Raw genomic sequence first — 57,671 nt, 5'->3', positions numbered from 1 at the left:
GGTAATAGATAAATGGAAGAACATAAGGAAATATACGACACTTGCAGGAATGATTGCTAAAATAAAAGTTTCTAACCTGTTAAATGAAATAACATCAGGATAGGTAAAGCTGATGATATAGTTGCTAATAATACTTGGTGCAAAAATGCAACCTAAAGAAAAAATCCCGGCGACAAGCAAAGAACTTAAACGCTCTTTTATTGTAACTGTCTCGCCCACGTTGGCTATTAATTTATTCTTCATAGTTTATTGTATAAAATTTGGCTATTTGTTCCTAACACACTTAAAACTCTTGGTGTCTGCGCTTCCATTTCCTTTATTTTTTCTATAATTTTATTAGTGATTCCATATTCCCGGTCTAAATACTCTAGACCCATCGTAATAAAAAATGCCACAATGGCGACACCAATAATAGCACCACCTAAGGAAACAGCCGCTCCTATTAACAACGCGGACGATGTTGCTCTCATGATAACAGTAACGACAACCGCTTTGACAATATCACTAGTTACATTTCCTAAAAAACTAGCCGCAGTGCTTTCATCCTTTAGTATAAACTCCAGGCTACGGTAGGCCAAAGAGACATATATACTCCATTTCATACCCTGTATAGCAGTATGATTAAGCCCTTTTACCCCGACCCCAATCTGCACAATTTGCATATTATTTAACGAATAACGCGTTCCATTTAAGATCCGTCTAATACCTGGGTAGCCGGTGATCTTGATTAGCTTCTCACCGTTTCTTCCGACATAAATGATAGCGGCTATCCCAAAGCCCCCCAACTTCCTGACCAGATCCGCCGCAGAATAAAAATCCTTCGCGTTGCCGCTATAGGTGGCAGCATATCCCAGATAGTCCAGGCCTTCATCACGGGTGATATTGAGAAAGCCCTCATCAAGCTGCCGATCGCCTCGGCCAAACTCTCCAAAGCACTCCAGAACATCATAGGCTTCTTCTTTGGTAAGCAGCATGATGTGACGCTGTTCGGCTTTCATGCAAGCTTGGAATTTTTCTTCCGCAATTCGTCGGGCATAGGCACCATGATCGGGTGGTGTGGGGAAAAGAGTGGAATTATTTCCCGTGAGATAGTTGGGGTATATTCTATCTTTCATGGCGGCCTCCGGTTGCCTTATAAATAAGTATCTCCATTTACTCATCCACTAATATAATTGAAATTCAGCATTGTATAAAGAACAATCAAAATAATTCCCTTATAGCTATCACCCATTCTTGCCTATACCAGCGTAGCTCCCCCCAGGCTGCAACGCTTTTCGCTTTTTACCAGCAAGGCGGTTTATACTTGGTAGCTTAAATTCGTTGATCTACGAGTTTGCAGTAAACACGCAGAACTCTTTTGCATTTAATGAGTTGATTTTATTGAAAATAACTCGAAAATCAGGAAACACAAAACGCCATGTTAAGTTACCGCCACAGTTTTCACGCCGGCAACCACGCCGACGTGCTCAAGCACACCGTTCAGAGCCTGATCATTGAGGCGCTGAAAGAAAAAGATAAGCCGCTGCTGTACCTGGATACCCACTCCGGTGCCGGGCGCTATCAGCTGAGCGGTGAGCATGCCGAGCGCACCGGGGAATACCTGGAAGGCATCGGCCTACTGTGGCAACGTGACGATCTGCCAGAAGAGCTGGCGGCCTACATGAGCGTAGTCCACAACTTCAACCGCTCCGGCACCCTGCGTTACTACCCAGGCTCACCGCTGATCGCCCGCCAGCTGCTGCGCCCGCAGGATAAAATCCATCTGACAGAGCTGCACCCAAGCGATTTCCCGCTGCTGCGTAACGAATTCCAGAAAGACGAGCGCGCCAAAGTGCAACGTGCCGATGGTTACCAGCAGTTAAAATCCCAATTACCACCTCCGTCACGCCGTGGCCTTATCCTGATGGACCCGCCGTATGAGATGAAAACCGATTATCAAGACGTAGTGAAAGGCATTCAGGAAGGCTACAAGCGTTTTGCCACCGGCACCTATGCTCTGTGGTATCCGGTGGTGATGCGCCAGCAGATCAAACGCATGCTCAAAGAGCTGGAGGCGACCGGCATCCGCCGTATCCTGCAAATCGAGCTGGCGGTGAAGCCCGACAGCGATCAACGCGGGATGACGGCTTCAGGCATGATCGTGATTAACCCACCTTGGAAGCTGGAACAGCAGATGAACAACGTGCTGCCGTGGCTACACAAGGTACTGGTGCCGTCCGGCATCGGGCACCACCTGGTGAACTGGGTCGTACCAGAATAAGATCGATGATGGTCGCCTGCCTGGGCGGCCATCCGCTTTTCCCTTCGCTATCCCACCCTGCTTGCTCCTTATTTTACCTCGATCTTTTGCCGATCCTCATCACAACCGCAAAATAACTGTTTGCTTATTTTAACTTTCGATTAGATGATAATCATCGAAAGATAACGTAACCAAAGAAAACAGGAGGCAGGCGGTGTACATCATTTCGACCAACAATATGCTGCAGAAGGCACAACAACAGGGCTATGCCGTACCAGCCTTCAACATTCATAACCTGGAAACCATGCAGGTGGTGGCTGAAACCGCCGCACACATGCGCTCACCGGTGATCCTGGCCGGTACGCCCGGCACCTATCTCTATGCGGGAACGGCTAACGTGGTCGCCATTGTCAAACAGTTGGCCGCCGAATACCGCATCCCGCTGGCGGTGCATCTGGATCACCATGAGGCCCTGCAAGATATTCAAACCAAAGTACATGCAGGGATCCGCTCGGCCATGATTGATGGCTCGCACCTGCCCTTCGCGGAAAATATCGCGCTGGTGCGGCAGGTGACCGAGTTTTGCCATCGTTATGATGTCAGCGTTGAGGCAGAGCTGGGGCGGCTTGGCGGCGTTGAGGATGGCATCAGCGTCGATGCCAAGGATGCCCGCTATACCTCGCCGCAGCAGGCCGAGGAGTTTGTGCGTTCCACCGGCATCGATTCACTGGCGGTGGCGATTGGTACGGCGCATGGACTTTACCAGGGCAAGCCAGAGCTGGATTTCATCCGCCTTGGGCAGATCCGCGACAGGGTCAGCGTGCCATTGGTGCTGCATGGTGCGTCGGGTTTGCCAGACGCTGATATTCAGCAGGCGATTCGGCTGGGGGTCTGCAAGGTGAACGTGGCGACGGAGCTTAAGATCGCCTTTTCCGATGCGCTGAAACAGCATCTGGCGGAGCATCCGCAGGCCAACGACCCGCGCCACTATATGCAGCCCGCCAAGCTGGCCATGCAGCAGGTGGTGCAGAAGGTGATTCAGGTTTGTGGCTGTGAAGGCAGGCTGTGACCTGCGCCAACACAGTGATTGCCCCTCACCCTCTCCCACAGGGGGAGGGGACCGATCGAGTTTAATGAGATGACCTCTTTACTTCCAAAAGAGCACGGGCTAACAGCCCCCTCTCACTAAAGGAGAAGGTTGGGGTGAGGGGCATCCTCTCGTCACAATAACCGCTTTCACTTTATTGCGTATGCCGATCCCTTTCCTTACCAGATATTTATAATTAACTGATTTTAAATAACTAAATCCACCCTATCCGTTAACTTACTCCCTCACACTGAAAGCACCAGCACGGAAAAATAGCGGTAAAGTTTTCGATCTTGATCACGAATAATAGAAAAGTGCATTGCTAACCTTTCGAAACATTACGATTATATTCGTAAGAAAACGGAGGGTAGAATGAAAAATATAATCGCACGACATAAAGCAGGGGAGCCGATCGGGATCTGCTCTGTCTGTTCGGCACACCCATTAGTCATTGAAGCCGCATTACGCCTGGATCTGCACAGCGATCGCCAGGTGCTGATCGAGGCCACATCCAACCAGGTTAATCAGTTTGGCGGTTACACCGGCATGAAACCGGCGGATTTCCGGCAGTTTGTCTGCGATATTGCGGCAACCGTCGGCTTTCCGCTCTCCCGGCTGCTGTTAGGGGGCGACCATCTAGGCCCGAACTGTTGGCAAAATGAACCCGCCGCCAGCGCAATGGCGAAAGCGGAAGTGTTGATCGCCGACTACGTCACCGCCGGATTCAGCAAGATCCATCTGGATGCGTCCATGTCCTGCGCCGACGATCCGATCCCGTTAGATCCCCACGTGGTGGCAGAACGCGCCGCCCGCCTGTGTCAGGTCGCCGAACGGGTCGCTACCCCAGAGCAAAAACAGCAGCTGACCTATGTTATTGGGACCGAGGTGCCAGTTCCTGGAGGAGAATCTTCCGCCATTGGCAACGTACATATCACTCACGCGACGGATGCCGCCGCCACGCTGGAAACTCACTATCAGGCGTTCCGCCAGGCCGGGTTGGCAGCGGCGATCCCGAGGATCATCGCCGTGGTAGTGCAGCCAGGGGTGGAGTTCGACCATTCACAGGTGATCGCTTACCAACCACAGCTAGCCCGCGAGCTCTCCCAGTTTATTACCACCACGCCGCTGGTCTATGAGGCGCACTCTACCGATTACCAAACGCGTGAAGCCTATCAGCAGCTGGTGCGCGATCACTTCGCCATTCTCAAAGTTGGCCCGGCCCTGACGTTCGCCCTGCGCGAAGCGGTGTTTGCTCTGGCCAATATCGAACAAGCCCTGATTGCCCCGGAAAAACGTAGCCAGATCCTGGCGGTGATTGACGCCGTCATGCTCGACGAACCGGATTACTGGAAAAAGTATTATCACCCGACGTTCAGCCGCTCGCTGATCGACCTGCATTTCAGCCTGTCGGACCGTATCCGCTACTACTGGCCCCACCCGCGTATCGCCCAAAGTATGACGACGCTGCTCAATAACCTCGACCAGCAAGAGATCCCCGCAGGCCTACTGAGCCAATACTTCCCGCTGCAGTATCAGCGAGTGATGGAACGCAAGCTGGCGAAACAGCCCCACGCACTGATGATCGACAAAATTCAGGATGTGCTGCGCGCTTATCGCTTCGGCTGTGCCCCCGCAGAGCAAGCCAAAAATGCCGAGGAGATAGCCCATGTATAACAGCCAACTGTTCGTTCGCACTGGCATCAGCTTTGCCGACGCACAGCAGGCGCTGGAGCACATTGGCGTCACCATGCTCAACGCCGGGGTCGTTCACAACAGCTACCCGCAGGCATTGCTGGTGCGTGAGAGCGCTTATCCCACTGGCATCGCCCTTGAGCAGCACGCGGTCGCCATCCCCCATTGTGAAGCGGAGCATGCACGTGCCCCGGCTATTTATCTGATCCGCCCTGACCAGGCCGTACCCTTCGCTCAGGCGGATGATGACGGCACGATCGACGTTGCCCTGATTATCGCGCTGATCGTCACCGACCCGGCGGCGCAGTTGGTTTTACTGCGCACGCTGTTTGGCCAGTTGCAGCACCCCGAGTTTATCGCTGCACTTCTGACCGCCCCCGAGGACCAATTGGGCGAAATTTTTGCCCAGCGGGTTTTCACTTCGCCCTCCCGACCACAACAAAAAACAGAATATGAAGGAGCCACACTGTGAAACGTAAAATTATTGTTGCCTGCGGCGGTGCCGTTGCCACCTCGACCATGGCTGCAGAAGAGATCAAAGAGCTTTGCGCGGAGCACAACATCGAGCTGGACTTGGTGCAGTGCCGCGTGACCGAGATTGAAACCTATATGGACGATGCCGATCTGATCTGTACCACCGCCCGCGTCGACCGGCAGTTTGGCGATATACCGTTGGTGCACGGCATGCCGTTTATTTCCGGTGTCGGCATCGATGCGCTGAAACAAAAAATACTGACCATTCTGACGGAGTAGCCCATGTTTACCGACATCATGCGTTATATCCTCGATCTCGGCCCTACGGTGATGCTGCCTATCGTAATCATCATCTTCTCGCTGATTTTAGGGATGAAATTAGGGGATTCATTTAAATCCGGCATTCATATCGGCATCGGCTTTGTCGGTATCGGGCTGGTTATCGGCCTGATGCTGGACTCGATCGGCCCAGCGGCAAAATCGATGGCCGAGCAGTTCCAGATCAACCTGCACGTGGTGGATATCGGTTGGCCAGGCTCATCACCGATGACCTGGGCCTCGCAGATTGCCCTGATCGCCATCCCGGTAGCGATTGCGGTCAACATCGTGATGTTGCTGACGCGTATGACCCGAGTGGTTAACGTGGATATCTGGAACATCTGGCACATGACCTTTACCGGTGCCATGGTGCATCTGGCCACCGGTTCATACTGGCTGGGTATGCTGGGCGTGGTGGTGCATGCCGCCTTCGTTTACAAGCTGGGGGACTGGTTCGCCAAAGACACCCGCGACTTCTTCGGGCTGGAAGGGATTGCCATTCCGCATGGCACCTCCGCCTATATGGGGCCGATTGCCGTGCTGGTGGACACCATTATCGAGAAGATCCCCGGCCTGAACCGTATTCACTTCAGCGCAGACGACGTACAGAAACGCTTTGGCCCGTTCGGCGAGCCGGTGACCGTCGGCTTTGTGATGGGGCTGATTATCGGTGCGCTGGCCGGTTACGACCTGAAGGGCATTCTGCAACTGGCGGTGAAAACCGCTGCCGTGATGCTGCTGATGCCACGGGTGATCAAACCGATCATGGATGGCCTGACGCCCATCGCCAAGCATGCCCGTAAACGCCTGCAAGCACGCTTTGGCGGCCAGGAGTTCCTTATCGGCCTCGACCCGGCGCTGCTGCTGGGCCATACCGCCGTGGTCTCCGCCAGCCTGATCTTTATCCCGCTGACCATTCTGATCGCCGTGATCGTCCCAGGTAACCAGGTGCTGCCGTTTGGCGATCTGGCAACCATCGGCTTCTTTGTGGCCCTCGCCGTGGCGGTGCATCAGGGCAACCTGTTCCGCACGCTGATCTCGGGTTTTATCATCATGAGCATCACGTTGTGGATCGCCACCCAAACCATCGGGCTGCATACCCAATTGGCTGCCAATGCTGGTGCGCTGAAAGCGGGCGGCGTGGTGGCCTCGATGGACCAAGGCGGCTCACCGATCACCTACCTGCTGATCCAACTGCTCACCTGGCAAAACGTGGTGGGTCTGGTCGTTATCGGCGTCATTTACGCCATTGGGGTGTTCCTCACCTGGCGCCGTGCCCGTCAATTTGCCCAGGCTGAAGCCACCGCCAAGCAACAGGCCAACCAAAGCCTCAACGCCATGTCCTAATCCTTCGGGGGAGCCCGCCTCCCCCAATCTATTCTCTACGGAGTTCAAGCTATGCAATCAGTCGTGATCCACACGGAGGGAGAAGTGCGCGTTGAAGAACGCCCCGCTCCTGCTATTGAGGCCGCCGATGAGGTGTTGGTTCGGGTGGCGTATTCCGGGCTATGCGGTTCGGATATCCCCCGCATCTTCGCCAAAGGCGCGCATTTCTACCCGATTACCCTGGGGCATGAGTTCAGTGGCCGGGTCGTGGCCTGTGGCGAGCGGGTTACCGATCTGCAACAGCATGATGCCGTGGCCTGCGTCCCTTTGTTACCGTGCTTTAACTGCCCGGAATGCCAGCGCCATTACTATTCGCTGTGCAAGCATTACCAGTTCGTCGGTTCACGCAGCCACGGTGGCAACGCCGAGTTTATCGTAGTCAAACGCGCCAATCTGGTGAAATTGCCTGCCAACGTCAGTTTATTGCAGGGGGCATTTATTGAGCCCATCACCGTCGGCCTGCATGCCATTCAGTTGGCTGGGGGCTGCCAAGGCAAAGAGGTGATCATCATTGGTGCCGGCACCATCGGCCAACTGGCGATCCAATGTGCCCGCGCGATGGGCGCACGCAGCGTCACGGCGATCGATATCAATGACGACCGGCTCAAGCTGGCACGGCAGATCGGTGCAGAAAACGCGTTTAACAGCGCGGAGCTTAGCCCCTCCGAGATAGCCGAACGCTTACAGGAAAGGCGCTTTGATCAGTTGATTCTGGAAACCGCTGGCACGCCACAAACGGTCGGACTGGCGCTGGATATCGCCGGGCCACGGGCACAAATCGCGCTGGTGGGGACGCTCCATAAGGACCTCCATCTGTCTTACAGCACCTTCAGCCAGATCCTGCGCAAGGAACTGACGCTGCTGGGCAGTTGGATGAACTATTCGGCCCCGTGGCCAGGGGAAGAATGGCAACAGGCCATGAAGCTGTTCCAATCGGCGGATCTGGCTCTGGAGCCGTTGATTGCCAGCATCGATCGCCCGCAGCAATACGCCGCCAGCGTTGCAGCCCTGGCCGGTAAGCCGATGCAGGGGAAAATCATGCTCAAGCTTGGCGAAGGGTGATATTTAGCCAATGGCTGCACGGGTGCAGCCATTATTTTGCCTCAAATCCCATCTCCTTGATCTTTATGCTCCCCTTTCATATCCCTTTCGCATAAAATAAAAGCAAAACATTTCGATAGGTCAGGATGATGAACTCTTTTGAAAGACGAAATAAAATTGTCGACCTGGTTCAGCAGAACGGCAGCATCTTGGTTAGCGATCTTTCGAATTCCTTCGGAATTTCTGAGGTTACCATCCGCGCTGACCTGCGCCTGCTGGAAGAAAAAGGCCTGCTGATCCGCTTCCACGGCGGTGCAGCCAGGCCGGGCAGCCAGTTGGAGCAGGAGGCCGAGGTGCCGAAAACCACCGGTGAGGTCATCCTGGAGGAACGCTACCAGCTGGCTAAAGACCCGAAAAAGCGCATTGCCTTAAAGGCAGCAGCGATGGTCAACCCCGGCGATACGGTGATCCTCGACAGCGGCAGCACCACCATGCTGATCGCCGAAGAGCTGGTGAAGATGGGCAATATCACGGTGATCACCAATAACCTGCCCGCCGCCTTTGCGCTTTCCGACAATAAAGACATCACGCTGGTGCTGTGTGGCGGCACGCTGCGCCACAAAACGCGCTCCATGCACGGCTCCATCGCGGAGCTCTCCCTACAGGGCATTGCCGGTGACGTGATGTTCGTCGGGGCCGACGGGTTGGATGCCACCAACGGCATCACCACCTTTAATGAAGGCTACTCGATCAGCGGCGTGATGGCTCAGGCAGCCAAGCGCGTGGTCGCGGTGGTCGATTCCACCAAGTTCGGCCGCAGGGGTTTCAACCTGGTGCTGTCGATGAGCCAGATTGACATGATCATTACCGATACCGGCATCAGCAGTGCCGATCGCCAAGCGCTCGATCGGGCAAAACCCGAACTGGTTATCGTGTAAAATCAACCGGGCAGAGGATCAAGCCTCTGCCTATTACAGCCATCGACGCAATCTTTGCGACAACCCCCAGTCAGGCGTTAAACTCTTACCCTTCTCGAATCACACAACTCATGGAAAACCCAGATGACGAAACATTACGATTATCTAGCAATTGGCGGCGGTAGCGGCGGTATCGCATCGATCAACCGGGCAGCCATGTATGGCCAGAAATGCGCACTGATTGAAGCCAAAGAACTTGGCGGCACCTGCGTTAACGTGGGTTGTGTCCCGAAAAAAGTCATGTGGCATGCGGCGCAAATCGCCGAGGCCATCCACCAGTACGGCCCGGATTACGGCTTCGATACCACCGTCAACGCCTTTGACTGGAAACGCCTGATCGCCAACCGCACTGCCTACATCGATCGTATTCATACTTCCTACGACAACGTGCTGGGCAAAAACAAGGTCGACGTGATCAAAGGTTTTGCCCGTTTTATTGACGCGCATACCGTAGAAGTTAACGGCGAGAAAATCACCGCAGACCATATTCTGATCGCTACCGGTGGCCGCCCGAGCCATCCGTCGATCCCTGGTGCCGAATACGGCATCGACTCCGACGGCTTCTTTGAGCTGGATGCCATGCCAAAACGCGTGGCAGTGGTGGGTGCTGGCTACATCGCGGTAGAAATTGCCGGCGTAATGAACGCGCTGGGAGCGGAAACGCATCTGTTCGTGCGTAAACACGCCCCGCTGCGTACCTTCGATCCGATGATTGTAGAAACCCTGGTTGAGGTGATGAACACCGAAGGGCCAACCCTGCACACCGAATCCATTCCAAAATCCATCGTTAAAAACGCCGACGGCAGCCTGACGCTGGCGTTGGAAAACGGCAAAGAGTTCACCGTGGACAGCCTGGTCTGGGCCATCGGCCGCGAACCAGCGACCGACAATCTGAACCTGGCGGTCACCGGCGTGAAAACCAATGCCAAAGGTTACATCGAGGTCGACAAATTCCAGAACACCAACGTGAAAGGCATCTACGCAGTAGGTGACAACACCGGTGCGGTTGAGCTGACCCCGGTTGCCGTTGCCGCTGGCCGCCGCCTGTCCGAGCGCCTGTTCAACAACAAGCCGGACGAACATCTGGACTATAGCAACATCGCCACCGTGGTGTTCAGCCACCCGCCAATTGGCACCATTGGCCTGACCGAACCGCAGGCGAAAGAGCAGTTTGGCGAGGATAAGGTGAAGGTTTATAAATCCTCCTTCACCGCCATGTACAGCGCCGTGACTCAGCATCGCCAGCCGTGCCGCATGAAGCTGGTATGCGTGGGTGAAGAAGAGAAGATCGTTGGCCTGCACGGGATTGGCTTTGGCATGGATGAAATCCTGCAGGGCTTTGCCGTGGCAATCAAGATGGGCGCGACCAAGAAAGACTTCGACAACACCGTGGCGATCCACCCAACCGCCGCGGAAGAGTTCGTGACTATGCGGTAATGGTGCATTCCTAACTGTAAAACCGACTGTAAAAGGTCGGTTTTTGCTTTTATTCAGCTTATAAATGCTGATTTAGGCAAATGAATATCCCCGCCTTAGTGTTTATATCACTGCAAAATTAACGTTCATTAAGATAATTCGTTCGTTTAAATATAACTTCTTAAATATCACCTCAACGAGGTGCCGATTTTCGAGCACTATCGCTCCCTGCACGCCTATAATCACCGCGTAGTTATATGCAGTATCTCGTTTGGCGAGGCTCCTATACAAACACAGGTTACTGATCTGACGACATCGAGAGATGCCCAAGGTTAAGACAGGCTTTATCGGATTAAGGTTCAGCCCAAGGTAACTTCTGAAATTTTTCAGATACGTTGTATAGTGCTAAAACCTGGACGCGGAGATAGGCTTTCTGCACTCCCCTCTTTGGTTTACTCCCCTATGCGATGCACTGTTGAAGTTTAAACAGCAATAGGGTCAATGACTTCCAGACTCCTCGGCAATGACCGCTACCGCGCCAGCAGCACAGGCGGGCCAGCCATTGCTAACTCTTTGAACGCTGACTTTTTCACCGCCGCAGATACCCTGACGGTGAATGAAGCCAGAGACTACGTTGCACACTTACTTTTAACCACAGAGGTCGTTATCGATTACAGTTAACCGAGGATAATATTATGGGAAATATGATGTTTTTTATGGGGTTTTTGTTTTTCATCAGCTCAATGGGACTGATCGCAGCCTATCTGAGCACCAAATGGGATGACTAATGAACGAAAAAGATCCGCCTAGCATCATCCTCCCCGTAGCCTCATCAATCATTGCGGGGAGGATGAATAACCGCAATAAACTGACGGTATTTACCGCGCGTGATAATGATGATGATTTTTATTCTTGGGTTGCTGTACGCTATTTTTATGATCTCGGCAGGTATTAATGAGATTTATTTACATTCCACCGGTCAAACTGCATTTCTTTCCTGTTTATTGCTGACAGCTACCGCAAGCTTCCTGCTCGTCGCTTTTGTCTGGCAATGTTCCGTAAAAACCAAACGCTGATTTTTTTAATTCAACTATGAGCTGTGCTATGCAAAATCAAAAACAGGCCGTCGCCCGAAACTCGATGATTATCAGCGGATTGTTGGCGTTAGGTAAATTTATCGCAGGTATATTTACCGGCAGTATTGGCCTGATATCCGAAGGCATTCACTCATTTACCGATTTTATTGCCACCAGCATCACCTGGTGGGCGGTGAGAGTCAGCGATAAACCTGCTGATGATGACCATCACTTTGGTCATGGCAAAGTCGAGAATCTGGCTGCACTGTTTGAGGTACTCCTTTTGTTGGCGGCCGGGGGTTGGATCATCTTTGAAGCAGTGCGCAGCCTGATAGGTGAGGCAAACCAGATTGTGGCTGCACCGGTAGTGATTGCGGTACTGCTGGTGTCCATTGTGGTTGACTTCTTCCGTGTCCGGGCCTTAAACCGCGTGGCCAAGGCCACCAACAGCGCGGCTCTGGAGGCCGATGCTCTGCATTTCTTCTCCGATATGTTGTCTTCTGGCGTGGTGCTGTTGGGCATGGTTTTTGTGCTATTTGGTTTTGCCCGTGCGGATGCGCTGGCAGCCCTGATCGTCGCCTGCTTTATCCTGACTGCCGCCTTGAAGCTAGGGAAACGCTCCTTTGATTCCCTGATTGATACTGCACCGGCTGGCACGCGGGAAGATATCGCTACCCTGCTTAACGATTTCCCAGCGGTGTTGTCTACGGAGAATATTCGCCTGCGCAGTGGCGGAGCCACGCTGTTTATCGAGGTAAGCGTCGGGGTATGCCGGACGCTACCGCTTGAGCGGATCAAGGAGTTGAAGCAGACCGTTACCGCCAAACTTGAACAGCAATACGCCAACTCGGAAGTGAGGGTGATTGCCATCCCTCAAGCCAGAAGTGATGAAGATCTGGCAACCCGTATTCGCATGCTGGCCGCCAACCATGGGGCCGTGGTGCAGAGCCTTTCGCTACAACAATTGGCAGACCGAGTGGCCATCGGTATGGATCTGTTGGTTCCGGCCAATGCCAGCGTAGAGCAGGCGCATGATATTGCCAGCGAGGTGGAGGAGGCTCTACGCCAGACGTTGGGCGAAAATACGGAGATCGAAACCCACCTGGAGCCCCAGATGCTGGATTGGCTGGCTAGCCAGGATGTGGAACACGGCGAACTGGCGAAGATTGAACAAGCATTGACGGTTTCAGCGCAAAACAGCGGATTGGTGCAAGACATCCATGATATCCGGGCGCGAGAAACGCCACAGGGCGTGATTGTGAATTTTCACTGTCGGGCCCTTCCGGCCTTGTCGATTTCTGCGGTGCACGATGCGGTGGACCATATTGAACGGCAATTGAGAATGCAATTCCCGATGGTATCGCGGGTGGTTGGGCATGTTGAACCGCTGTGATCCCTCACAGCGGAATGATTTGCCAGAACGCAGCATGGGCTAATTCAATTAGCCCATGCTTTGCCTTTTTATAACCAAGGCCATTCATCGATCCCACCTGGCTCACAGACAAAAACCACCATTTTCTATACTCTCAACTATCCGACTCCAGACCAGACGTTGAGATGCCTTGGTGAACAGTTTTGACCTGTCATTGTTGAAATATATTCAGGAACACAGCCCGGTGTTAATCGAGGATGTCACCTCCAGGTTTGGTAAAACCACGTCGACGCTGAAGCGCTCCATGAAGGAGATCAACGAGTTCCTGGAACCAGATTACCACCTGCATATCGATGGGCAGTGGATTGTCACGGCAATCGGCTACCGGGAATATATCGCCTTTCTGGAACAGATCCCGTTTAACCGCTACATCACCACCGCCGATGAACGCATTAAAGATCTCAGCGTGGCGCTCTGCCTGCAGGACGTAGTAAACAAAAGCGAGTATTACCGCAAGTTTAACGTCAGCCCAACCACGCTCAAAAACGATAACCAGGCGCTGTCGGCATTTTTACAGGCCAATCATCTCTCCATCACCGCCATTCCCAAACAGGGTTCGCGGATGGATGGTGACGAGATCCTGCTACGCATCGCTATTTGCCTGACGATCCTGAAAACCATCGAGATCGGCGAAGATCACCTGCTGGTGCCGCACAAAGCCAACGAGCCGATTAACCGTTCCATTGCCACGCAGTTCTTAAAGGTGTGCCAACAGGAAATCAGCGCCGCCGCCGAACTGTACCAACGGCGGCTGAGCCAGCGGATCACGCTGGGCTATAACAGCAAAGAATACTTTCTGGTGTATATGAGCATTGCGCTACACCGCATGCGACGCGGGCATTTCATCACCCACAGCGATAACCTGAGCTTTATTCAATCCTCTGACTTTGGGTTGCTGGATGGCGAGCACGAAAACCGCTTTCTTGATCTGCTGATTTCATCGCTGACCTACACCTGGCGGCCATTCGATATCTATGATCCCACGCTGATTACGCTCGTTGGCCACCTTTGTGAAACCCTGACCCCGTTGCTGCGGGCAGAAATCCACAACCGTTCGCCCTTCTTCGCCGAGATCTACCAGTTCGTCTATTCGACCATCGTACAAAACAAGTTCAATCTCTATTTTGACGATAAAAAGCTGCATCAGGTGCAGACCCGGCACGCCCTGCTCTATCAGGGCGTCACCCAGGCTACCGCGCCCATCGCGCAACACTATCAAACCACCTTTTCGCCGGTGCATCTGTCCACGCTGGTGTTGATCCTGAAGAAATACGAGCTGCAAAACCGAGTCCACAGCGAGGAGAAAAAACGCGTCATTATCGTGACCAACTCTTCGGAAAGTAAGGTGGGCTATTTCAAGGAGGTGTTGAAGTCGCACTTCCATATTGAGATTGTCGGCTACGTGAATATCAATGAGTTGCACACGCTCGAACGGATCCCGTTTGATTTGCTGATCACCTTTACCAATAAAATCTCGAGCTATCTGAGGTATTATCAGTTGGATTACATCAAGGTGAATTTCTATCTCAGCCGCGATGATATCTCGCTGCTCAGCCAGCACGGGCTTTCCCGGGCGAAGAAGAAGATCCCGGCGCAGGGGTTTATTCAGGAGATTGAGGGATTGGATCGTCAACAGCTGCGTGCCTTGTTGGAACGGCAATATCCAGATTATTTCATCTGATAAGGTGGGGCGCAGTATGCAGCGCCCATCGTGCCTAAGCGTTTAGCTGGGTTTGACGCAGTCCTCGGCAGTAGACTTCTACCAACTCCAGCCCTTCATTCAGCACCAGAATATCGGCATCTTTCCCCGGGCAAAGTGACCCTTTCCGGCTCTGCGCACCCGCCAGAAACGCCGGGTTTTCGCAAGCAATACTGGCGACGGACACCAGGCCATTATCCAGACGATCGACGATATTCTTCACCGAGTCGAGAAAGTTCATCTCCAGTCGCTGCACCGCATCATAGTCGCAAGGGCAAACGTGGCGCGTATCGCCACCGTCTGAGGTAATCTCTAACTGCCCCTGTTTGATACGGAAGGTCTCTTTGCGCAGGTAATGGTGAAACTCATAGCCTTCCGGGAAATCGACATAGCCCATACAGTCACTCATCAGCACCATGCGCCGATCGCGTTTCAGGCGATAAAGCAGGTCAAATGCCTCCGGCTTGATGGTGATGCCGCTCTGTTTCGCAACTTCCACATAGGTATCCTGATAGTACATCAGCGCACCAACCACCCCGAGCTCACGGTGATGGAAGCCACGCATCCCGCTATAAGCGTGGGTGAAGTGATTTAATCCCGCCTCTATCGCTGCCGTAACCTCAGCAAAGGTGGCATCGGTATGCCCTGCCGACGCGGTGATCCCCTGCGCCCGCAGATGGCGAATCAAATCCAACGCCCCTTCCAGCTCTGGCGCTAACGTCATCAGGCGGATGTTACGGCCCGCCAGATGGTTAAAACGCTCGAATCCCTCAATGCTTGGCCGTTGCAGGCAGTCGGCTCGCTGCATACCGAGATGTTTTTCATTGATGTAGGGGCCTTCCATATGGATACCGATGGCTTCGGCTCCGTTCGCTGGCGTTGCCGTGGCAATATAGTCGGCTGCCTCCATTAACGACGTCTCAAGGAAATCATTTGGCATCGTGCCGGAGGTGGGCAGGTAAGAAGTGACACCAGCCTTGATCAAATCGTGGCTCATCCACTTCAGCGACGCCTTATTGCCCTTGTAGCCGAACGAACCCCGCCCCCAACCGTGCACATGGATATCGACAAAGCCGGGCATGATGATCCGCTCGCTATGGTCGATGCAGCTACCGGAAAAGTGGCTGACAAACCCGCTGATTTGCCCTTGCTGCACCAATAGATAACCGGCCTTGATACCGTCGGGGAACACGATCCGGTTGGATTTGATAACTCCGGAGCGCTGGTCATCCATGGCTTCTCTCCAAGACCCTGTCTGCCAGTTCATCGGCCAAGACGGCGCAAAGGCCAGTATAAGCACCGGGATCCAGCAGCTCCGCAATCTCCTGCGCCGTGAAGTTTTCGGCCATGACCGGATCCTGGCTTAGTATTTCACCGTATTCGAGGTGTTCATGGGTGCTACGCATCGCCATGGTGTAAACCAGCTCATGGGCCGGATCCTTACCCAGCTTATCCACCAGCTTCATCATGATTTTCTCGCTGTTGATCAGCCCGTGCGTCAGCATCACGTTTTCATGCATCCGCTCAGGGTTAATCACCAGCGTGCGCGTCAGCTCCTCCGCACGCAGGATAATCTCGGCCATCAGCTCAATGCTTTCCTGTAGGCTGGCATCAAAGATAAAATAAGCCGAGCTGTCCGCCTCAAACGGCCTTGGACAGACGTAGAGCACCGCCGTCATCACCGAATACAGCTTCTGGGCGTTGGCAATGATGCCCTTTGCCAGCTTGGGATTGACCTTCTGCGGCATGGTGCTGCTACCCACGGTGCCTTTGGTGAACGCCTCGGAGACTTCGCCAAACTCCTCGCTGGACGTCTGATAGACCTCTTCAGCAATTTTATGCAGGGTGGTTGCCAGCAAACACAGGTTGCTGATGTACTCGGCGCGGAACACTCTGGCATTGCGCGAAGGCACCAGCATCGAATGCATCCCGAGCTGTTCGGCGACCAGATCCTGCACCGTTCTGCCCGCTTCCCCCGTGGCGTGAAAGGCTCCCACGGCCCCGCCCATCATCACGGTGAAGACACGCTTTTCCGCCTCCTGCATGCGTTCCACCGCTGCCAGCAGCTCATAAATCCACACGGAAACCTTATAACCATAGGTGATAGGCAAGGCATGTTTGCCGTGGGTGCGCCCCGCCATCAGGGTATTTTTATGTGCCTTTGCCAGGCGAGCCAGATTGACCAACGTGTCATCGACAAACTTCATCAGATGACGGTGGAATTTCTGCACGATCAACAGATGGGCCGTCTGTTGAATGTTTTGGGTCGTCACGCCGTAGTGCACGTACTTGCCGCTTTCTGCATCGCAAGCCTTGACCAACACCTTGATCACCGGCACAAACCCGTGGCCAATCTGGCGCATCAAACGGTCGATCTCCGCCAGATCGATCCGCTCCAACTGGCAGTTGGCGGCGATATTTTCTGCCGCAGCAACAGGGATCATACCGACCTTAGCCTGCGCCATTGCCAGAGCCCCTTCCACATCGAGCCACGACTGTACTCTGGCCTCGTGGGTGAACAGGTCCTTCATGCCCTGATGATCGATGGTTTTACTTTTGGAATCATAAAGTGCGCGCATGCTGTGTTCCTCTTAACGTTGCTGGATGCCAGCAAGATTGTCGTCTACCGCGTTACGGACAAACTCGACGTGTGGCCCGAAGACGACGTGAATATGATTGCTGGAGGGAATAAAGGTCCCCAATGAACCCGCCTCTTTCAGCAACTCCATGTTCATTAGCTTTTGGTCGCCAAGGTCGATACGCAGCCGTGACACACAGTTTTCTACCCGCTTTATATTCTGCCTGCCGCCCAGTCCCTCTACGACCAGCTCTGCTACCTTGTCGTACTCTTTGTTATTAAGCAGCGCGCTGTCCGCCATCTCTTTCTCGCGCCCTGGCGTTTTGATATCAAACTTGCCAATGGCATAGCGGAACACACCATAGAACACCACAAAGTTAATCGCGCCCAGCAGCAGCAGGTTCGGCCAGTGGGTGTTTTCGTACATCAGGCCGAAGATGCCGAAGTCAAAGATCGTGCCGCGAATATAGCCAATCGAGACGTCCAACATTTGCAGAGGAATGGTTAGCAGGCCGCACAAGATCGCGTAGACAACAAAGAGCTGCGGTGCAATAAACAGGAAGGAGAACTCGAGCGGCTCGGTGATATTGCCGAGGAATGCCGTCAGCACCACGGTCAGGATCATCCCTTTGGCGAATTTCTTGTTTTTGAAATAGGCCATGTGATACATCGCCAAGCCGATCGCCGGAACGCGGAACAACGTGGTCAGCATCTGCGACGACGCCAGGTAACTGGACAGCGTTGGCATGAACTCATTCCATGCCGGATGGTTGGGCCCCAATTCAAACAGGATCTTGTTCATGGCAGGTAAAATGCCAACGTAGGTTTGCCCATCAATCAGATAGGTGCCGCCCGCTTCGGTAAAGCGTACCGTCGAACTCAGGACATGGTGCAAACCAAACGGGATCAGCAAACGGTTCAGGGTCATGTAGATCCCGGCACCGATGTTCGGCGCCATCATCACGGTCGAGATGCTCCGCATCCCATAGGTAAACACATCCCACACGAATGGGATCAGCAGGCCGACCGGGATGGTGAAGGCAATCGATAGAATGGCGACCGATTTCTTCCCGCTGAAGAAGGCAAAGGCCAACGGCAGTTGCAGCCGATAGAACCGGTCTGTCACCTTGGCGGCAAGCAAACCGGCAATGATCCCTCCCAGCGCCTCTATTTTCAACGTATGAATGCCAAGCACCATGCCCTGCCCGACCAGCGCCATATTCTCCGTCACCAATTGGTCCATCACTTTTAAATGCACGTGCATGGAGATCAGTAAGGTTAGATAGGCGATGACCGAAGCGAAGACCGCAATACCCTTTTCCTTCTTCGACATGCCATAAGCGACCCCCATGGCGAACAGCAATGGGATATTCTGGAACACCACGCTGCTGATTAATCCCACCGAAGAGAGGATCGCCTTGCAGTAGGCATTTCCCAGAAACGGCAGTTTATCGATCATATACGCCTGGCCCAGCGCGCTACAGATCCCCATTAACATCCCCACCGGGGCTAACACGGCGATAGGCAATAATAGGGAACGCCCAAACGTCTGTATTTCGTTTTTAAAGTTGGATTTCATTATCTGGCCCCTGGTTTACTTTACCTCTCTATCAAACAATGCCAGCGCTCCCGCCATCAAGGCCAAATACTGGCTGATTCAAGGCTCATTTTTTGCCCGTCAAAAATCAGGGCTAGGGGCCAATTAACCGGTACGGCAAATCGCCGCCCGGTCATTTTCAGACAGGCGGTTAGCAATAAGGCTTAAACTCCAGTCTTTTTAATGCTATTTCGCTTATTCTCACCTGCAAACCGCGGCGTTTTCTGCCATTCTTTTGCCTATTCCTCCTAGCCTTAGCCGCACCTTCGTAGACAGGACAAATAATGGAAGTGTTAACAAAGGATGAAGTGTTATATCACCGGGGAAGTTTGCTGACAGCAGACGGCGTCATGGTCGCATCATGGGATCTTGAGCAGCAGGAGAGTTTTTCCGGTGATTATTTTAGCCTGGCTGGCTACCGCGGTATCCGCAACGCCGCTGCGGCCCCTTTCAGCGTGGATTATTGTAACGAATCTACCGTGCACATCATTAATGGCATGGGCGTAACACTGGGCGATTCCATTATTGGCCTGACTGCGATAGAGGCGCTGCGCGAGTTTAATCCCAACCTGCGCACGATTATCTATCGGCCAGGGCGCGCGCCCCACTATGTCGATCAGCTTTATCATCTGGCGGCAGGCGTGGTGGCGGATTTACGTTGGCTGCCGTGGAAGGCGGAGCATGTTCCTGAGCAAGAGCTGTGTATCGATGCCGGTAATCAGCTGTTCTGGCCAGCCTTCACCACGTTGCCGATGATTGATTTCTTCCTGCAGGCGCTGGGCGTTGAACCTGCCGCTATTCCTGCCCGGGCGAAAGCCAACCGCTGGATGCAAAAACTGTGTCTGCCGCCATTACCTGAGCGCTGGCAGAATAAGCCCTACGTGCTGTTTTGCCCCACCGCCAGTACGCCGTTACGCAGCATCCCGGCCAGTGCTCATGTGCCACTGGTGAATGCCCTGTGGGAGAAGTTTGCCTGCCCGGTGCTGGGGTTCGGCGCGGTAGATCATCCGCATTATGTGGATATTCAACCGCTTTCCACCGCTACCGCTGATTTCCTGGCCTGGGTGAAGCATGCCCGCTATGTTCTGACATCGGATACCGCTGCGGTGCATATTGCCGCTGGCTACGATGTACCAACTACCGCCTTCTTTACCTCAATCGCTCCCGAATTGCGGGTGCGAGACTATCCTTTATGTCAGCCTGTCTATTTTGCCATCCCCGAGCTGAACAACGTGCAGGCCAGCGCCAGAAAGCATGACCTGGAGCAGGTCGAACTAGCCTTTACGACCCTGATGCTAAACGAATTGCCGTGGGCCTGATCCCCGGTCTGGAGAACTACCGATGCTGTTGACCGCAATAAGAAATACCGCGTTTGCCCTGCTGGCTTTGGTCATTACCCAAACCAGCGCTCTCAGTTTCACCCTGGAAGTCGGCGGCAAGATTAAAAATACCACCGACGCCGAGAACAAAACCTATGTCTTTACCGATAAAGAGCTGTTTGCCATGCCGGTTCACAGCATCACGACCACCACTTCGTGGACGCCCAGAGTGAAATTCGATGGCGTATTGCTGGCAGATATTTTGGCTAAAGTGGGTGCCGAAGGCACCATGATGACGCTCTACGCACTGAACGATTATTATATTGATGTGCCCATCTCGGACGTGGCTAAATACAACATGATCCTGGCCTATAAAATGGGTGGGGAAATGTTAAAGGTGCGCGATTTCGGGCCGCTGTTTCTGATTTATCCCCGCGATGCCGGGGGCGCGGAGCTCAACTCTCCGCTTTATAACTCGCGCTTTATCTGGCAGATCAACAGGATAGTAATTAAATGAAGTTAGTCCGCTTCAAAGACAGCGGCAGGTTGGCTATTCCGGCCATTTTTGCCGCCTTATTCCTGCTCGCCTCGACGGTGACACTGTATTACTACAGTGCCACCCTGTCCAAAAAAGGGCTGTATGCCGTTGCCGGTACGCAGGAAAACTACTCTTGGTCGATCGCCAAGTTCGCCATCAAGCTGGCGGAATTTGAAACCCTGGTGGAACAGCAAAAAAGCACCCATCAGGTGGATATCGATAACCTGAGGCTAAGGTTCGATATTCTCTATTCTCGCTATTCGGTGCTCGCCCGCCCGTCAGAATCGACCCTGCCGCTGTACCACGAACCTGGCTATCCCGAGCTCGTTGAACGGATGCGCGAAGAAATAACTCGGCTGGATCAGTTGGTCAACAGCCCTCAGGTAGATCTGGGGCTGATTTCGCAGGCCATGCAACAGATCAAACCCTCCGCGATTATGATGGCCAACCTGGCCGACCACGCTGAAGTGAAGCAGCGTACCGGGGCTTACGAAGATTTTATCGAGAAACGGCACATCATCTTTTATGGCCTGGTGATCATTATGTTCTCGGTGATCGCGCTGATTGCCATCACGCTGATCGAGATCCGTCAGCAGCGCCAAACCATCAGCCAACAGTCGAAGGCCATTCGCGCAGAGCAAAAGGCTATCCGCACCAAAAACGCCTTCCTCGGGGCCATCGGACATGAACTGCGTACCTCGCTGCAAAGCATCATGTCCGCTATCGATGTGCTGACCCATACCCGCGTATCCTATGAGCACAAAGATACCTTTCACCGCCTGGAAACCGCCGCCGAGCAGATAGAAAGCCAGATGAAGGATCTCACCGATTATGCACGCCTGGACAGCGGTATGATGGAGCTGCGCATTGTTCCCTTTAATGCCCAGCAGGTGATCGACGAAACGACGGATGAAATCGCCATGCTGACCCATAAACCTGGGGTCAAACTGGTACGTGAAGTGGAGTTCACCCATGCGCAGGTCTATTCCGACCCGCAGCGCCTTCGGCAAATCGTGGTTAACCTGCTGACCAACGCCTTTAAATATACTGAAAGCGGTACCATCACGCTGCACAGTTGCCTGCGTAGCCAACCGGCGGGGAGTTCGTTGCTCATTGAGGTTACGGATACTGGCATCGGTATCGACAATGCCCAGCTACCGCAGATTTTTGAGCCCTTTACCCAGCTCGATCAGTCAAATACTCGCCAATACAGCGGGGTTGGTATGGGATTGGCGATCGTCCACGGCCTGGTCGAATTGCTCGACGGCACGATCACGGTGTACAGCGAAGTGGGAGAAGGCAGCACCTTTATCGTCAGCATTCCCGTTGAGATCAGTGAAGAACAGTTGCCAGAGCAAAGCCCACGTCCTGCAGCAACGCTGTTGAAAAAAGAGCAGCAAATCCTGGTGGTAGACGACAATCCTGCCGCAGGCATGGCCTTTATCGCTCTACTCGACAAGTTGGGCTATCAATATGAGCTGTGTGACTCATCGGAACGTGCGTTGCAAAAGCTGTTGCGGCGGCCTTACGATGCCTTGCTGCTCGATCTGCAAATGCCAGGCATCGATGGTGTGGCAGTGGCGCAACGGCTGCGTGACCAGCGTGGCCCGAACCGCAATATCCCGATTATCGGTATCAGCGCCTATACACTGGAGCTGCTCCCTAGCGAGCAACGCGCCATGTTTGACGATTATCTGATGAAACCGGTACGCATGGAGGCGCTATCCACCTCTCTCACGTCGCTGTTTGTCGCTACAGATTAAAGCACCGTTGCAGTGCGGCTTCGATCACATGGAGCCGCACCGGCTTTTCATACGGGCCTAGCACGTCATAATCACGCATTGCTCTGGCAATCTCTGACTCACGCAAATCGGTGCCCAACTGGCCGGTCAGCACCAGGATCGGCGCATCCGCATGATCGGAAGTGCGAATGGTTTCGATGCATCTCTGCGCCGTCTCATGGCCTATCAACCAATCCACCACGTAGCCATCAAACGGGCTTTTGGCCAGCGCCTGGCAGAAACTGCTGACGTCATAGAAAGCCACGGCGTTGAATCCTTGGCTATTGAGATACTTGGTTAGCTCGTCAGCGGCCTGATGTGCATCATCCAATACCGCAATGCTCAGGCGATCGTCTTCGCTATGGCCGGGGCGGATCTCGATCAATTCGACAGCAAAACTCTTGCCCTGTGGGGCTTCGCTGGCTCGATAAACGATCCACTGCCCTTCCTGCTGCAAGCCAACAAACTCGGCCTGCCTGCTGCCCAATAGTTCGCTGCTAATGTGCGCCACACAAGGTAACGCCACCCCGGCCACAGAAAAGATGGCATCCTGTGCCACAGTGGACCCAACAGGCTCGCTTTCGGGGAGAATGTCGACGATGGACGCCGGCGTTTCTCCCAGGGCCAGTGCCACGCTGTTGATTTGTTCCAGCGTCCATGGGCTCTGGCCTTTCAGCTTGCGGTGAGCATGGGAAAAACTCAGATCCAAAATGCGGCTGAGCTCCTTGGCATGTTGTCGCTTGCCGATCCCATGCTGCAAAAAGAGTTCCCTGACCTTGCCTGCAATCGACTGCGAATCGAATTTTTGATGATTGTTAAACATTTTATCCTTCGATATATCTCGCTGATTTTTCAGTCGCTTTGACACCCATACGTACAAAAACGTTATCGAAATCTCGCATACTATACAATCTTAGCCTAATAGCTTGCTTGACATACCATCTTTTATGGTCAAACATGGTATCAGAAGTGATGTATTATAAAAACGATAGTAGAACGATAAGTCAGTAATAACCATACCGACACCAGGGAAATTATAAGCCGGCCACAACACCTGATTAAAGTATCGACAGGGAGTTGCAAGCTGAGCAAGTTTAACCGCAGAGTTAATTGCTTCACCCCTCGTTAAGCCGGGGCCCGCAAGGGTTCCGGTTTTTTATTTGCCCAAAACCCAATGAAAAGGCCGGAGAACACTCCCCGGCCCGTCAGCATGGCCAACCTCGATCGGCAGATTACCCTCCAGCGTTGGCATCTTCTTCAGCCTGGCGAATGATGGCTTTAGCCATCCACTGGGTCACATCCTGAATATCATCGAGCTCTAAACCCCAAATGTCCTTCAGCACCAGGAACACCTCGGAACCATAAATCAGCGAAAAGGCATGGATCACGCGTTGCAGAGCGTCAGCAGGGAGTTTGTTCTGCAAGGGCTCCACCGCCAGCTTCAACAGCCGCTTGCGATTGCCACGCACAAACTTTTCGCCCGGCGTCGCGTTAGCCCATTGCTGGAGCGAAAGCTGTAACGCCGCACGTAGCGCGCCTTCATGCTGCTCCATCTGCGGATAGGCAAACGCCAACAGTTGATGAATGCGCTTGAGCGCATCGTTATCCTGCGGTTGCCATTCAAGGATCGGCCCCAGGCTTTTCGCCACAACGGCGGAGATCAGGGCACTTTGGGTGGGAAAATAGCGATAAGCGGTGGCACGGGAGACCTGCGCATGCGCCGCTAGCTCTGTAATCGAAGGGAAGACACCACCATCGTAGAGCTCCATCGCACAGGCCAGCAGCAAGCTGCGGGTTTTGGCACGAGTATGTGTCAAAGATTCATCCCGCGGAGCGGGAAATGCGGATATTGGCACGTTTTCCTCGAACTTCCTCGTATCTTCCAACCTTGGAGTCAATACGATAGACAGCCTCACCGACAGATCCTGGCCCATCGGCAGCGTAAAAAATCATAGCTAAGATAGCCAAAAACGGGACACAAGTCTCACTTTAAACAAATTAATGCTTGCAAAAATGATACGGCAGTCTCATTATGACCAACAAATAAACGATAGTACCTTATTGTCCGACACCAGGGTTCACAACCTACAATAAAAAATAGCATTAAAATCAATTTGTTCAGACTTTTGTCTGAACCTTTTTCAGGAACAGATGATGAGCAGCACCCCAGGTTTTGTCTATATTGCTACCACAGCAGATACTAAAGGACAAGAACTGGAATATGTCCGTCATCTGATCGCCAATCTCGATTTACCCGTCATCACCCTCGATCTCTCCACTTCCGGTAAGCCTTCTCTGTATCACGCGGACGTTTCTGCACATGAGATCGCGGGTTACCATCCGGAAGGTGAACAAGCCGTTTTTTGTGCTAATCGCGGGCAGGCGATTGCGGCCATGGCTGTCGCGTTTGAGCGCTTCATGCTCTCACGTCGTGATGTTGCTGCGCTCCTCGGTTTGGGCGGGTCTGGTGGCACCGCGATCATCACGCCCGCTATGCAACAGTTGCCCATCGGCCTGCCAAAGCTGATGGTATCGAGTATGGCTGCGGGTGATGTCGCTGGCTATGTCGGCTCCAGCGATATTGCCATGCTGTATTCCGTCACCGATATCGCCGGGCTAAATCGCATTTCACGCAAGGTATTGAGCAATGCCGCCAACCAGATAGCCGGGGCCATCCGCTTTCATATCGATGATGATGCCGACAGCAAACCCGCCACCGGCCTGACCATGTTTGGTGTCACTACGCCTTGTATCAAGGCCGTGACCAGCGCCATTGAGCACGACTGGGATTGCCTGGTGTTTCACGCTACCGGCAGTGGTGGCCAGGCAATGGAAAAGCTGATCGACAGCCGCTTGCTCAACGCCGTATTGGATCTGACCACCACCGAGGTGTGCGACTATCTGTTTGATGGCGTGTTGGCCTGCAACGAAGATCGCTTTGGGGCCATCGCCCGCACTGAGATCCCTGGTGTGATGTCATGCGGAGGGCTGGATATGATCAACTTCGGTCACCCGAAAACCATTCCGGCCCGCTACGCCAATCGTCAATTTTATTGCCACAACAGCCAAGTAACGCTGATGCGCACCACGGCGCAGGAGAATACCCAGTTGGGGCGATGGATTGGCAGCAAGCTGAACGCCTGTGCCGGGGAGGTATGCTTTGTAGTACCACTGGGGGGCTTTTCAACCTTGGATGCGCCAGGGCAGCCCTTCTGGGATCCACAGGCGCTGGGCGCTTTTGTTCACTCGCTGGAACGGACGCTGGTACAGACCGCAAAACGCCGGTTGCTCAAAGTGCCGTACCATATCAACGATCCCCTGTTCGCCGCGGTTATTATCGAACAATTTAATGCCATTGCTGCTACGTCTAAATAATCCTGTCAGAAAATAAAATAAAAAAAGCCGGGCAAATAACCCGGCATTTTTATTTTGACAGCAATGTTAATTATTCAGCAGCAGGGACATGATCGCGCATTTTTTTCATATGCTCCATCATCTTCTGCTCACGTTTCTGATAATTCTCATTGTATTGTTTTTTCTGCTCTGGCGTTAGCAGGTTATACATTTTGTTTTCCGCTTTGGCGCGTTCCAGCATGTGCTCAGATTGCGCTTTACCGATCGCATCGATCTGGGCTTTTGCCTTGGCTTCGTCGAAGCTTTCCGAAGCGATCATGCTGTGCAGTGCCTGGCGCTCGTCTTTAGCACCCGGGCCGCGTTTTTGATGCGACTCTTTCATGATATCGCGCATCTGCTGGCGCTGCTCGTTGGTCAGGTTCAAGCCAGCAAAAGGACTGTCTCTTTTTGCGTCTTTATAGTGCATCATTTTCACCGGGGCGGCGGTTGTGGCCGATGCGGTTGCCGGGGCGGTAGTTGTGTCGGCTGCGAAGGCGGCAGAAGCAGAACCCAGGGCTAACGTTGAAGCGACAAATAAAGCAGTCAGTTTACGCATAATTATTTCCTTAAAAGTTATTCTTCATCAGGAGCGCTGTACGTTAACAGGCTCACTATCTCGTCGTCGAAAATAATAGTATGCGCATGAATATATAGTAATGCGATGGAGTGTAAATTTTTTAAAATCAAAAATGGTAATATTCGTCAATTATGAATAAATTATGGAGAAGGCGTCTGTTATTTGGAAGATTACATTGCCCAAGCGTAATTATTAGTGTGGCTTTTGTCCACCTCCAGCCAGGGATTAATTTAGCATCCCTAGCCACAACCCTGGCTCAACGAAGCCAAAAACTGATTTTCGCACACTACGCGGTTCTCTTTTACACTCTATACAGACGTCGTTCACGCGATCCCCATCGTCTTTCAGGTTGCAGCGTAGGGTCCGGCTGTCCCTTTTTGAGGAATGAACATGTTCACAGACCAAGGCCCGATACTCCTAAACACCCATTTTGGCACCAGCAGCCCTTACTGGCATCTGGCGTTTGACAGTAATGCCCTGCAGTTGACGGCAATCAAAGGCAAAACACACCTTGCCGTGGCCCTCGACGAAATGCAGGCAGCGAAAATCCGCCGTCTGAGCGGGGTCACCGCCAGCCTGGATCTGACCATTCTGCTCAGCGGCCAACCCATCCACCTGCATTTGGTCGGCCGCCGGGTCAATAAATTAGAGTGGGCGGGTACCGCCTCTGCCTATACCGATACCGAGGCCGTGGCACGTGATTTGGTGCACGGCCTATCGTTTGCCGAACAGGTGGTGTCAGAGGCTAATTCCGTCATTGTCATCGTTGACCAACACGGCCGCGTCCAGCGCTTTAACCGCCTGAGCGAAGAGTATACCGGCCTGCAGGAACAGGATGTGATCGGCAAAAACGTCTTCAAGATGTTTATGAGCCCCGAAGAAGCCACAGCATCACGGCGCAATATTGCCACCTTCTTTCGCAACGGGGCCTCCTATGAGGTGGAGCGCTGGATCAAAACGGTCAAAGGCGAGCGGTTATTCCTGTTCCGCAACAAGTTCGTCCACAGCGGCAGCGGCAAAAAAGAGGTGTTCCTGATCTGTTCCGGCACGGATATCACCGAAGAACGCCGCGCCCAGGAACGCCTGCGGCTATTGGCCAATACCGATACCATCACTGGCCTGCCAAACCGCAACGCCATTCAGGATGATATTAACCGGGCGATTAGCGAACGCGGTGACAGCCACATTGGGCTGGTCTATCTCGATCTGGATAACTTCAAAAAAGTGAACGACGCCTATGGGCATATGTTTGGCGATCGCTTGCTGATCGAGGTGTCCCACGCCATTCTCAGTTGCCTGGATCATGGAGAAAAACTTGCCCGTCTGGGAGGCGATGAATTTCTGGTGCTGGTCACCCAGGCCGACCGGATCATGCTGCAAGAGCTGGCACAGCGCATTATCGAACGCTTGCAAATGCCCTTCCGCATCGGCCTGATCGAGGTCTACACCGGCTGTTCGATTGGCATTGCCCTGTGCCCGCAACATGGCCACGATCTGGACAGCCTGATCCGCAGCGCCGATACCGCCATGTACGTTGCCAAGGAACACGGCAAACGCACCTTTATTGTCTTCTCGCCGGAAATGAACCGCCGCGTTGCCGAATACATGTGGCTGGATACCAACCTGCGTAAGGGGCTGGAACAGGAGCAACTGGTGGTGTATTACCAACCCAAGGTCGCAACGCTCAACGGCGCCGTGCATAGCGTAGAGGCGCTGGTCCGCTGGGATTCGCCGGAGCGCGGGCTGATCCCACCATTACAGTTTATCTCCTACGCCGAAGAGTCCGGGCTGATTGCCCCACTTGGCCGCTGGGTGCTGCAAACCGCCGCTAAACAGGCAGCCATTTGGCAACAGCAAGGGCTGAATCTGCGCATCGCGGTTAACCTTTCCGCCAGGCAGTTGGTAGATGACAGCGTGGTAAACGATCTGGTTGAGGTACTGCGAGAAAACCAGCTTTCTCCCTGCACGCTGGACTTTGAGCTGACCGAAAGCAGCCTGATAGAAGATGAAAACCGGGCGCGTGAGGTGATCGCCCGGCTACGGGCCTTGGGTGCACAGGTGCATCTGGATGATTTTGGCACCGGCTACTCCTCTCTGGCCCAGTTGGCACGTATCCCGCTGGACGCCATCAAGCTGGATCAAAGCTTTGTTCGCGGCGTCAATCTGGCCCCGGTATCACAATCATTGATACGCGCCATCGTCGCGGTCGCCGCAGCGCTACAGTTCAAGGTGATTGCCGAAGGGGTTGAGACAGACAGTGAAAATCGCTTCCTGGACTGCGTAGGAGTCGATGAAAAACAAGGATTCCTGTTCGCCCGGCCGATGCTGCCCGAGCAATTGGAACAGTGGCTGAAAACCTATAGCCCGCAATCACCAAAGTGATGCGGGCGTGAATTAACGCTTAGCCAGCGTGACGCTGATTAAGCGTGTGCCGATCCTGCAAGATCACCAACCGCTCAATGTACAGGCGATCCTTCTCCTCGATGGTAAAGGCCGAATGCACCCAATCTTCGGTAATATCCATCAGCTCGGAGCGGGATAACTGCAATACCCGCTGACGCGCGCGCAACATGGCACGCATACCGTTCAGCTTGGGCCTGATGGTGTCGATAAAGGTACGAGTCGCCATATAGGCATCCCCCGGTTGAAACAGCTTATCCACCAGTCCATAGCTTTCGAACCATTCGGCAGTATGAGATTCCCCGCTCCAGATCAGTTCTTCTGCCAGGCGCATGCCTGCCTTGCGGGCTACCAGTGAATAACCACCCATACCGGGAAACAGATTGAAGGCGATTTCTGGGAACCCCATCCGCACATTGTTCTGTGCCAAAACAAAATGGTGCGCCAATGCCGCCTCAAAACCGCCTCCTAGCGCGCTGCCCTCCACCATGGCGATGCTAATGGCCCCAGTATCAAAACCTCGTGCTGCGGCATGCACACAGTCGATACAGGCCCGGGCATACGCCATCATCGCCTCACGCTTGCGGTTTTTGATCGCTTCGGCAAAAAAGCTCAGATCCCCGCCGACGTTAAACATGTTTTGCACCAGCGAGCCGGTGACCCAAAAGTCGAACTGCAACGTCGACTCTTTCGCCGCCTGCGCCAGCGTCATGATGTCTTCTATCAGCGCCTGATTAAAGCAAGGGCGCGGCTCTGCACGCATTAGCATCCACATAATGTGGCGATCTTCCTCGTAATAAGCGGAAAGTTGCGACAGGTTGCCCGCTTCGGTAAATGGGCGACAGGTGGGATGATTGAATAATTTCATAAGACCTTCCATTTTATCTATTGGTTCAGGAGATAACCGTTCCAGCCCCTACGGCTGCAGTAGGCGCATGCCGGATGAAAAAGCGCGCGCCATAAGATGAGTAAAAGCCTTCCTGGCGCTGAGATAGATAAAATTGCAGGGATCCGGCAGAAAATCAGACGTGTGGTGAATAGGACAAAATCGAACAATCTCGCTTGCAGCTGTAGGTAGAGGCCATTATCAGAATTAACCCAATCTCGCTCATAACGGCCAAATCGAGGGCATATTTGGCTATAATCAAGCACATGCCCATTGATTTACCTGAAGGATACCGTGACGTAATGCAGAATAAAGCCGCTCCAGAGCAGCCTGAGGCCATTGAGAAACCGACGATCGCCATCAAAACCGGCAACCAAAAACTGGATAAAGGCCTTTCGGGGTTCGCTCGCCTGATAGAGCGCGTTAAAGCCTGGCCCACCATCGCTCACCTACTGCGAGCCACAGAACGCTTCAACGACCGTCTTGGCAGCCAGTTTGGCGCCGCCATTACTTACTTCTCGTTTCTCTCTCTGATCCCGATCCTGATGGTGTCGTTTGCCGCCGTGGGCTTTGTGCTGGCATCTAACCCGGATTTGCTGGCCGAATTGATCAACAAGATCGTCAATAGCATCAGCGATCCCACGTTGGCCAGTACCTTGAAGAACACGGTGAACACCGCCATTCAGCAACGTACCACCGTCGGCCTGACCGGCCTGGCGCTGGCGCTGTACTCCGGCATCAGTTGGATGGGCAACCTGCGTGAGGCGATCCGCGCCCAATCCCGCGACGTCTGGGAACGCAATCCGCAGGATCAGGAGAAAATCTATTTTCGCTACACCCGCGATTTTATTTCATTAACCGGCCTGGTGGTGGCGTTGATCGTCACACTGTCGTTAACCTCGATTGCGGGTTCTGCCCAAGCAGCCATCGTGCATGCGTTGGGGCTCGATGGCATTGAATGGCTGCGGCCGGCGATGACGTTGATCGCACTGTCGATCTCCATCTTTGCCAACTACCTGCTGTTTCTGTGGATCTTCTGGATGCTGCCGCGCCATAAGCCGAAGAAAAAAGCGCTACTGCGCGGCACGTTAATCGCCGCAATTGGCTTTGAGGCGATCAAGTTTGTGATGACCATGACGCTGCCGCAGGTCGCCAAATCGCCTTCCGGTGCCGCCTTTGGCTCGGTGATCGGGCTGATGGCGTTCTTCTACTTTTTTGCCCGCCTGACGCTGTTTTGCGCCGCCTGGATTGCCACGGCAGAGTATAAAGAGGACAAAACCCTGCCGCAGGGCAAGTGAATATCCGCCATCAGCATTGCATTCATGCCAGTCGCAAGGTTGCGACTGGTTTTTTATTTCGATAATCAAACCAAAAAGCAGTCAATAGCTCTAAAACCAGACTAACCAACCGGCCAAAACCAGCATAACAAACTACCCTATAACTTTTCTTTTCGCCTTTTCCAGTCATTCTCTCTGCTTATAGCCCACTTCACCACGTTAACGACCATAGAACATCAACTCGTTAAAACATTAGTCTTTTTAACAGTTTATTTGCCAGATAGTACAAAATCTCCCCGTTGAAAAGCCATTTTGCTATGACTAAGATGAATTTTTCCCTAGTCAAAATATAAGAAATAACTATGCAAGCCACCATCGCAACCCCCTTGGACGCCGATACCGCGTCCACACCGGTTAACTCCCGGGGAAAAGTCATCGTCGCCTCTCTGGTCGGTACCGCCATCGAGTTCTTTGATTTCTATATTTATGCCACCGCTGCGGTGATCGTGTTCCCGCATATCTTCTTCCCACAGGGCGATCCTGCCGCCGCCACGCTGCAATCGCTGGCCACCTTCGCCATCGCCTTTGTGGCGCGGCCAATCGGTTCTGCCCTGTTCGGCCACTTCGGCGATCGCGTCGGGCGGAAGGTAACTTTGGTGGCTTCACTGCTGACCATGGGGATTTCCACCGTGCTGATCGGCCTGCTGCCAAGCTATGCAACCATTGGCATCTTTGCACCGATCCTGCTGGCGTTGGCACGCTTTGGCCAAGGCCTGGGTCTGGGTGGCGAATGGGGCGGAGCCGCGTTGCTGGCCACCGAGAATGCGCCTGCCAACAAGCGGGCGCTGTACGGCTCGTTCCCACAGTTGGGGGCACCGATAGGCTTCTTCTTCGCCAACGGCACCTTCCTGCTACTCTCCTGGTTGCTGACCGATGAACAGTTCATGACCTGGGGCTGGCGCGTACCATTTATCCTCTCTGCCGCGCTGGTGCTGGTTGGCCTGTATGTGCGTATTTCGCTGCACGAGACTCCGGTTTTTGCCAAGGTGGCCAAAGCAGGCAAACAGGTGAAGGTCCCGCTAGGGACGCTGCTGAGCAAGCACAAAAAGGCTACCATCCTGGGTACCTTCATCATGCTGGCGACCTATACGCTGTTCTACCTGATGACCGTTTACTCCATGACCTACGGCACGGCCGCAGAGCCGCTGGGGCTGGGCTATTCGCGTAACAGCTTCCTGTGGATGCTGATGGTGGCGGTGATTGGTTTTGGCGTGATGGTGCCGATCGCCGGTTTGCTGGCCGATGCCTTTGGCCGCCGCAAGACCATGATTGTCATCACTCTGTTGATGATCGGCTTTGCCTTCCTGTTCCCGAGCATGCTGGGTTCCGGCAATCAGCTGTTGGTGATGGCTTTCCTGCTGCTTGGGCTGAGCATTATGGGCCTGACCTTTGGCCCGATGGGCGCGCTGCTGCCTGAACTGTTCCCAACCGAAGTGCGCTACACCGGGGCCTCGTTCTCGTATAACGTGGCCTCGATCCTGGGGGCTTCGGTAGCGCCTTATATTGCGACCTGGTTGGCTAACAACTACGGGCTGTTCTACGTTGGTATGTACTTGGCGGCCATGGCTAGCCTGACGCTGATCGCGCTGCTGCTGATGAAAGAAACCCGCCACACATCGCTGTAATCCTCTCCCGGCCCCCTACCTATGGGGGCCTGTTTGTCTGTTGTCACAAATCCCGGCTATGCTATCCCCCCATTTGCTGAGGAAACCCGCCCATGTCGTTGCGCCGTTGGCTCTGTTTGTCTGTTGCGTTGCTGATTATTATCGCCATTGCCGCCTATTTTTGGCTGAAACCGGCCCACCCGGATGCACTGTGGCATATCGTCAGCCAGCAATGCCTGCCAAATCAGCAGCAAAACCATAATCCGGCCCCCTGCGCACAGGTAGATGAGCAGGCCGGGTTCGTGGTGCTGAAAGACCGCAATGGGCCTTTGCAATACCTGTTGATGCCAACGGCCAAAATCACCGGCATTGAAAGTCCGCAGGTATTACAGTCCGACACCGCCAACTTCTTCGCCTTAGCCTGGCAGGCCCGGCATTTTATGGCGGATAAACTCGGTAAACCGATCGACGATGCCGTCATCTCACTGGCGATCAACTCTGAATATGGCCGTACGCAAAATCAGCTGCATATTCATATCTCCTGCCTGCAACCGGCGGTAAAAACCCGGCTGGCGCAGCTGCAAGGGGATTTCAGCGAAAGCTGGCAGCCGCTACCCGGTGGATTGCTGGGGCATGATTATTTGGCTCGCCGCGCCAGCGCTGCTGAACTCAAGCAGCTTGGGGCATTCCGTTTGCTGGCTCAGGGCGTTGAGGGCTCTAGTGATAATATGGGGAGCTATGGCATGGCGATGACTGCCTTACCGGGAGGGGATTTCCTCCTGCTGGCTGTGAAACGTAATTTGTGGCAGCTGAATCTGGCCTCAGCCGAAGAGATCCAGGATCACAGCTGCCAGGTACTACAGTAATCTTGGATCACTTCTTGTTCTTCATCTGCTGCAGGATCTTGCCACACTGGTTTTCTTCGCCACCGTCACTCGGTGAAACCAGGGCCAGCAATGCCGCTGCCGGAGCAACGACAACGCCCAACGCCACAGCAGCCACCCCGCGGGCAATCAACGGCCCGGCCTTCACGCCAGCGTCCGGTTTTTTGAACGTTCCTTTGACATACAGCGGCGAACGCAGGGTCAGCACCCGCATCCCTTTGCTTTCTGGGTCGATGGACAGATCCAGCCGCTCGGTGGCGAAATTGATATTGCCGCTGATGTTGATGATGGCGTTTTCCGTATCAAACACGAACAGCCGTGGCGTCGCCAACCCGCTGCGAATGCCGACATCCGCCGCCGCACAGTTGATCCCCACCTCGTCATCGCCAAACAGTTGAGCTACCAGGTAGTTGCCTACGTTCAGGCCCAGAATTTCCATCAGGCTGCGGCTGATCACGCCGTCATTGATCAGCAGGCGCAGGTCGCCGCTGCTGGTTGCCAGCAAGTCGGCTACCGAGTTGCCGCTGCCTGTCAATTTGGCATCGCCGTTCAATTCTCCCAGGCTGCGCTTCATCGACTCCACGTTCGGCAGCAGCTGTTTCAGCTGGAACTTACGCGCATGCATATCCACCCGGCCCTGCATCGGGCTCTTGCTACCATCAAGACGGACGGTGGCATTCAGGTTCCCTCCGGCCACGCCGAAGCGCAGCGGGTCCATCAGGATCACCGCGTTATCCAGCTTAAGGTGGGTATTCAGATCGCTCAGCGGCAGCGAACTGCCATGCTCAATGCGTTTGGCGGTAAATTTGACGTCGGCATCCATTACCCCCCAGCTTTTGGTGTCGAACTTCTCAACCGGCAGCACTTTATCGCTCGGCTGGCGGGTCTTCTCGCCGCGATTGGCTTTCTGCTGATTGGAGTCTGCACCGATCAATGGCGCAAGATCGGCAAAACGCAGCTGTTTGGAAAGCACCTCTCCACTCAACTTGGGCCGAGGGTGGCTCGCAACGTACTTCAAATCCCCATGGATATCGCTGTCACCGATCTTGCCGTCAAAGCCCTGATACTGGAATACCGCGCCTCCCGGTTGATGCAGCTGGGCGATCAGATGACCATCGGTAGCATAAGGAGGGGTATTAGGTAACAACACGCCGGTCAGCGCATACAGGTTTCCCAGGCTGTCACCGGAGAATTTCAGCCGTAGATCCAGACCGCCAAGGTTCAGCGGATCGGACAGCGTTCCCACGACCTGCACTCTGGTATTGCCAGAACGGACATCGACCTGCAGTGGGAACGGTATATCAGCGCTTTGCAGTGACAGCATGCCCCCCATCTTGCCACTGCCTGACAGCGCTTCACCGTGGTATTTTCCTTTAACCTTCCAGCCGAAAACATAATCCGGCGTCGTCGCTTTATCCCCCGGCTGTTTACCCGCAACTTCACTAAAGGGCAGAGGCTTGCCAAGTGGGTCGATCAGCGCCTGGAAATCGGCCTTGAGGGTGGCGTCTTTAAAATCAATCTGGCCGCGATCGAACACGATATCGTGAATGCTGACCGACCAGTCTGACTGTGGTTGGTTGGGGTCTTTATCGGCGCTGTTGGCCAGGTTGAAGGTCCAGTTATTGTCACCGTTCGCCAGGCGCTGTAGCGAGGCATTTGGCTGCTTCAACCAGATACGCGGGATCAGTACCTCTTTGCCCAGCAGCGCCAATGGCGCAATCGAGGCATCGACACGTTGCAGTGTGACCATCTCGTCGCCCGGTATCTTGGCCGGGTTGCCCAGCATAATATCTTCGGCGTGGATATGCGGCCAAGGTACCCAGGCACGCCAACCCCCCTCATCCTGGTGACGTTCCCAGTTAACGCCCAGATCGCCACGAATAGCAAACGGGCGCTGCAGCTCGGCAGAGACTTTGCTATTGATGGTGGGTTTGAGACGGTTCCAATCGAAGGTGGCAATGAAGACCACCAAAACCACGATGATCAGCAGCACGATGCCGCCAATCCAGCTAAAAGTTTTGCCCATTCTTGTCATAACAGCTCCCTCGAGGCGATAGCAGACTGCTCAAATTGATAAGCAGCCTTACTGAAAGCCTAGTAGAGGATAGGCCTAAGTTCACGCTTTGGGAACTAATGGGTCAGGGGGTGGGGGCAATAAACCGCGTAGGCAGGGTTTTAAGCTGGTCAAAATGTGCAGGGCGGCTAAGGTAATACCCTTGGGCGGCAAACGCACCAGAACGCTGTACCAGCCGCCATTCCTGCTCTGTTTCTACCCCTTCGACAATCACCCCGTCGCTGTGCTGGCTCATCAGGCGCACCAGAGTAAAAAACAGCTGGATGCCCTCATCGCTCTGCTTGAGCAACATAAACAGCTCGCGCGCCACCTTGATATACTGATAACGCCAGCTGCTGACCGCGGAGAAATTCGCCAGCCCGCTACCGAAATCATCCAGCCACAGGCGCTCTGCTCCGGGGATATGCTGCAGCGGTCCATTCAACGCCCTGTCTGCCTGCTCCACCAGCTCAAAACGCAGGTAAGGCATGACGCTGATTTGTCGCTGCATCGCCGGGTGCCGCTGTAGGGCCTGCAATGCCTTACCGTCGATATTGATGGAGACCATTAGCGCATGACGGGTAAACAGGGGCTGCCATTGCTGCAGTAAATCGAGCTGTTCCTGAATGACCGCCAGGCGCTGGCGTAGCCCCAGCGCAGCAAAGTAATGTTCTGGGGATACCGGCTTATTCGGTGACGCCGGATGATGTACCGCCGTGAGCAACTCCACCGCCAGCAGTTTGCCGCAGGTGCGGTAAATAGGTTGAAAAGTATACAAACGCCGACACTGCCGCCAGTAATGGAAGACCTTGGCACGCTGCCAGGCGGCAAACAATGGCGTCAGTAAACCAGAGATCATGTTGGTTATCATCGGTACTATCGCCATTAGGGAATGGGAACGATAACGTTGCCGGAAATTTGTCGATCTTGTTATCGGCAACGCACAATAAAACTTTAAGCTTGGGTAAAAGGTCCCTACATTAAGCCATTACCTACATGCAACGTTTCGATAACAAGAGGAAATTTTAATGCCCTACGTAAATATCAAAATTACCCGCGAGGGTGCAACCGCGGAGCAGAAAAAACAGCTAATCGCAGGCGTAACCCAACTGTTGGTCGATACGCTCGGCAAAAACCCCGCCACTACCGTGGTGGTGATCGATGAAGTGGAGACCGATAACTGGGGGATTGGTGGTCAATGCGTCACCGATCTGCGCGCGGCAGCCAAGTAGTTTTTCTTCCTCAACGGCGGGAAACTTCGCGTTTCCCGATCGCGATCATAAACTAATTAAAACGCTGTTTTATTCCTATTGACTCATTTCGCCCTTGCGTTGAGACTGGACGTATTCGCAGCAACCAGACTCATTATCAAGCCAGGGATTATCATGAACAGCAAAAACCTCGCCGTGATCGGCGAATGCATGATCGAACTGTCGCAGAAAGGCGCCGATCTCAGCCGTGGATTCGGTGGCGACACTCTCAACACTGCCGTCTATATCGCCCGCCAGGTGCCGCAACAGGCTCTGAACGTGCATTATGTCACCGCGCTGGGCACCGACAGCTTCAGCCGGGAAATGCTGCAAACCTGGCAGCAGGAGCAGGTGAAAACCGATCTGATCCAGCAATTGGACAACAAGCTGCCGGGGCTGTACGTGATCGAAACCGACGATACCGGCGAGCGCACCTTCTATTATTGGCGTAACGATGCTGCCGCCCGCTACTGGCTGGATAGCCCCCAGGCAGAGAGCCTGTGCGCGCAGCTGGCGCAGTTCGATTACCTGTATCTGAGCGGTATCAGCGTGGCGATCCTCAACCCTGCCAGCCGGGCCAAATTGCTGACCCTGCTGCGCCAATGCCGAGCCAACGGCGGCAAAGTGATCTTCGATAACAACTATCGGCCACGGCTGTGGCAAAGCCAGCAAGAGACTCAGCAGGCCTATCGCGAGATCCTGGCCTGTACCGACATCGCCTTCCTGACGCTGGATGATGAAGATTTACTGTGGGGTAAACAGCCGGTTGAGCAGGTGGTGAGCCGTACCCGCGACTTTGGCGTAAGTGAGATTGTGATTAAGCGTGGCGCAGATTCCTGCCTGGTCTTCTGTGCCGATGGGGAAACCCACGACGTACCAGCAGTCAAACTGCCAAAAGAGAAAGTGATTGATACCACCGCCGCCGGGGACTCCTTCAGCGCGGGCTATCTGGCTGTACGCCTGACCGGCGGTGATGCCGTTAGCGCGGCCAAACGTGGCCACCTGACCGCCAGCACGGTGATCCAGTATCGCGGGGCCATTATCCCACGCGAGGCGATGCCGCAGTAATTTCCGTCGTCTAGATAGGCGAAAGGCCAGCAACGATGCTGGCCTTTTTAGTTGGCCCGATAAATCGGGCCGCTACAATCTTGGTGCTTAACCTGCTACCGCGATACGTTTCATATCGGTCATATAGCCACGCAGTTTGCGGCCAACGGATTCGATTGGGTGGTTACGCACCGCTTCGTTCACGTCACGCAGCTGCGCGTTGTCAACGGTGGTACCAGCAACAGATTTACCCAAATCGCCCGCCTGCAGAGTGGTCATGAACTCTTTCAGCAACGGTACCGCCGCATAAGAGAACAGGTAGTTACCGTATTCTGCAGTATCGGAGATCACCACGTTCATTTCATACAGACGCTTACGCGCGATGGTGTTAGCGATCAGCGGCAACTCGTGCAGTGATTCGTAGTAAGCAGACTCTTCGATGATGCCTGAATCCACCATGGTTTCGAAGGCCAGCTCAACGCCCGCTTTCACCATTGCTACCATCAGTACGCCGTTGTCGAAGTATTCCTGCTCGCTGATTTTGCCTTCAAACTGCGGCGCGGTTTCGAAAGCGGTTTTGCCGGTCTCTTCACGCCAGGTCAGCAGTTTCACATCGTCTGCGGCCCAGTCTGCCATCATACCGCTGGAGAATTCGCCAGAGATGATATCGTCCATGTGCTTCTGGAACAGCGGAGCCATGATGCCTTTCAGTTGCTCAGACAGCGCATAGGCACGCAGTTTCGCCGGGTTGGACAGGCGGTCCATCATCAGGGTAATACCGCCCTGCTTCAGCGCTTCGGTGATGGTTTCCCAGCCGAACTGGATCAGTTTTTCTGCGTACGCCGGGTCGGTACCTTCAGACACCAACTTGTCGAAGCACAGCAGAGAACCCGCTTGCAGCATACCGCACAGGATGGTCTGCTCGCCCATCAGGTCAGATTTCACTTCTGCCACGAAGGAAGATTCCAGCACGCCTGCACGATGGCCGCCGGTGGCTGCCGCCCATGCCTTGGCAATCGCCATGCCTTCGCCTTTTGGATCGTTTTCCGGGTGAACCGCGATCAGCGTTGGTACACCGAAACCACGTTTGTATTCTTCACGCACTTCGGTACCTGGGCACTTAGGTGCAACCATCACTACGGTGATGTCTTTACGAACCTGCTCGCCCACTTCAACGATGTTGAAGCCGTGGGAGTAGCCCAGCGCAGCACCGTCTTTCATCAGCGGCTGTACGGCACGAACTACTGAGGTGTGCTGCTTGTCTGGCGTCAGGTTAACTACCAGATCGGCCTGCGGGATCAGATCTTCGTAGGTGCCAACCTTGAAGCCGTTCTCGGTGGCTTTGCGCCATGAGGCACGCTTCTCGGCAATCGCTTCTTTACGCAGCGCATAAGCCACGTCCAGGCCGGAATCACGCATGTTCAGACCCTGGTTCAGACCCTGAGCACCACAGCCGACAATCACCACTTTTTTCCCTTTCAGGTAGCCAGCTTCATCCGCAAATTCGTCACGCGCCATGAAACGGCACTTACCCAATTGCGCCAACTGCTGACGCAGGTTCAATGTGTTGAAATAGTTAGCCATGGTGATGCTCCAGTTAATGTTGTGTCGTGCAATATTATTCTCATCCCCGCCCTGTCGGTACGGGATCCGTTGAAACCAATGTATAACAGGAATTGCGTTGCTTAAATTGATATATTACGAACGTGACGTTGCAATTTCTGCAACACCCCGCTGCGAGCGTACTGACTATGGACTTACGTGATCTCAAGCTGTTCCTGCACCTGGCGGAAAGCCATCACTTTGGCCGTACCGCCAAGGCGATGCACGTCAGCCCCTCCACGCTTTCTCGCCAGATCCAACGGCTGGAAGAAACGCTTGGACAACCGCTGTTTCTGCGTGATAACCGCACCGTAGAGCTGACCGATGCGGGTGAACAGCTGAAAGTGTTCGCACAACAAACGCTGCTGCAGTATCAGCAGTTGAAACATTCGCTTGGCCAGCACGGCCCATCGCTGAGCGGCGAACTGCGCTTGTTCTGCTCGGTGACCGCCGCTTACAGCCATCTGCCGCCGATCCTCGATCGCTTCCGGGCCCAGCATCCCCTGGTTGAAATCAAATTGACCACCGGTGATGCCGCCGATGCGGTGGACAAAGTGCAGTCCAACGAGGCCGACCTTGGTATCGCCGGGCGGCCTGAAACCCTCCCCACCAGCGTCGCCTTCACCCAAATCGGTGAGATCCCGCTGGTGCTGATTGCTCCCGCTCTGCCGTGCGCGGTTCGAACGCAGGCTTTTGCAGAGCAGCCGGACTGGGCCAATATGCCGTTTATCCTGCCGGAGCATGGCCCATCACGAAAACGCATCGAACTGTGGTTCCGCCGCCAGCACATCACCAATCCGCTGATTTACGCCACCGTCGGTGGGCATGAGGCGATTGTTTCGATGGTGGCATTAGGCTGCGGTATCGCACTTATCCCCAGCGTAGTGGTAGACAATAGCCCGGAGCCAGTTCGCAACCGCATTTCTCAGTTGGAGAATATCTCGATGGTCGAACCGTTCGAACTGGGGGTCTGCGTGCCGAAAAAACGCCTCAACGAACCGCTGATTGAGGCGTTCTGGCAACTTTTGTGAATAGCAGTGCGATCCCCACTCAAAACACAATGAGGTTGTTTATCACAACTTAATAATACCCTATGGATTTCAAGTCACAGCTAGGCGGCCAGCTCGCTCATCCCCAGGAGCTTACTTTTGGGTGAGTGAGTGCAGCCAACAACGCTGTGGCTTGAAAGACGACGGGTATTCATAGGTCTTGGGGATCGACCTGCTTCATCGCTTCTACCTGCATCAGCCACTGGTACAGCGGCTCCAACTGCTGGAAACCCTGAGTCAAGGTAGCGACCAGATCGGCGCTGAACAGCTTTTCCACCTGATTATCTGTGGCCATCACCGCAAAGGACTTACGGTTGTACCAAGTGGCAATCTCCGGTGCCTGCTCCAACACTCGCGGGCGCTTATAGCTTTCCCCCACCAGCTCGAACGGCGCGCGGCAGCACTCGGCCACCTCCAAAAACGGCTGTGGCCTGCGCAGCAAGGTATGGCGAAACAGATCCATGGTGGCTTTGTCGGCGCTGTAATAGCCCAGGCCATAACGCAGCATGTCCGGCCCCAGCTCAAAGAAATACACCGGTGCCAGCTTCCAGTCTTTGCTTGGCCGCTTGAAGGTCAGCCACATACGGCTACGATAGCGGGATTTATCATGGGAAAAACGCGTGTCGCGATGAATGCGCGACAGCGTTTTGCCAATGGCCGGACGGGTTTCAAACTGCGGGTCAATCATCAGCATCGCAGGACTCAGTGCATCCACCAGCGAACGAAACGGCGTTAACAGCTCACGGTCATACACGCCCCGATTGGCATCAAACCACTCCTTGTCGTTCTCGATCCGCACCTGTTGCAGGAAGTCCAGCCCTTGTTGGCTGAACCCGGTGAACTCATTGGTCATACGCAATCCTTGTCGCCGAGGTTAGCCCTGTAGGAAGAACCGGAAGGCCGGGTTGTCGGTCTCATCATGGCAGTCGTAACCCAACGCCTGCAGGTGCTGCTCAAACTCTGGCTCGGTCTGCGAAAGTTCAAACCCTGCCAGCACGCGACCAAAATCGGTGCCGTGGCTGCGGTAGTGGAACAGCGAAATATTCCAGTGCGTGCCCAGCGTTTGCAGGAACTTGAGCAGAGCGCCCGGTGACTCTGGGAACTCAAAGCTGTACAGACGCTCACGCAGCGGTTTCGAAGGCCGCCCGCCAACCATGTAACGCACGTGCAGTTTCGCCATCTCATCGTCGGACAGGTCCACTACCTGATAGCCATCACGGTTCAGCTCATCGATGATTTCCAGCCGCTCGGTATGGCCTCGGGTCAGGCGGACACCGACAAAAATGCAGGCGTTGTCGGCATCGGCATAGCGGTAGTTAAACTCGGTAACCGCACGGCCGCCTAACAGCTGGCAGAACTTCAGGAAGCTGCCCTTCTGTTCTGGAATGGTCACTGCCAGCAGCGCTTCGCGTTGTTCGCCCAGTTCGCAGCGTTCGGAAACGTAGCGCAGGCCGTGGAAATTCACGTTGGCACCGGAAAGCACGTGGGCCAGCCGCTCACCCTGAATATTGTGCTGCTGCACGTATTTTTTCAGCCCTGCCAACGCCAGCGCGCCAGAAGGTTCGGCGATGGCCCGCACGTCTTCGAACAGGTCTTTCACCGCTGCACAGATCGCATCGCTGTCGACGGTGATCACGTCATCCAGGTATTCACGGCACAGACGGAAGGTTTCATCACCGATGCGCTTTACCGCCACGCCTTCGGCAAACAGCCCAACTCGCGCCAGATCGACCGGCTGCCCGGCATCCAGCGCCGCACGCAGGCAGGCCGAATCCTCGGCTTCCACGCCAATCACTTTGATTTGTGGCATCAACTGCTTGATCAGCACCGCCACACCGGCCGCCAGGCCACCACCGCCAACCGGGACAAACACCCGGTCCAGGTGCGCGTCCTGCTGCAACAGCTCCATCGCCAAAGTGCCCTGCCCGGCAATCACTGCTGGGTGATCGAACGGGGGCACGAAGGTCATGCCCTGCTGCTGCGAGAGCTCAATCGCCTTGACCTTGGCTTCGTCGAAGTTGGCACCGTGCAGTAACACTTCACCGCCGAAACCGCGCACCGCATCAACCTTGATATCCGCCGTCGACACCGGCATCACGATCAGGGTTTTGATCCCCAAACGGTTGCCGGAAAAGGCGACGCCCTGTGCATGATTGCCCGCAGAGGCCGTGACCACGCCACGTGCCCTCTGCTCTTCATCCAGGCTGGCGATCATCGCGTAAGCCCCGCGCAGCTTAAAGCTGTGCACCGGCTGGCGATCTTCGCGCTTCACCAGAATGGTATTGCCGAGGCGCGAAGAGATTTTGCCCATTGTCTGTAACGGGGTGACCTGAGCCACCTCGTAAACTGGCGAGCGGAGTACCGCTCGCAAATATTCCGCGCCGCAGGGGGCGTCGGGTAGGGGTTGTGATACCGCCATGGTGGTTAGCCTCCCAGCTTGCTCTTGTCCCGCACTGCGCCTTTGTCTGCACTGGTAGCCAGCGTAGCGTAAGCACGTAACGCATAAGATACCTGGCGCTCACGCGCTTTCGGTGTCCAGGCCGCATCACCTCGTGCCAGTTCCGCCTCACGGCGTGCAGCCAGTACGCTCTCCGGCACATCCAGCACCATGCTGCGTTTCGGGATATCGATATCGATCATGTCCCCTTCTTCCACCAGCGCAATCAGGCCACCGCTGGCCGCTTCCGGCGAAACGTGACCAATAGATAAACCGGAAGTGCCGCCAGAGAAGCGACCATCGGTGATCAACGCACAGGCCTTGCCCAGCCCCATCGATTTCAGATAGGTGGTTGGGTAGAGCATTTCCTGCATGCCTGGCCCGCCTTTTGGCCCTTCGTAGCGGATCACCACTACGTCGCCTGCCACCACTTTACCGCCCAGGATCGCCTCAACGGCCGTATCCTGGCTCTCATAAACCTTGGCTGGCCCACGGAAGGTCAGGTTGTCTTTATCCACGCCGGCGGTTTTAACGATGCTGCCGTCTTCCGCCATGTTGCCATACAGCACCGCCAGACCACCCTCCAGGCTGAAGGCGTTTTCCAATGAGCGGATACAGCCATCGGCACGATCGTTGTCCAGCGTGTCCCAACGGCAGTCTTGAGAGAATGCCTGGGTGGTACGGATACCTGCCGGGCCTGCGCGGAACATTTTCTTCACCGACTCATCCTGGGTCAGCATGATGTCGTACTTTTCCAGGGTCTCTGGCAGCTTCATCCCCAGGATGTTATCCACATCGCGGTTCATCAGCCCGGCGCGATCCAGCTCGCCAAGAATGGCCAGCACGCCACCGGCACGGTGTACGTCTTCCATATGGTATTTCTGAGTGCTTGGCGCCACTTTGCACAGGTGTGGCACTTTGCGGGATAGACGATCGATATCTGCCATGGCGAAGTCGATCTCGCCTTCCTGCGCGGCTGCCAACAGGTGCAGCACGGTATTGGTGGAGCCACCCATCGCAATGTCCAGCGTCATGGCGTTTTCGAACGCTGCCTTGTTGGCGATGCTGCGTGGCAGTGCGCTCTCATCGTCCTGCTCGTAGTAACGCTTGGTCAGTTCAACAATGCGCTTACCGGCGTTCAGGAACAGGTCTTTACGATCGGCGTGGGTCGCCAACAGCGAGCCGTTGCCTGGTTGGGACAGGCCCAACGCTTCGGTGAGGCAGTTCATGGAGTTGGCGGTAAACATCCCGGAGCACGAGCCGCAGGTTGGGCAAGCGGAACGCTCGATTTGTGCGCTGTCGGCGTCGCTGACGTTCGGGTTAGCCCCCTGGATCATCGCATCGATCAGGTCCAGCTTGATGATTTTGTCGGAAAGCTTGGTTTTACCGGCTTCCATCGGGCCGCCGGAAACGAAGATCACCGGAATATTCAGGCGCAGTGACGCCATCAGCATCCCTGGGGTGATCTTGTCGCAGTTGGAGATACACACCATCGCATCGGCGCAGTGGGCATTCACCATATACTCCACCGAGTCGGCGATCAGTTCGCGCGACGGCAGAGAATAGAGCATGCCGCCGTGGCCCATGGCGATCCCATCATCCACCGCAATGGTGTTGAACTCTTTGGCAACGCCGCCGGAGGCTTCGATCTGTTCTGCAACCAACTTGCCCAGGTCGCGCAGGTGCACATGGCCCGGCACAAACTGGGTGAAGGAGTTGACCACCGCAATAATCGGTTTGCCGAAATCGTCGTCGGTCATCCCGGTCGCGCGCCATAATGCGCGGGCACCCGCCATGTTGCGGCCGTGGGTGGTGGTGGCGGAACGGTACTTAGGCATGCTCTTCACTCCAAAAATAGTCATTTTACGGATGGCGAACGAACCATCCGTTTAGTGTTGTCTGTCGTTATTGGTTTACCGGATCCAACCAGCCGTACTTGTCTTCGGTTTTGCCGCTGAACAGGCCAAAGAATGCCTGCTGGATCTGCTTGGTAATTGGGCCGCACTTGCCGATCCCCACCTGAATGCCATCCACGCTACGCACCGGCGTGATTTCCGCCGCGGTGCCGGACATAAACACTTCGTCCGCCAGATACAGAGACTCACGGGAAAGCACTTGCTCGCGCACTTCAAAGCCCATGTCTTTTGCCAGCTTGATGATCGCGTCACGCGTGATACCAGGCAGAGCGGAAGAGGTAAACGGTGGAGTAAACAGCACGCCGTCTTTCACTTCAAACAGGTTCTCGCCTGCGCCTTCAGAGATATAGCCATGAACATCCAGCGCGATACCTTCCTGATAGCCGTGGCGGCGTGCTTCGCTACCCACCAGCAGTGAGGAAAGGTAGTTGCCCCCGGCTTTCGCCGCGGTAGGAATGGTGTTCGGTGCCACACGGTGCCAGGAAGAGACCATCGCATCGATACCTTGATCCAGCGCTTCTTCACCCAGATACGCGCCCCAAGGAAACGCCGCGATAATCACGTCGGTTTTATAGCCTGCCGGTGGGTTAACGCCCATACCAACATCACCAACAAACACCAAAGGACGAATATAAGCGCTGACCAGATTGTTTTTACGCAACGTAGCACGGCAGGCTTCCATCAGCTCATCGACGCTTTGCGTTACCGGCATGCGGTAAATTTTAGCCGAGTCATGCAGACGCTGCATATGTTCACGGTGGCGGAATACCACCGGGCCTTTATGGGAGTCGTAGCAGCGAACCCCTTCAAATACCGACGTCCCGTAGTGTAGCGCATGTGACATTACGTGAACTTTGGCATCGGCCCACGGAACCATCTCACCATTGAACCAGATATAATCAGCTTTCTTCGTCATTGTTCTGTTCCTTTTGCGCAATCAGGCGCGTATTTGTTGTGATGATTGTTGCTGGATCTCAACGCTGGAGACATCCATCAGTTTGCTTAGCTGAGATGACAGTAAATCCACAGGGCGCTGGCTGGCAACGGTCAATTCAATATTTATATCGTCGCTATTGCTGCCCGAAGCCATATTCATAGCACAGACCTGGAAGCCACGGTGACGGACAACGCGCAATACGCGCTCTAACATTTCAGGGCGGAAGCGGGCCTGGATCGAGAGTTGATGCTGCATCATGATACTTTCTCCAACATGGTTTCGTTGCCTGCGCCCGGCGGCACCAGCGGCCAGACGTTCTCGAGTTCATCAATGGAAACCTGCAGCAGATAAGGCCCTTCGCTGTTAAGCAAGGTATCGAGCGCGTCTGCGACCTGGTCTTTGCGGGTAATACGTTGGCCGGGGATGCCGAAGGCGCTGGCCAATATCAGGAAATCGGGGTTATCGGAGAGGTTGGTTTCGCTGTAACGGCCATCAAAGAACAGTTGCTGCCACTGGCGAACCATCCCTAAACGCTGGTTATCCAGTAACACGATTTTCAGCGGTAACTGTTTGCGTTTGATGGTGCCCAACTCCTGCACGTTCATCATGAAGGAACCATCCCCGGACACGCAGATCACCATGTCCTCCGGGCGCGCCATCTGCGCACCTACCGCTGCGGGGATACCGAAGCCCATCGTCCCCAACCCGCTGGAGGTGATGAAGTTCTCTGGACGTTCAAAACTCATGTGCTGCGCGGTCCACATCTGGTGCTGGCCCACGTCGGTGGTCACCACGGTATTGGCCGGTTTGCGTTCGGACAGTTGCTTGAGCAACAACGGAGCATAAATCGGTTGGCCCGGGTGGTCGTAACGCCAAGGGTGGGTTTCTTTCAGTTCGGCCACTCGTTGCAGCCAGGGAGCAATCTGCATCGGCTGTTGCAGCGCTGGCAGCAGGGTTCTCAGATCCCCTTGCAGGGCCACATGCGCCTGACGCAGCTTGCTCATTTCCGCCGGGTCGATATCCATGTGGATCACCTTGGCCTGCGGCGCAAAGGCGTTCAGCTTGCCGGTCACCCGGTCGTCAAAACGCGCCCCCACGGCTATCAATAAATCACACTCTTGCACGGCGAAGTTGGCAGCTTTGGTACCATGCATACCCAACATGCCGAGATAATACGGATGGTTGGCATCCGGTGCGCCCAGGCCTTTCAAGGTCGCCACGGTTGGGATCTGCGTCAGCTCGACAAATTCCCGTAATGCCGGGACGGCCTGCGCCATCCCCACGCCACCGCCCACATACAACATCGGCTTCTTCGCCTGTGCCAGCAGTTGCGTGGCCATGGCCAACTCTGCTGCGGGATGTTCGAACGGATCTTCTACCGGCATCAGATGAGGAGGCAAATCACCCTGCGCCAGTTGGATGTCTTTCGGGATGTCGATCAGTACCGGGCCCGGGCGGCCGCTGGTGGCAATGGCAAACGCCTCTGCCATGATCCCCGGCAGCGCTTCCAGCGACTCCACCAGGAAACTGTGTTTGGTACAGGCCAGAGACAGGCCCAGAACATCGATCTCCTGAAAAGCATCGGTACCGATAAGCGCAGAACCGACCTGACCGGTGATCGCAACCACTGGCACCGAGTCCAGCAGCGCATCCGCCAACCCGGTGATCAGGTTGGTCGCGCCAGGACCAGAGGTGGCGATACAGACGCCAACTTTACCGCTGGAACGGGCATAACCAATGGCCGCAATCGCCGCACCTTGCTCATGACGACACAGCAGATGTTCAACCCCGCCGTCATACAACGCATCGTAGACCGGCATGATCGCACCACCGGGATAGCCGAATACCTTGTCTACCCCCTGCGCACGCAACGCTTGAACCACCCACTGAGCACCATTCATGGTTATTTCCCCGCCTTACTGCGGGAAGTACAGGATTTTATTCTGTTGGTCATTCTCTGCTCCTTGTTGACATTTTCTTGGCATAAAAAAACCCCCGGACCTTTTGGGTGCGGGGGTTATCTTGCGATTCCGGCTTGTTTTCTAAGCCTTTCTTCGTCCAAGTGCAGCCCCGCACGGTGGGATAATAATCACCACCACGCTAATCACGACTAGGCTAATCACTTGGGCTAGGGCTTTCATAATTGGGTTGTTCACTGTGCTCGTTTCGAACTAATGCCTACAGAGTTACCATAGCAGCCGGTAACCTGACAACACTTTTTTTGCGTTATTATTCGGCGCTGTCGGGTCAAAGCTGCAACAAAGCGCATGAAATTCAAACGCTAACACCAGCACCAGGCGCTTTACTTTCTACCGCAATCGGTTTGCCGCGCGTATCCTTGCCAAAATACACCAGCACCGCGATCACGATAGCCACCGTCCCGGCGATTATCGCCATCGCCAGGCCGTAGTTTTGCCCATGATGTTCCGCAATCGCGGCCTGCAAGGTGGCATTCACCGAAGCAATCAGGTTACCCAATTGGTAAACAAACCCTGGCAATACCGCGCGAGTATTCGCTGGCACCAGTTCGTTGAGGTAGGTTGGGATCACCCCCCATGCCCCCTGAACCATGAATTGCATCATGAACGCCCCCACCCCCAGCATCAGCGAACCACTCGCGAATGCCCACAGCGGGATCACCGGTAACGCCAGCAGGGCAGCAATAATTATGGCTTTCTTGCGGCCAATTTTTTCCGACAGGGTACCAAAGAAAATACCGCCGATAATGGACGCGATATTGTAGCTAATGGCGATGATACTGACGGTTTTAGGATCGAAACCGTGCTGAATTTTCAGGAAGGCCGGATACATATCTTGCGTGCCGTGGGAGAAGAAATTAAACGCTGCCATCAGCAGCACCAGATAGAGACACAGCTTCCAATGGCTCTTCAGAACGGGCAGCAAAGCGGTGCTTTCTTTACGTGCCCGTGCCGCCAGCCACACCGGCGACTCTTCCACGCAGAAGTAGATAAACGGTAGCAACAGGATCGGCGCGGCCCCGATCACGAACATGCCACGCCAGCCGACCACTTCAAACAGCAGGCCATAGGCCACCGCCGCCAACAGATAGCCAAACGGATACCCCGCCTGGAAGATACCGGACATCAGGCCACGCGAACGGTCTGGGATGCTTTCCATCGCCAGCGAAGAGGCCACGCCCCAGATGCCACCCATCGCCACGCCGTAAAGCACTCGCAGCAACAGGAAGACGGTCAAAGAAGGAGCGGCCGCCGACAACAGCTCAAATACCGAGAAAAACACGATATTCAACATCAGGATCGGTTTACGACCGTACTTTTCCGCCGCACGGCCAAAAATAAGCGCGCCAATCGGGCGTACCGCCAACGTCAGCAGGATCGCCAGGGTGACTTCTTCCATCCCTACCTGAAAAGCCTGAGCTATATCGCTGAGCAGGAAGACCAGCACAAAGAAATCGAAAGCGTCGAGCGTCCAGCTTGAAAAGCTGGCAATTGCCGCATTGCGCTGCAGCGGAGTCCAACCAAACATAGTGTTATCCCTACCGTAGAGTACGAGGTCATCAGATTTAGCGGCGGCCGCAGCGGGTGCGGTAGCGGTCGAGGCTTTGTTAAAGAAGTGATTTTTATTTTAACCAATTGTTAAATACACCCATTAACCCTGCTGTTGCAACTTGGTTAGCTTGCTAATGTGTTGCAGCTTTCCCGTAATTGTTAATGGGTATTACAACGAAATGCGTAGCACCTCGAAAAAAATCACTAACATGATGAAATAAATTACTTTTAATTTTGTAGCACTACGCAAGTTGACGATGAGTAGCGCGCGGCTTTCGGGCTGTTCCCGCATCATGTTGCCTTCAGCGAGGAGAGCAATATGTCACTGGCGGTAATCTATACCCGTGCCACGATCGGCGTGCAGGCGCCTTCGGTCATGGTTGAAGTCCATATCAGCAACGGATTACCCGGCCTGACACTGGTCGGCCTGCCGGAAACCACGGTGAAAGAAGCCCGTGACCGGGTGCGCAGCGCACTGATCAACAACGGCTTCACCTTTCCGGCCAAACGCATCACCGTCAATCTGGCACCGGCCGATTTGCCTAAGGAAGGGGGGCGCTATGATTTACCCATTGCGCTGGCCATTCTGGCGGCCTCAGAGCAGCTGCCAGCAGATAAGTTGGCGCACTATGAGTTCCTGGGTGAATTAGCGCTTTCTGGCGCATTGAGGGCGGTGCACGGCGCCATTCCGGCGGCAATAGCGGCAGCCGAGGCCAAGCGGGAGTTGATCCTGGCTGCGGCCAACGGCAAAGAGGCGGGGTTGCTTCCCAACAGCACGACCCGAGTCGCAGAACATTTACTGGAGGTGTGCGCTTTTTTGCAGGGTAAGGGGGATCTGCCAATCGCCGTAGCGCCTCCTGCGGCTGCCACGTCAACGGAAACTGCCGACTTGCAGGAAGTCATTGGCCAGGAACAGGCAAAGCGAGCGTTGGAAATTGCCGCGGCCGGGGGCCACAACCTGTTGCTGCTTGGCCCTCCGGGCACCGGCAAAACCATGCTGGCCAGCCGCCTCAATGGCTTGCTGCCGCCGTTAAGCGATCGGGAGGCGCTGGAAAGCGTCGCCGTTGCCAGCTTACTGCATCATCCAGATGAAACCCTGCCATGGCGCCAGCGGCCGTTTCGCGCCCCACACCACAGCGCCTCGATGGCGGCCCTGGTTGGGGGAGGCTCCTTGCCACGGCCAGGGGAAATCTCCATGGCGCACAACGGCGTACTGTTTCTGGATGAGTTACCCGAATTTGAACGGCGAGTATTGGATGCGCTGCGTGAGCCGCTGGAATCCGGTGAAATCGTCATCTCACGCGCCAGCGCCAAGGTACGCTTCCCTGCCCGAGTGCAGCTGATTGCGGCGATGAACCCCAGCCCAACCGGGCACTATCAGGGCATACACAACCGCACACCACCGCAGCAGATTTTGCGCTACCTCGGCAGGCTCTCTGGCCCCTTCCTCGATCGATTTGATTTGTCGATTGAGGTGCCGCTGCTGCCACCGGGCGTACTGGCCAAGCAGCACCATGCGGGGGAAAGCAGCCAACAGGTACGTCAACGGGTGCTGGTGGCGCGCGAGCAGCAGCTGGCACGGGCAGGTAAAGTGAATGCGCTGTTGAGTAACCGCGAGGTGGATCGGGATTGCCATTTGCCTGCGGCTGAAGCGGAGTTTTTAGAGAAAACGCTGAGCCAACTGGGATTATCGGTTCGAGCCTGGCATCGCATCCTGAAAGTGGCACGCACGCTGGCCGATTTGGCAGGGGAACAACAGATTGATAAACGCCATCTCAGCGAAGCGCTCAGCTATCGCAGTATGGATCGCCTGCTGCTGCAGCTACACCGCAGCCTGGAATAAAAAATGGGGCCGAATGGCCCCATGATGATCAATCGTCGCTTTCAGTGTAGTCTTCTACCGCATCAGCCTGCGGCTTGCCACCTGACAGCGTATGGAATTTTTTCGGGCGGCGGGTGCGCGCCAGATATTTAGACCATACTTTTTCTTGCTCGGTTACCGGTTCACGCTCACCGCGACACACTGCAACGAACAACTGTTCTTCTTCAGTGGCTGGCTGGCGTTTGCCGGCATCCAACTCGTTGAACGCATACCCGAAACGCTCTAGCAATTGCGCTTCTTTAATGGTGAAATCGCCGTGACGGGAGAACCCGCGAGGATAGTTTTTATTATCAAAAAAACGACTGTTGGTGGTGAAGCTATCCGCCATCTGACACGCTCCTAATTCTCTCATGGCCGTGCTGTTTATGGCGCGGAGTATTAGATAGGCTTGACATCGTGTAAAACAAAACATTTAAATCTTAACGATAAAAAACTTTGGAGATTGGTGTGGACACCGAATTACTGAAAACCTTTTTGGAGGTCAGTAGAACGCGACACTTTGGCCGCGCAGCGGAATCCCTGTACTTAACGCAGTCTGCGGTGAGTTTCCGTATCCGTCAGCTTGAAACTCAATTAGGGGCGAATTTATTCACTCGCCACCGCAACAACATCCGCCTGACACCTGCAGGAGAGCGGCTGTTGCCCTATGCCGAGAGCCTGATGAACACGTGGCAGTTGGCAAAGAAAGAGGTGATACGATCGCTACAGCACAGCGAACTTTCGATCGGTGCCACCGCGTCGCTATGGGAAGCTTACCTCACGCCCTGGCTGCAATCGCTCTACCAGCAGCGGGAGGCCTTGCAGCTCGAAGCCAGGGTAGCCCTGCGCCATTCGTTGGTGAAGCAGCTACATGAAAGACAGCTCGATTTGCTAATCACCACCGAACCGCCAAAGATGGATGAGCTGGCCAGCCAGCTGTTGGGTAACTTCTCGCTACGCCTGTTTTCCTCGTCGCTACGCGATAACCCCGCCCTCATGCCTTACATCAAACTGGAATGGGGTGCCGATTTTCACCAACAGGAAGCCCGCATGCTTGAGGGCGACAGCATGCCCGTGCTGACCACCACTTCAGCGCATCTGACGCGCCAATTGCTGGAGACAACCGGTGGCTGTGCATTTCTCCCCAGCCAGTGGGAAAAAGACTACCCTCAACTGGTCGCTGTTGCTGACGCCCAGCCGATCGTTCGTCCGCTTTATGCCGTCTGGCTGCAAAACAGCGACCAGCAGCCGTTAATCCGCCAACTGCTGAAAATACCTTTAAATACCGCAACCTGAGCGGCTATGACGGCTTCAGGCGTGGATGGCGGGGTTTTGCCCGTCTGGTCTGCCAAAAGGCGCTCATCGCCTTCTGGAGGCCGATAAAGCAGAACAGCAGGATGCCGATGACGATTTTGGTCCACCAGGAGCTGAGGGAGCCATCAAAAGTGATGTAACTTTGGATTAAGCCTTGGATCAGCACGCCAAACAAGGTGCCCAAAATGGTACCGACGCCGCCAGTCAGCAATGTTCCCCCAATGACGACCGCCGCAATGGCATCCAGTTCGACACCGCTGGCAGCCAGAGCATAACCAGCGGAAGTGTATAGCGAGAAAATTATGCCGGAGAGGGCCGCCAGCGTGCTGGAAAGCATGTAAATCTGAATAGTGGTACGCCGTACCGGCACCCCCATCAGCCCAGCGGAGACCGGATTCCCCCCGATGGCATAGACGTTATGGCCAAAACGGGTGCGATGCGCCAGGATCATGCCAATCGCCACGACCAGCAGCATTACCAGCGCCAATAAGGTAAATCGGCCACCACCGGGGACTTTCCAGGCATAGTTTGCCAGCGTGGCATACAGCGGGTGATCGATCGGCAAAGACTCTTCTGACACGATAAAACTCATGCCGCGCACGAAGAACATCCCCGCGAGCGTGATGATAAATGCAGGTAATTTCAGCGCGTCGATGATCCACCCCATCAGCGCACCAAATGAGGCCCCCATCAACAAGGCAATGACAAATGCATAACCTGGAGCAATACCATAAGTGCCAATCAGCTTGGCCAGCAGTACGCCGGTAAAGGCGATCACCGAGCCCACCGAAAGATCGATGCCGCCAGAAAGGATCACAAAGGTCATGCCCACGGCCACAATACCGAGAAAAGCGTTGTCGGTCAGCAGATCGCACCAGACGCGGGTGGAAGCGAAGCTGGGGAATTGACTAAGGCAAAAGGCGTAGCCCAGCAGAAAAACCACAATAGTGATCAATAGGGGAAGGTTACGCTTCATCATGATTTACGTCTCCGCCACAACCGCTGTAATGACACACTTGGGGATTGCACCAGCAACACGGCTAATACCACCACCGCTTTCAGCACCAGGTTAAACTCCGGTTTATAACCCGAAAGCAGAATTCCGGTATTCATTCCCTGAATGATTAACGCCCCCACCACCGAGAGCAGCAGATTAAAACGCCCGCCCAGCAGTGACCCACCGCCAATCACCACGGCCAGGATCGCATCCAGTTCGAGCCACAGGCCCGCATTGTTGGCATCCGCACCGCGAATATCCGCCGTAACGATAACCCCTGCCACCGCCGCGCACAGGCCGCAAATGATATATACCGCAATAATCACCCAGCGTGTACTGACGCCAGCATTACGTGCTGAGCGCAAATTGATACCGACCGCTTCAATAAACAGCCCCAAAGCGGTTTTGCGTGTCAGTAACCAAATCAGCAGCAGCATGAGGGTAGCAATGATCACTGGCATCGGCAGGTACATCAGCGAACCACTGCCAAGCTTGGCTAACCCTTGACTTTCAAAGGTGACGATTTGTCCTTCGGTAATCAACTGCGCGATACCGCGCCCGGCCACCATCAACATCAAGGTAGCGACGATCGGCTGGATTTGCAGCACCGCAACCAAGAAGCCGTTCCACAGGCCACACAGTGCCCCAACCGCTAATGCGGCCCCCAGGATGTATGCTAATGGGTAACCAGCGCTGGTCATGGTGGCTGCGGTCGCTCCGGCAATCGCCATTACCGCACCGACGGAGAGATCGATCCCACCGGTGGCGATCACTAGCGTCATACCCAAAGCAAGCAGCGCGACAGGGGCGCCACGGTTAAAAATATCAATCACGCTGCCGAACAGGCGGCCATCCTGGATATGGATTGAAAAGAAATGGGGGGCGACCAGGCTATCGATAAGTAAAATCACCGCCAGCGCCCCCAGCTGCGTCGCTCCGGCGGGCATTACCCACCTTACTTTGCGCGGTCCACCGGTCATGGGAAAACTCCTGTGGTTCATGCTACCCCCTGTTGCACGGCAATGGCCTGCATAATGGCGGGAACCGTAATGGCATCATGGTCAAGCTGCGCCACATGTTTTCTATCGCGTAATACCACGATGCGATCGGCATAGCCTGCGAGCTCCTCCAGTTCGGAGGAAATAACCAGCAGTGCCAACCCTTCATCACAGAGCCGTTCAATCAGGCGGATAATTTCCGCATGGGCCCCCACGTCAATGCCACGCGTTGGCTCATCCAGGATCAGGAAACGGGGTTTGGTCGCCAGCCAGCGGGAAAGCAGCACCTTCTGCTGGTTACCGCCGGAAAGGTACTGGATTTGCTGCTCCGGCCCCGGCGTGCGGATCCCCAGCAGTTTAATGAAATCTTCCGCAATTCGGGTTTGCTCACGCAGCGGGATAGGCCGTAACCAACCACGCTGCGCCTGCAATGCCAGAATGATGTTTTCCCTTACCGTGGCCGCGCCGACAATACCGTCGGTCTTACGATCTTCTGGGCAATAGCCAAATCCCAGACTGGCCGCTTTACGGGGCGTTGGGATCGCCACCGTTTTGCCCTCAACTTTCGCTATACCTTTATCCCGAGCCTTAATGCCGAAGATGAGTTGTGCCGTCTCAGTACGCCCCGATCCCAGTAAACCAGCCAGGCCGACGATTTCCCCAGGCCTCAACGCCAGATCAAAGGGCTCAACCATGCCGCGTCGGCCATAACCGCTAAACTCCACCAAAGGCGGAGCCTGCACGGCCTGATGTTCGCTGCGTTTGAGCAGCGTCTCATCAAAACTATGGCCAAGCATCATCTGCACCAACTCGAGCCGTGGCAGCTCGGCGGTGACACGAGTCCCGACCAGCTTGCCGTTACGCAACACCGTAATACGATCGCTGATGCGGTAAACCTGCTCGAGAAAATGGGTGACGAAGATCATCCCCATTCCCTGAGATCGCAGTTGGCTAAGAATATCCAGCAGCATGGTGACCTCCTTGGCATCCAGGCTGGCGGTGGGTTCATCCAGGATCAGTACCTTGGCGGAGAGATCGACGGCGCGAGCAATCGCGACAATTTGCTGAATGGCGATCGAGTAATTGCCCAGCGGCTGGCTGACATCCAGCGGTAAACCATAGCCTTCCAGCAGCTGACGGGCATTACGCAACATGGTTTTTTGATCGATCAGGCCAAAACGGGTAGGTTCGCGGCCGATAAACAGATTGGCGGCCACCGAGATATTAGGCAGCAGATTAACTTCCTGATAGACGGTGCCAATCCCCAACGATTGCGCCTGGGCCGTATTCTGTGGCGCAATCGCGGTGCCTTCTAGCCAGATCTCACCGGCGGAGCGTTGGTAAACACCGGTCAATGCCTTAATCAGCGTGGACTTGCCCGCGCCGTTTTCCCCAAGAAGCGCCACCACCTCACCGCGTTGTAGTGTGAAATCAACCTGCTCCAGCGCTTTTACACCTGGAAACTCCACGGATAACCCGCTTATTGCCAATAATGCTGCCTGAGGTGTAGCCATTATCTGCTCCGCCTGTTAACGATCAATATCCCATGCTTTTCTTCATATCGTATTCCTGTCTGGCAGTTTCAGGCTGCAGCAGTTTCGACTCGGTCTGGATAAATTTCTGTGGCTGTGTGCCGTCTTTTTTCAATGCAATCAAGGCATCAAACGCAGGTCCTGCCATATTTGGCGTCAGTTCAACCGTGGCGTTGGCTTCCCCTTCCATCATCGCTTTGAAGATATCCGGCACGCCGTCGATGGAAACAACCTTGATCTGTGAGCCCGGTTTGAGGCCGGCTTCTTTGATCGCCTGGATGGCACCAATGGCCATATCGTCGTTATGTGCATAGACGGCGCAGATATTTTTGCCGTTCTGTTCAGCCTTGATAAAGCTTTCCATCACCTCTTTACCCTTGCTGCGAGTAAAGTCGCCGGACTGCGAACGGATGATTTTGACGTTGTCGGCAGAGGCAATACCGTCCGCAAAGCCTTTCTTGCGGTTAATGGCCACGCTGGACCCAACGGTGCCTTGCAGTTCCACCACGTTACAGGGCTTGCCCGCAACGGCTTTCACTAGCCATTCGCCTGCGACTTTCCCTTCATGGACGCTGTCAGAAGCGACGGCAGCGGTATACAGCGAGGGATCGTTCACTTCGATCATGCGATCCAACAGGAAGACCGGAATTTTGGCCTCTTTCGCTTCCTGCAATACCGGGGTCCAACCGGTGGCCACTACCGGCGCAATGAAGATGGCGTCAACGCCTTGAGCAATAAAGGATCTCACCGCCTTGATCTGGTTTTCCTGCTTTTGCTGTGCATCGGCGATTTTCAGCGTAATACCCCGTTTTTCCGCCTCCTGTTTCGCCACTTTGGTTTCTGCCGAACGCCATCCTGATTCAGAACCAATCTGAGAAAAGCCGACAACCAAGGGGGCAGCCTGCGCCGCTCCCATCAACACACCGCTTATGGCGGCCGCTAACAGTAAACGCTTAACCATGTTTTTCTCCTCGCTCTACCTGACTCGGTCAGACAGAGATGGTTGTAGGTGTATTCGCTTTCATCGAGTGTGCCCAAAAAACTCGTGGGGCTTATAAGGTGTAGTTGAAATACAGGGAGGAATGATGAGCGATATCACAGCGCGGGATTACAACCATTTTGTGCATAGATACAGCTAGAAATGTCTAAATTGGGAACGATTTCGGCGGGAATTTTGTACGCGTTAGCGGGAGGACGGGCAATTCTAGGCGAGTAGAAAGCAAAAAAAACCCTTCGCTTTCGCAAAGGGTTTCTAATATGGCAGGGGCGGAGAGACTCGAACTCGCGACACCCGGTTTTGGAGACCGGTGCTCTACCAACTGAGCTACGCCCCTAAATTACGCTTAACATTATGCCTGCTAACAGTAGCAGGCATAATTTAAATAAGTGGCGGAACGGACGGGGCTCGAACCCGCGA

Annotated in this window: 51 protein-coding genes, 1 tRNA gene and 1 riboswitch (1 of these 53 running past the window's edge); of the genes, 26 read left to right on the top strand and 26 right to left on the bottom strand. The window is 54.6% G+C overall.

What is annotated here, in order from left to right:
• Together N6G83_RS35715 and N6G83_RS35710 are read right to left on the bottom strand one after the other, a co-directional pair.
• On the bottom strand, window positions 1–243 hold the 5' portion of the coding sequence (locus N6G83_RS35715; protein ID WP_211135262.1) for a DUF1240 domain-containing protein. 237 nt of this gene lie to the left of the window's left edge; the window shows 243 of its 480 coding nt (coding positions 1–243); the start codon lies at window positions 241–243; its stop codon lies off the left edge, out of view.
• The gene (locus tag N6G83_RS35710; protein WP_211135264.1) at window positions 240–1,115 is read right to left on the bottom strand and encodes a hypothetical protein; all 876 of its coding nucleotides are present in this window, start codon (window positions 1,113–1,115) and stop codon (window positions 240–242) included. Before N6G83_RS35710 ends, N6G83_RS35715 begins: the two co-directional genes overlap by 4 nt.
• A gap of 302 nt (window positions 1,116–1,417) precedes the next feature.
• On the opposite strand from N6G83_RS35710, the gene N6G83_RS35705 reads away from it, so the two are divergent.
• The 13 genes from N6G83_RS35705 to N6G83_RS35645 all read left to right on the top strand — a co-directional run bounded on the left by N6G83_RS35705 (window position 1,418) and on the right by N6G83_RS35645 (window position 14,819).
• Window positions 1,418–2,260: a 23S rRNA (adenine(2030)-N(6))-methyltransferase RlmJ gene (locus N6G83_RS35705; RefSeq protein ID WP_021181782.1), complete on the top strand. Its 843-nt coding sequence runs from the start codon at window positions 1,418–1,420 to the stop codon at window positions 2,258–2,260.
• A gap of 193 nt (window positions 2,261–2,453) precedes the next feature.
• Window positions 2,454–3,308 (top strand): tagatose bisphosphate family class II aldolase, encoded by an 855-nt coding sequence (locus tag N6G83_RS35700; protein WP_024527637.1) that lies wholly within the window; start codon window positions 2,454–2,456, stop codon window positions 3,306–3,308.
• A 390-nt stretch (window positions 3,309–3,698) separates the two neighbouring features.
• Window positions 3,699–5,000, top strand: a complete 1,302-nt coding sequence (gatZ, locus tag N6G83_RS35695) for a tagatose-bisphosphate aldolase subunit GatZ (protein WP_211135273.1) — start codon at window positions 3,699–3,701, stop codon at window positions 4,998–5,000.
• Window positions 4,993–5,490: a PTS galactitol transporter subunit IIA gene (gene gatA / locus N6G83_RS35690; protein WP_211135275.1), complete on the top strand. Its 498-nt coding sequence runs from the start codon at window positions 4,993–4,995 to the stop codon at window positions 5,488–5,490. Before gatZ ends, gatA begins: the two co-directional genes overlap by 8 nt.
• Window positions 5,487–5,771, top strand: a complete 285-nt coding sequence (gene gatB / locus N6G83_RS35685) for a PTS galactitol transporter subunit IIB (protein WP_021181786.1) — start codon at window positions 5,487–5,489, stop codon at window positions 5,769–5,771. Before gatA ends, gatB begins: the two co-directional genes overlap by 4 nt.
• A 3-nt stretch (window positions 5,772–5,774) precedes the next feature.
• On the top strand, window positions 5,775–7,157 hold the full coding sequence (locus tag N6G83_RS35680) for a galactitol-specific PTS transporter subunit IIC (protein WP_211135277.1): 1,383 nt from the start codon (window positions 5,775–5,777) through the stop codon (window positions 7,155–7,157).
• Between the two features lie 51 nt (window positions 7,158–7,208).
• Complete coding sequence (gatD, locus tag N6G83_RS35675; RefSeq protein ID WP_074030224.1) at window positions 7,209–8,258, top strand: galactitol-1-phosphate 5-dehydrogenase; 1,050 nt, start codon at window positions 7,209–7,211, stop codon at window positions 8,256–8,258.
• A 128-nt stretch (window positions 8,259–8,386) separates the two neighbouring features.
• Window positions 8,387–9,175: a DeoR/GlpR family DNA-binding transcription regulator gene (locus N6G83_RS35670; RefSeq protein ID WP_024527643.1), complete on the top strand. Its 789-nt coding sequence runs from the start codon at window positions 8,387–8,389 to the stop codon at window positions 9,173–9,175.
• A gap of 123 nt (window positions 9,176–9,298) precedes the next feature.
• The gene (gorA, locus tag N6G83_RS35665) at window positions 9,299–10,651 is read left to right on the top strand and encodes a glutathione-disulfide reductase (protein WP_021181790.1); all 1,353 of its coding nucleotides are present in this window, start codon (window positions 9,299–9,301) and stop codon (window positions 10,649–10,651) included.
• 238 nt (window positions 10,652–10,889) lie between these two features.
• A riboswitch (M-box (ykoK) riboswitch) is annotated at window positions 10,890–11,061 on the top strand.
• 264 nt (window positions 11,062–11,325) lie between these two features.
• Window positions 11,326–11,418, top strand: coding sequence for a protein MgtS (gene mgtS, locus N6G83_RS35660; RefSeq protein ID WP_138106290.1), 93 nt, complete (start codon window positions 11,326–11,328; stop codon window positions 11,416–11,418).
• A complete protein-coding gene (locus tag N6G83_RS35655) occupies window positions 11,418–11,585 on the top strand; it encodes a hypothetical protein (RefSeq protein ID WP_158006201.1) in 168 nt (55 codons plus the stop codon). Before mgtS ends, N6G83_RS35655 begins: the two co-directional genes overlap by 1 nt.
• A 149-nt stretch (window positions 11,586–11,734) precedes the next feature.
• A complete protein-coding gene (locus N6G83_RS35650) occupies window positions 11,735–13,099 on the top strand; it encodes a cation-efflux pump (RefSeq protein ID WP_211135279.1) in 1,365 nt (454 codons plus the stop codon).
• 172 nt (window positions 13,100–13,271) lie between these two features.
• Entirely contained in the window at window positions 13,272–14,819 is a 1,548-nt protein-coding gene (locus N6G83_RS35645; protein ID WP_211135281.1) for a hypothetical protein, read from the top strand.
• 34 nt (window positions 14,820–14,853) lie between these two features.
• Here the strand turns inward: N6G83_RS35645 and N6G83_RS35640 are convergent, their stop codons facing one another.
• From N6G83_RS35640 to N6G83_RS35630, 3 genes are read right to left on the bottom strand one after another with little or no spacing between them, the layout of a single operon-like run.
• Entirely contained in the window at window positions 14,854–16,071 is a 1,218-nt protein-coding gene (locus N6G83_RS35640; protein ID WP_211135284.1) for an N-acetylglucosamine-6-phosphate deacetylase, read from the bottom strand.
• The gene (locus N6G83_RS35635) at window positions 16,064–17,416 is read right to left on the bottom strand and encodes an adenylosuccinate lyase family protein (RefSeq protein ID WP_024527647.1); all 1,353 of its coding nucleotides are present in this window, start codon (window positions 17,414–17,416) and stop codon (window positions 16,064–16,066) included. The genes N6G83_RS35640 and N6G83_RS35635 overlap by 8 nt, the downstream gene beginning before the upstream one ends.
• A 12-nt stretch (window positions 17,417–17,428) precedes the next feature.
• Complete coding sequence (locus tag N6G83_RS35630; RefSeq protein WP_024527648.1) at window positions 17,429–18,994, bottom strand: PTS transporter subunit EIIC; 1,566 nt, start codon at window positions 18,992–18,994, stop codon at window positions 17,429–17,431.
• Window positions 18,995–19,296: 302 nt separating this feature from the next.
• Between N6G83_RS35630 and N6G83_RS35625 the strand changes: the two genes are divergently transcribed.
• The 3 genes from N6G83_RS35625 to N6G83_RS35615 are packed head-to-tail and all read left to right on the top strand — an operon-like array spanning window position 19,297 to window position 22,632.
• Window positions 19,297–20,331 (top strand): glycosyltransferase family 9 protein, encoded by a 1,035-nt coding sequence (locus N6G83_RS35625; RefSeq protein ID WP_074030208.1) that lies wholly within the window; start codon window positions 19,297–19,299, stop codon window positions 20,329–20,331.
• A gap of 22 nt (window positions 20,332–20,353) precedes the next feature.
• Window positions 20,354–20,848 carry a molybdopterin-dependent oxidoreductase gene (locus N6G83_RS35620; protein WP_024527650.1) on the top strand — a complete coding sequence of 165 codons (495 nt, stop codon included), beginning with the start codon at window positions 20,354–20,356 and terminating at the stop codon, window positions 20,846–20,848.
• On the top strand, window positions 20,845–22,632 hold the full coding sequence (locus tag N6G83_RS35615; RefSeq protein WP_260524114.1) for an ATP-binding protein: 1,788 nt from the start codon (window positions 20,845–20,847) through the stop codon (window positions 22,630–22,632). The genes N6G83_RS35620 and N6G83_RS35615 overlap by 4 nt, the downstream gene beginning before the upstream one ends.
• On the opposite strand, the gene N6G83_RS35610 is transcribed toward N6G83_RS35615, so the two are convergent.
• Window positions 22,622–23,473 carry a helix-turn-helix domain-containing protein gene (locus tag N6G83_RS35610; RefSeq protein WP_074030205.1) on the bottom strand — a complete coding sequence of 284 codons (852 nt, stop codon included), beginning with the start codon at window positions 23,471–23,473 and terminating at the stop codon, window positions 22,622–22,624. The genes N6G83_RS35615 and N6G83_RS35610 overlap by 11 nt on opposite strands.
• Window positions 23,474–23,882: 409 nt before the next feature.
• Window positions 23,883–24,419, bottom strand: a complete 537-nt coding sequence (locus N6G83_RS35605; protein ID WP_233169560.1) for a TetR/AcrR family transcriptional regulator — start codon at window positions 24,417–24,419, stop codon at window positions 23,883–23,885.
• A 385-nt stretch (window positions 24,420–24,804) separates the two neighbouring features.
• On the opposite strand from N6G83_RS35605, the gene N6G83_RS35600 reads away from it, so the two are divergent.
• On the top strand, window positions 24,805–26,025 hold the full coding sequence (locus N6G83_RS35600) for a Tm-1-like ATP-binding domain-containing protein (RefSeq protein ID WP_211135313.1): 1,221 nt from the start codon (window positions 24,805–24,807) through the stop codon (window positions 26,023–26,025).
• Between the two features lie 70 nt (window positions 26,026–26,095).
• Here the strand turns inward: N6G83_RS35600 and spy are convergent, their stop codons facing one another.
• Window positions 26,096–26,599, bottom strand: coding sequence for an ATP-independent periplasmic protein-refolding chaperone Spy (gene spy / locus N6G83_RS35595; RefSeq protein WP_024527655.1), 504 nt, complete (start codon window positions 26,597–26,599; stop codon window positions 26,096–26,098).
• A 411-nt stretch (window positions 26,600–27,010) separates the two neighbouring features.
• Between spy and pdeR the strand changes: the two genes are divergently transcribed.
• Window positions 27,011–29,002: a cyclic di-GMP phosphodiesterase gene (gene pdeR / locus N6G83_RS35590; RefSeq protein ID WP_211135287.1), complete on the top strand. Its 1,992-nt coding sequence runs from the start codon at window positions 27,011–27,013 to the stop codon at window positions 29,000–29,002.
• 19 nt (window positions 29,003–29,021) lie between these two features.
• On the opposite strand, the gene N6G83_RS35585 is transcribed toward pdeR, so the two are convergent.
• Window positions 29,022–29,888 carry a crotonase/enoyl-CoA hydratase family protein gene (locus N6G83_RS35585; RefSeq protein WP_024527657.1) on the bottom strand — a complete coding sequence of 289 codons (867 nt, stop codon included), beginning with the start codon at window positions 29,886–29,888 and terminating at the stop codon, window positions 29,022–29,024.
• A gap of 320 nt (window positions 29,889–30,208) precedes the next feature.
• Between N6G83_RS35585 and yhjD the strand changes: the two genes are divergently transcribed.
• The 3 genes from yhjD to N6G83_RS35570 all read left to right on the top strand — a co-directional run bounded on the left by yhjD (window position 30,209) and on the right by N6G83_RS35570 (window position 33,713).
• A complete protein-coding gene (gene yhjD, locus N6G83_RS35580; RefSeq protein WP_024527658.1) occupies window positions 30,209–31,204 on the top strand; it encodes an inner membrane protein YhjD in 996 nt (331 codons plus the stop codon).
• Between the two features lie 341 nt (window positions 31,205–31,545).
• Window positions 31,546–32,868: an MFS transporter gene (locus tag N6G83_RS35575; protein ID WP_199063047.1), complete on the top strand. Its 1,323-nt coding sequence runs from the start codon at window positions 31,546–31,548 to the stop codon at window positions 32,866–32,868.
• Window positions 32,869–32,960: 92 nt separating this feature from the next.
• A complete protein-coding gene (locus N6G83_RS35570; RefSeq protein ID WP_024527659.1) occupies window positions 32,961–33,713 on the top strand; it encodes a CDP-diacylglycerol diphosphatase in 753 nt (250 codons plus the stop codon).
• A 7-nt stretch (window positions 33,714–33,720) separates the two neighbouring features.
• Here the strand turns inward: N6G83_RS35570 and N6G83_RS35565 are convergent, their stop codons facing one another.
• Window positions 33,721–35,766, bottom strand: a complete 2,046-nt coding sequence (locus tag N6G83_RS35565) for an AsmA family protein (protein WP_211135291.1) — start codon at window positions 35,764–35,766, stop codon at window positions 33,721–33,723.
• A 103-nt stretch (window positions 35,767–35,869) separates the two neighbouring features.
• Entirely contained in the window at window positions 35,870–36,670 is an 801-nt protein-coding gene (gene pdeH / locus N6G83_RS35560) for a cyclic-guanylate-specific phosphodiesterase (protein ID WP_178380911.1), read from the bottom strand.
• 142 nt (window positions 36,671–36,812) lie between these two features.
• Between pdeH and N6G83_RS35555 the strand changes: the two genes are divergently transcribed.
• Complete coding sequence (locus N6G83_RS35555; protein WP_021181815.1) at window positions 36,813–37,016, top strand: 2-hydroxymuconate tautomerase family protein; 204 nt, start codon at window positions 36,813–36,815, stop codon at window positions 37,014–37,016.
• A 153-nt stretch (window positions 37,017–37,169) separates the two neighbouring features.
• Window positions 37,170–38,102 carry a sugar kinase gene (locus tag N6G83_RS35550; protein ID WP_186531208.1) on the top strand — a complete coding sequence of 311 codons (933 nt, stop codon included), beginning with the start codon at window positions 37,170–37,172 and terminating at the stop codon, window positions 38,100–38,102.
• Between the two features lie 87 nt (window positions 38,103–38,189).
• Here the strand turns inward: N6G83_RS35550 and ilvC are convergent, their stop codons facing one another.
• On the bottom strand, window positions 38,190–39,665 hold the full coding sequence (ilvC, locus tag N6G83_RS35545; RefSeq protein ID WP_021181818.1) for a ketol-acid reductoisomerase: 1,476 nt from the start codon (window positions 39,663–39,665) through the stop codon (window positions 38,190–38,192).
• Between the two features lie 167 nt (window positions 39,666–39,832).
• Between ilvC and ilvY the strand changes: the two genes are divergently transcribed.
• The gene (gene ilvY, locus N6G83_RS35540) at window positions 39,833–40,714 is read left to right on the top strand and encodes an HTH-type transcriptional activator IlvY (protein ID WP_024527663.1); all 882 of its coding nucleotides are present in this window, start codon (window positions 39,833–39,835) and stop codon (window positions 40,712–40,714) included.
• A gap of 169 nt (window positions 40,715–40,883) precedes the next feature.
• Here the strand turns inward: ilvY and N6G83_RS35535 are convergent, their stop codons facing one another.
• From N6G83_RS35535 to N6G83_RS35500, 8 genes are all read right to left on the bottom strand, one after another.
• Window positions 40,884–41,585, bottom strand: coding sequence for a DUF2461 domain-containing protein (locus tag N6G83_RS35535; RefSeq protein ID WP_074030189.1), 702 nt, complete (start codon window positions 41,583–41,585; stop codon window positions 40,884–40,886).
• Between the two features lie 21 nt (window positions 41,586–41,606).
• A complete protein-coding gene (gene ilvA, locus N6G83_RS35530) occupies window positions 41,607–43,151 on the bottom strand; it encodes a threonine ammonia-lyase, biosynthetic (protein WP_024527665.1) in 1,545 nt (514 codons plus the stop codon).
• Window positions 43,152–43,156: 5 nt separating this feature from the next.
• Complete coding sequence (gene ilvD / locus N6G83_RS35525; RefSeq protein WP_074030186.1) at window positions 43,157–45,007, bottom strand: dihydroxy-acid dehydratase; 1,851 nt, start codon at window positions 45,005–45,007, stop codon at window positions 43,157–43,159.
• A gap of 67 nt (window positions 45,008–45,074) precedes the next feature.
• Complete coding sequence (ilvE, locus tag N6G83_RS35520; protein ID WP_021181823.1) at window positions 45,075–46,001, bottom strand: branched-chain-amino-acid transaminase; 927 nt, start codon at window positions 45,999–46,001, stop codon at window positions 45,075–45,077.
• A gap of 21 nt (window positions 46,002–46,022) precedes the next feature.
• Complete coding sequence (ilvM, locus tag N6G83_RS35515; protein ID WP_021181824.1) at window positions 46,023–46,280, bottom strand: acetolactate synthase 2 small subunit; 258 nt, start codon at window positions 46,278–46,280, stop codon at window positions 46,023–46,025.
• Window positions 46,277–47,923, bottom strand: coding sequence for an acetolactate synthase 2 catalytic subunit (gene ilvG / locus N6G83_RS35510; RefSeq protein WP_024527666.1), 1,647 nt, complete (start codon window positions 47,921–47,923; stop codon window positions 46,277–46,279). The genes ilvM and ilvG overlap by 4 nt, the downstream gene beginning before the upstream one ends.
• 141 nt (window positions 47,924–48,064) lie before the next feature.
• On the bottom strand, window positions 48,065–48,163 hold the full coding sequence (ilvL, locus tag N6G83_RS35505; protein WP_071681478.1) for an ilv operon leader peptide: 99 nt from the start codon (window positions 48,161–48,163) through the stop codon (window positions 48,065–48,067).
• Between the two features lie 133 nt (window positions 48,164–48,296).
• Window positions 48,297–49,529 carry an MFS transporter gene (locus N6G83_RS35500; RefSeq protein ID WP_024527667.1) on the bottom strand — a complete coding sequence of 411 codons (1,233 nt, stop codon included), beginning with the start codon at window positions 49,527–49,529 and terminating at the stop codon, window positions 48,297–48,299.
• A 342-nt stretch (window positions 49,530–49,871) separates the two neighbouring features.
• Between N6G83_RS35500 and N6G83_RS35495 the strand changes: the two genes are divergently transcribed.
• A complete protein-coding gene (locus N6G83_RS35495; protein ID WP_024527668.1) occupies window positions 49,872–51,395 on the top strand; it encodes a YifB family Mg chelatase-like AAA ATPase in 1,524 nt (507 codons plus the stop codon).
• A gap of 28 nt (window positions 51,396–51,423) precedes the next feature.
• Here N6G83_RS35495 and N6G83_RS35490 read toward each other — a convergent pair whose 3' ends face one another.
• Entirely contained in the window at window positions 51,424–51,762 is a 339-nt protein-coding gene (locus N6G83_RS35490; protein WP_021181829.1) for a DUF413 domain-containing protein, read from the bottom strand.
• 119 nt (window positions 51,763–51,881) lie between these two features.
• Here N6G83_RS35490 and hdfR point away from each other — a divergent pair, with 119 nt between their 5' ends.
• Window positions 51,882–52,709 carry an HTH-type transcriptional regulator HdfR gene (gene hdfR / locus N6G83_RS35485; protein WP_211135126.1) on the top strand — a complete coding sequence of 276 codons (828 nt, stop codon included), beginning with the start codon at window positions 51,882–51,884 and terminating at the stop codon, window positions 52,707–52,709.
• 4 nt (window positions 52,710–52,713) lie between these two features.
• Here the strand turns inward: hdfR and yjfF are convergent, their stop codons facing one another.
• From yjfF to N6G83_RS35460, 5 genes are all read right to left on the bottom strand, one after another.
• The gene (gene yjfF, locus N6G83_RS35480) at window positions 52,714–53,706 is read right to left on the bottom strand and encodes a galactofuranose ABC transporter, permease protein YjfF (RefSeq protein WP_024527670.1); all 993 of its coding nucleotides are present in this window, start codon (window positions 53,704–53,706) and stop codon (window positions 52,714–52,716) included.
• Window positions 53,703–54,725 (bottom strand): galactofuranose ABC transporter, ATP-binding protein YtfT, encoded by a 1,023-nt coding sequence (gene ytfT / locus N6G83_RS35475; protein WP_304621706.1) that lies wholly within the window; start codon window positions 54,723–54,725, stop codon window positions 53,703–53,705. Before ytfT ends, yjfF begins: the two co-directional genes overlap by 4 nt.
• A complete protein-coding gene (ytfR, locus tag N6G83_RS35470) occupies window positions 54,722–56,236 on the bottom strand; it encodes a galactofuranose ABC transporter, ATP-binding protein YtfR (protein WP_211135124.1) in 1,515 nt (504 codons plus the stop codon). Before ytfR ends, ytfT begins: the two co-directional genes overlap by 4 nt.
• Window positions 56,237–56,258: 22 nt before the next feature.
• Window positions 56,259–57,215, bottom strand: coding sequence for a galactofuranose ABC transporter, galactofuranose-binding protein YtfQ (gene ytfQ / locus N6G83_RS35465; RefSeq protein ID WP_074030173.1), 957 nt, complete (start codon window positions 57,213–57,215; stop codon window positions 56,259–56,261).
• Window positions 57,216–57,512: 297 nt separating this feature from the next.
• Window positions 57,513–57,588: transfer RNA gene (locus N6G83_RS35460), tRNA-Trp, on the bottom strand.
• Between the last annotated feature and the right edge of the window lie 83 nt (window positions 57,589–57,671).

This window comes from Serratia sp. PL7 (genome assembly GCF_945957435.1).
Note: the sequence above shows the minus strand (reverse complement) of the source record. Positions and strands in the feature narration are given on the sequence as shown.

Excerpts from the sequence above, each read along its gene's own strand:
- N6G83_RS35605 (WP_233169560.1), bottom strand. The coding sequence starts at position 24,419 with ATGGAGCTCTACGATGGTGGTGTCTTCCCTTCGATTACAGAGCTAGCG.
- ilvE (WP_021181823.1), bottom strand. The coding sequence starts at position 46,001 with ATGACGAAGAAAGCTGATTATATCTGGTTCAATGGTGAGATGGTTCCG.
- N6G83_RS35705 (WP_021181782.1), top strand. The coding sequence starts at position 1,418 with ATGTTAAGTTACCGCCACAGTTTTCACGCCGGCAACCACGCCGACGTG.
- N6G83_RS35710 (WP_211135264.1), bottom strand. The coding sequence starts at position 1,115 with ATGAAAGATAGAATATACCCCAACTATCTCACGGGAAATAATTCCACT.
- N6G83_RS35570 (WP_024527659.1), top strand. The coding sequence starts at position 32,961 with ATGTCGTTGCGCCGTTGGCTCTGTTTGTCTGTTGCGTTGCTGATTATT.
- ilvL (WP_071681478.1), bottom strand. The coding sequence starts at position 48,163 with ATGAAAGCCCTAGCCCAAGTGATTAGCCTAGTCGTGATTAGCGTGGTG.
- ytfQ (WP_074030173.1), bottom strand. The coding sequence starts at position 57,215 with ATGGTTAAGCGTTTACTGTTAGCGGCCGCCATAAGCGGTGTGTTGATG.
- N6G83_RS35610 (WP_074030205.1), bottom strand. The coding sequence starts at position 23,473 with ATGTTTAACAATCATCAAAAATTCGATTCGCAGTCGATTGCAGGCAAG.
- N6G83_RS35555 (WP_021181815.1), top strand. The coding sequence starts at position 36,813 with ATGCCCTACGTAAATATCAAAATTACCCGCGAGGGTGCAACCGCGGAG.
- N6G83_RS35615 (WP_260524114.1), top strand. The coding sequence starts at position 20,845 with ATGAAGTTAGTCCGCTTCAAAGACAGCGGCAGGTTGGCTATTCCGGCC.
- N6G83_RS35500 (WP_024527667.1), bottom strand. The coding sequence starts at position 49,529 with ATGTTTGGTTGGACTCCGCTGCAGCGCAATGCGGCAATTGCCAGCTTT.
- N6G83_RS35620 (WP_024527650.1), top strand. The coding sequence starts at position 20,354 with ATGCTGTTGACCGCAATAAGAAATACCGCGTTTGCCCTGCTGGCTTTG.
- N6G83_RS35575 (WP_199063047.1), top strand. The coding sequence starts at position 31,546 with ATGCAAGCCACCATCGCAACCCCCTTGGACGCCGATACCGCGTCCACA.
- ilvC (WP_021181818.1), bottom strand. The coding sequence starts at position 39,665 with ATGGCTAACTATTTCAACACATTGAACCTGCGTCAGCAGTTGGCGCAA.
- N6G83_RS35680 (WP_211135277.1), top strand. The coding sequence starts at position 5,775 with ATGTTTACCGACATCATGCGTTATATCCTCGATCTCGGCCCTACGGTG.
- N6G83_RS35600 (WP_211135313.1), top strand. The coding sequence starts at position 24,805 with ATGAGCAGCACCCCAGGTTTTGTCTATATTGCTACCACAGCAGATACT.
- gatZ (WP_211135273.1), top strand. The coding sequence starts at position 3,699 with ATGAAAAATATAATCGCACGACATAAAGCAGGGGAGCCGATCGGGATC.
- mgtS (WP_138106290.1), top strand. The coding sequence starts at position 11,326 with ATGGGAAATATGATGTTTTTTATGGGGTTTTTGTTTTTCATCAGCTCA.
- N6G83_RS35625 (WP_074030208.1), top strand. The coding sequence starts at position 19,297 with ATGGAAGTGTTAACAAAGGATGAAGTGTTATATCACCGGGGAAGTTTG.
- ilvM (WP_021181824.1), bottom strand. The coding sequence starts at position 46,280 with ATGATGCAGCATCAACTCTCGATCCAGGCCCGCTTCCGCCCTGAAATG.
- N6G83_RS35650 (WP_211135279.1), top strand. The coding sequence starts at position 11,735 with ATGCAAAATCAAAAACAGGCCGTCGCCCGAAACTCGATGATTATCAGC.
- N6G83_RS35640 (WP_211135284.1), bottom strand. The coding sequence starts at position 16,071 with ATGGATGACCAGCGCTCCGGAGTTATCAAATCCAACCGGATCGTGTTC.
- ilvG (WP_024527666.1), bottom strand. The coding sequence starts at position 47,923 with ATGAATGGTGCTCAGTGGGTGGTTCAAGCGTTGCGTGCGCAGGGGGTA.
- yjfF (WP_024527670.1), bottom strand. The coding sequence starts at position 53,706 with ATGATGAAGCGTAACCTTCCCCTATTGATCACTATTGTGGTTTTTCTG.
- pdeR (WP_211135287.1), top strand. The coding sequence starts at position 27,011 with ATGTTCACAGACCAAGGCCCGATACTCCTAAACACCCATTTTGGCACC.
- gatD (WP_074030224.1), top strand. The coding sequence starts at position 7,209 with ATGCAATCAGTCGTGATCCACACGGAGGGAGAAGTGCGCGTTGAAGAA.
- ytfR (WP_211135124.1), bottom strand. The coding sequence starts at position 56,236 with ATGGCTACACCTCAGGCAGCATTATTGGCAATAAGCGGGTTATCCGTG.
- gatA (WP_211135275.1), top strand. The coding sequence starts at position 4,993 with ATGTATAACAGCCAACTGTTCGTTCGCACTGGCATCAGCTTTGCCGAC.
- spy (WP_024527655.1), bottom strand. The coding sequence starts at position 26,599 with ATGCGTAAACTGACTGCTTTATTTGTCGCTTCAACGTTAGCCCTGGGT.
- N6G83_RS35490 (WP_021181829.1), bottom strand. The coding sequence starts at position 51,762 with ATGGCGGATAGCTTCACCACCAACAGTCGTTTTTTTGATAATAAAAAC.
- N6G83_RS35655 (WP_158006201.1), top strand. The coding sequence starts at position 11,418 with ATGAACGAAAAAGATCCGCCTAGCATCATCCTCCCCGTAGCCTCATCA.
- N6G83_RS35670 (WP_024527643.1), top strand. The coding sequence starts at position 8,387 with ATGAACTCTTTTGAAAGACGAAATAAAATTGTCGACCTGGTTCAGCAG.
- gorA (WP_021181790.1), top strand. The coding sequence starts at position 9,299 with ATGACGAAACATTACGATTATCTAGCAATTGGCGGCGGTAGCGGCGGT.
- N6G83_RS35535 (WP_074030189.1), bottom strand. The coding sequence starts at position 41,585 with ATGACCAATGAGTTCACCGGGTTCAGCCAACAAGGGCTGGACTTCCTG.
- ytfT (WP_304621706.1), bottom strand. The coding sequence starts at position 54,725 with ATGAACCACAGGAGTTTTCCCATGACCGGTGGACCGCGCAAAGTAAGG.
- N6G83_RS35550 (WP_186531208.1), top strand. The coding sequence starts at position 37,170 with ATGAACAGCAAAAACCTCGCCGTGATCGGCGAATGCATGATCGAACTG.
- N6G83_RS35565 (WP_211135291.1), bottom strand. The coding sequence starts at position 35,766 with ATGACAAGAATGGGCAAAACTTTTAGCTGGATTGGCGGCATCGTGCTG.
- ilvA (WP_024527665.1), bottom strand. The coding sequence starts at position 43,151 with ATGGCGGTATCACAACCCCTACCCGACGCCCCCTGCGGCGCGGAATAT.
- N6G83_RS35495 (WP_024527668.1), top strand. The coding sequence starts at position 49,872 with ATGTCACTGGCGGTAATCTATACCCGTGCCACGATCGGCGTGCAGGCG.
- N6G83_RS35630 (WP_024527648.1), bottom strand. The coding sequence starts at position 18,994 with ATGAAATCCAACTTTAAAAACGAAATACAGACGTTTGGGCGTTCCCTA.
- ilvD (WP_074030186.1), bottom strand. The coding sequence starts at position 45,007 with ATGCCTAAGTACCGTTCCGCCACCACCACCCACGGCCGCAACATGGCG.
- N6G83_RS35585 (WP_024527657.1), bottom strand. The coding sequence starts at position 29,888 with ATGAAATTATTCAATCATCCCACCTGTCGCCCATTTACCGAAGCGGGC.
- pdeH (WP_178380911.1), bottom strand. The coding sequence starts at position 36,670 with ATGGCGATAGTACCGATGATAACCAACATGATCTCTGGTTTACTGACG.
- ilvY (WP_024527663.1), top strand. The coding sequence starts at position 39,833 with ATGGACTTACGTGATCTCAAGCTGTTCCTGCACCTGGCGGAAAGCCAT.
- yhjD (WP_024527658.1), top strand. The coding sequence starts at position 30,209 with ATGCAGAATAAAGCCGCTCCAGAGCAGCCTGAGGCCATTGAGAAACCG.
- N6G83_RS35635 (WP_024527647.1), bottom strand. The coding sequence starts at position 17,416 with ATGCGCGCACTTTATGATTCCAAAAGTAAAACCATCGATCATCAGGGC.